General features: G+C 56.8%; 51 protein-coding genes and 1 pseudogene (2 of these 52 only partly in view). 13 read left to right on the top strand and 39 right to left on the bottom strand.

Annotation, left to right across the window (positions count from 1 at the left end; translation table 11 throughout):
* Positions 1-1,034, top strand: partial view of an extracellular solute-binding protein gene (locus tag AB5Y81_RS12355; protein ID WP_279484110.1) — the 3' portion only. 817 nt of this gene lie to the left of the window's left edge; the window shows 1,034 of its 1,851 coding nt (coding positions 818-1,851); its start codon lies beyond the left edge, outside the window; the stop codon is at positions 1,032-1,034.
* A 107-nt stretch (positions 1,035-1,141) separates the two neighbouring features.
* On the opposite strand, the gene AB5Y81_RS12350 is transcribed toward AB5Y81_RS12355, so the two are convergent.
* Together AB5Y81_RS12350 and AB5Y81_RS12345 are read right to left on the bottom strand one after the other, a co-directional pair.
* Positions 1,142-1,534, bottom strand: coding sequence for a DUF2750 domain-containing protein (locus tag AB5Y81_RS12350; protein ID WP_005302792.1), 393 nt, complete (start codon positions 1,532-1,534; stop codon positions 1,142-1,144).
* Positions 1,535-1,628: 94 nt separating this feature from the next.
* Positions 1,629-2,186 (bottom strand): hypothetical protein, encoded by a 558-nt coding sequence (locus AB5Y81_RS12345; protein WP_244366847.1) that lies wholly within the window; start codon positions 2,184-2,186, stop codon positions 1,629-1,631.
* A gap of 248 nt (positions 2,187-2,434) precedes the next feature.
* Here AB5Y81_RS12345 and AB5Y81_RS12340 point away from each other — a divergent pair, with 248 nt between their 5' ends.
* Positions 2,435-2,683, top strand: a complete 249-nt coding sequence (locus tag AB5Y81_RS12340) for a TIGR02647 family protein (RefSeq protein ID WP_005302794.1) — start codon at positions 2,435-2,437, stop codon at positions 2,681-2,683.
* Here the strand turns inward: AB5Y81_RS12340 and AB5Y81_RS12335 are convergent.
* From AB5Y81_RS12335 to AB5Y81_RS12305, 7 genes are all read right to left on the bottom strand, one after another.
* Positions 2,670-2,975: a hypothetical protein gene (locus AB5Y81_RS12335; protein ID WP_139397912.1), complete on the bottom strand. Its 306-nt coding sequence runs from the start codon at positions 2,973-2,975 to the stop codon at positions 2,670-2,672. The two genes, AB5Y81_RS12340 and AB5Y81_RS12335, sit on opposite strands and share 14 nt — an antisense overlap.
* 120 nt (positions 2,976-3,095) lie before the next feature.
* Entirely contained in the window at positions 3,096-3,305 is a 210-nt protein-coding gene (locus AB5Y81_RS12330) for a cold-shock protein (protein ID WP_005302803.1), read from the bottom strand.
* Positions 3,306-3,509: 204 nt separating this feature from the next.
* Entirely contained in the window at positions 3,510-4,610 is a 1,101-nt protein-coding gene (locus AB5Y81_RS12325; protein WP_017778578.1) for a dihydrolipoamide acetyltransferase family protein, read from the bottom strand.
* Positions 4,607-5,593, bottom strand: coding sequence for an alpha-ketoacid dehydrogenase subunit beta (locus tag AB5Y81_RS12320; protein WP_005302805.1), 987 nt, complete (start codon positions 5,591-5,593; stop codon positions 4,607-4,609). Before AB5Y81_RS12320 ends, AB5Y81_RS12325 begins: the two co-directional genes overlap by 4 nt.
* The gene (gene pdhA / locus AB5Y81_RS12315) at positions 5,590-6,681 is read right to left on the bottom strand and encodes a pyruvate dehydrogenase (acetyl-transferring) E1 component subunit alpha (RefSeq protein ID WP_017782312.1); all 1,092 of its coding nucleotides are present in this window, start codon (positions 6,679-6,681) and stop codon (positions 5,590-5,592) included. Before pdhA ends, AB5Y81_RS12320 begins: the two co-directional genes overlap by 4 nt.
* Before the next feature lie 280 nt (positions 6,682-6,961).
* Positions 6,962-7,987, bottom strand: coding sequence for a succinylglutamate desuccinylase (astE, locus tag AB5Y81_RS12310; RefSeq protein WP_017782311.1), 1,026 nt, complete (start codon positions 7,985-7,987; stop codon positions 6,962-6,964).
* Positions 7,988-8,271: 284 nt separating this feature from the next.
* The gene (locus AB5Y81_RS12305; RefSeq protein WP_005302810.1) at positions 8,272-8,481 is read right to left on the bottom strand and encodes a DUF1127 domain-containing protein; all 210 of its coding nucleotides are present in this window, start codon (positions 8,479-8,481) and stop codon (positions 8,272-8,274) included.
* Positions 8,482-8,986: 505 nt separating this feature from the next.
* Here AB5Y81_RS12305 and AB5Y81_RS12300 point away from each other — a divergent pair.
* The gene (locus AB5Y81_RS12300) at positions 8,987-9,880 is read left to right on the top strand and encodes a DNA replication terminus site-binding protein (RefSeq protein ID WP_017765641.1); all 894 of its coding nucleotides are present in this window, start codon (positions 8,987-8,989) and stop codon (positions 9,878-9,880) included.
* A gap of 114 nt (positions 9,881-9,994) precedes the next feature.
* Here AB5Y81_RS12300 and AB5Y81_RS12295 read toward each other — a convergent pair whose 3' ends face one another.
* The 24 genes and pseudogenes from AB5Y81_RS12295 to AB5Y81_RS12180 all read right to left on the bottom strand — a co-directional run bounded on the left by AB5Y81_RS12295 (position 9,995) and on the right by AB5Y81_RS12180 (position 40,372).
* Entirely contained in the window at positions 9,995-13,834 is a 3,840-nt protein-coding gene (locus tag AB5Y81_RS12295) for a DEAD/DEAH box helicase (protein ID WP_279484109.1), read from the bottom strand.
* Between the two features lie 221 nt (positions 13,835-14,055).
* A complete protein-coding gene (locus AB5Y81_RS12290; RefSeq protein ID WP_195878827.1) occupies positions 14,056-14,709 on the bottom strand; it encodes a YceH family protein in 654 nt (217 codons plus the stop codon).
* Between the two features lie 132 nt (positions 14,710-14,841).
* Positions 14,842-16,557, bottom strand: a complete 1,716-nt coding sequence (locus tag AB5Y81_RS12285) for a PglL family O-oligosaccharyltransferase (protein ID WP_279484108.1) — start codon at positions 16,555-16,557, stop codon at positions 14,842-14,844.
* Positions 16,558-16,667: 110 nt separating this feature from the next.
* Positions 16,668-17,750, bottom strand: a complete 1,083-nt coding sequence (locus tag AB5Y81_RS12280) for an LPS O-antigen chain length determinant protein WzzB (RefSeq protein ID WP_279484107.1) — start codon at positions 17,748-17,750, stop codon at positions 16,668-16,670.
* Between the two features lie 277 nt (positions 17,751-18,027).
* Positions 18,028-18,930, bottom strand: coding sequence for a dTDP-4-dehydrorhamnose reductase (gene rfbD, locus AB5Y81_RS12275; protein WP_279484106.1), 903 nt, complete (start codon positions 18,928-18,930; stop codon positions 18,028-18,030).
* A gap of 6 nt (positions 18,931-18,936) precedes the next feature.
* Positions 18,937-20,208: a sugar transferase gene (locus tag AB5Y81_RS12270; RefSeq protein ID WP_026141216.1), complete on the bottom strand. Its 1,272-nt coding sequence runs from the start codon at positions 20,206-20,208 to the stop codon at positions 18,937-18,939.
* Between the two features lie 59 nt (positions 20,209-20,267).
* Complete coding sequence (locus tag AB5Y81_RS12265) at positions 20,268-21,695, bottom strand: phosphomannomutase (RefSeq protein ID WP_206867118.1); 1,428 nt, start codon at positions 21,693-21,695, stop codon at positions 20,268-20,270.
* Entirely contained in the window at positions 21,695-23,143 is a 1,449-nt protein-coding gene (locus tag AB5Y81_RS12260; RefSeq protein ID WP_026458865.1) for a mannose-1-phosphate guanylyltransferase/mannose-6-phosphate isomerase, read from the bottom strand. Before AB5Y81_RS12260 ends, AB5Y81_RS12265 begins: the two co-directional genes overlap by 1 nt.
* A gap of 1 nt (position 23,144) precedes the next feature.
* Entirely contained in the window at positions 23,145-24,143 is a 999-nt protein-coding gene (locus tag AB5Y81_RS12255; RefSeq protein WP_279484105.1) for a hypothetical protein, read from the bottom strand.
* On the bottom strand, positions 24,133-24,732 hold the full coding sequence (locus AB5Y81_RS12250) for a DapH/DapD/GlmU-related protein (RefSeq protein ID WP_080631764.1): 600 nt from the start codon (positions 24,730-24,732) through the stop codon (positions 24,133-24,135). Before AB5Y81_RS12250 ends, AB5Y81_RS12255 begins: the two co-directional genes overlap by 11 nt.
* A gap of 3 nt (positions 24,733-24,735) precedes the next feature.
* Positions 24,736-25,773, bottom strand: coding sequence for a glycosyltransferase family 1 protein (locus AB5Y81_RS12245; RefSeq protein ID WP_211052129.1), 1,038 nt, complete (start codon positions 25,771-25,773; stop codon positions 24,736-24,738).
* 26 nt (positions 25,774-25,799) lie between these two features.
* Entirely contained in the window at positions 25,800-27,017 is a 1,218-nt protein-coding gene (locus AB5Y81_RS12240; RefSeq protein ID WP_164673757.1) for a hypothetical protein, read from the bottom strand.
* A gap of 1 nt (position 27,018) precedes the next feature.
* The gene (locus tag AB5Y81_RS12235; protein WP_368146677.1) at positions 27,019-27,906 is read right to left on the bottom strand and encodes a glycosyltransferase family 2 protein; all 888 of its coding nucleotides are present in this window, start codon (positions 27,904-27,906) and stop codon (positions 27,019-27,021) included.
* Complete coding sequence (locus AB5Y81_RS12230; RefSeq protein ID WP_278191954.1) at positions 27,906-28,487, bottom strand: DapH/DapD/GlmU-related protein; 582 nt, start codon at positions 28,485-28,487, stop codon at positions 27,906-27,908. Before AB5Y81_RS12230 ends, AB5Y81_RS12235 begins: the two co-directional genes overlap by 1 nt.
* Positions 28,488-28,489: 2 nt before the next feature.
* Positions 28,490-28,996, bottom strand: coding sequence for a DapH/DapD/GlmU-related protein (locus AB5Y81_RS12225; RefSeq protein ID WP_278191953.1), 507 nt, complete (start codon positions 28,994-28,996; stop codon positions 28,490-28,492).
* A gap of 3 nt (positions 28,997-28,999) precedes the next feature.
* Complete coding sequence (locus AB5Y81_RS12220; RefSeq protein ID WP_368146675.1) at positions 29,000-30,487, bottom strand: lipopolysaccharide biosynthesis protein; 1,488 nt, start codon at positions 30,485-30,487, stop codon at positions 29,000-29,002.
* Positions 30,487-31,314, bottom strand: a complete 828-nt coding sequence (locus AB5Y81_RS12215; protein WP_206866716.1) for an NAD(P)-dependent oxidoreductase — start codon at positions 31,312-31,314, stop codon at positions 30,487-30,489. Before AB5Y81_RS12215 ends, AB5Y81_RS12220 begins: the two co-directional genes overlap by 1 nt.
* 2 nt (positions 31,315-31,316) lie before the next feature.
* Complete coding sequence (rfbC, locus tag AB5Y81_RS12210) at positions 31,317-31,868, bottom strand: dTDP-4-dehydrorhamnose 3,5-epimerase (RefSeq protein ID WP_017765653.1); 552 nt, start codon at positions 31,866-31,868, stop codon at positions 31,317-31,319.
* A gap of 11 nt (positions 31,869-31,879) precedes the next feature.
* Complete coding sequence (rfbA, locus tag AB5Y81_RS12205; RefSeq protein ID WP_242763255.1) at positions 31,880-32,743, bottom strand: glucose-1-phosphate thymidylyltransferase RfbA; 864 nt, start codon at positions 32,741-32,743, stop codon at positions 31,880-31,882.
* On the bottom strand, positions 32,743-33,828 hold the full coding sequence (gene rfbB / locus AB5Y81_RS12200) for a dTDP-glucose 4,6-dehydratase (protein WP_279484102.1): 1,086 nt from the start codon (positions 33,826-33,828) through the stop codon (positions 32,743-32,745). Before rfbB ends, rfbA begins: the two co-directional genes overlap by 1 nt.
* Positions 33,829-34,306: 478 nt before the next feature.
* Positions 34,307-34,450, bottom strand: a pseudogene (locus AB5Y81_RS12195) (hypothetical protein); the annotation flags it as partial.
* A 159-nt stretch (positions 34,451-34,609) separates the two neighbouring features.
* Positions 34,610-36,019, bottom strand: coding sequence for an efflux transporter outer membrane subunit (locus AB5Y81_RS12190; protein ID WP_010633426.1), 1,410 nt, complete (start codon positions 36,017-36,019; stop codon positions 34,610-34,612).
* Positions 36,012-39,161 carry an efflux RND transporter permease subunit gene (locus tag AB5Y81_RS12185; RefSeq protein WP_010633425.1) on the bottom strand — a complete coding sequence of 1,050 codons (3,150 nt, stop codon included), beginning with the start codon at positions 39,159-39,161 and terminating at the stop codon, positions 36,012-36,014. Before AB5Y81_RS12185 ends, AB5Y81_RS12190 begins: the two co-directional genes overlap by 8 nt.
* A 17-nt stretch (positions 39,162-39,178) precedes the next feature.
* Positions 39,179-40,372, bottom strand: coding sequence for an efflux RND transporter periplasmic adaptor subunit (locus tag AB5Y81_RS12180; protein ID WP_279484101.1), 1,194 nt, complete (start codon positions 40,370-40,372; stop codon positions 39,179-39,181).
* Positions 40,373-40,515: 143 nt separating this feature from the next.
* Here AB5Y81_RS12180 and AB5Y81_RS12175 point away from each other — a divergent pair, with 143 nt between their 5' ends.
* The 3 genes from AB5Y81_RS12175 (at position 40,516) to AB5Y81_RS12165 (ending at position 43,272) form a co-directional block, all read left to right on the top strand.
* Complete coding sequence (locus tag AB5Y81_RS12175) at positions 40,516-41,157, top strand: TetR family transcriptional regulator (protein ID WP_099359734.1); 642 nt, start codon at positions 40,516-40,518, stop codon at positions 41,155-41,157.
* 237 nt (positions 41,158-41,394) lie between these two features.
* A complete protein-coding gene (locus AB5Y81_RS12170; protein WP_279485531.1) occupies positions 41,395-41,898 on the top strand; it encodes a class I SAM-dependent methyltransferase in 504 nt (167 codons plus the stop codon).
* 195 nt (positions 41,899-42,093) lie between these two features.
* Positions 42,094-43,272: a dicarboxylate/amino acid:cation symporter gene (locus AB5Y81_RS12165; protein ID WP_005302882.1), complete on the top strand. Its 1,179-nt coding sequence runs from the start codon at positions 42,094-42,096 to the stop codon at positions 43,270-43,272.
* Positions 43,273-43,339: 67 nt separating this feature from the next.
* On the opposite strand, the gene tesB is transcribed toward AB5Y81_RS12165, so the two are convergent.
* The 6 genes from tesB to AB5Y81_RS12135 all read right to left on the bottom strand — a co-directional run bounded on the left by tesB (position 43,340) and on the right by AB5Y81_RS12135 (position 48,439).
* Positions 43,340-44,203 carry an acyl-CoA thioesterase II gene (gene tesB, locus AB5Y81_RS12160; protein ID WP_019840022.1) on the bottom strand — a complete coding sequence of 288 codons (864 nt, stop codon included), beginning with the start codon at positions 44,201-44,203 and terminating at the stop codon, positions 43,340-43,342.
* A gap of 189 nt (positions 44,204-44,392) precedes the next feature.
* Positions 44,393-45,316 (bottom strand): 23S rRNA pseudouridine(2605) synthase RluB, encoded by a 924-nt coding sequence (gene rluB / locus AB5Y81_RS12155; RefSeq protein WP_279484100.1) that lies wholly within the window; start codon positions 45,314-45,316, stop codon positions 44,393-44,395.
* A complete protein-coding gene (gene scpB, locus AB5Y81_RS12150; RefSeq protein WP_123247226.1) occupies positions 45,309-45,905 on the bottom strand; it encodes an SMC-Scp complex subunit ScpB in 597 nt (198 codons plus the stop codon). The genes rluB and scpB overlap by 8 nt, the downstream gene beginning before the upstream one ends.
* Positions 45,906-45,937: 32 nt before the next feature.
* Positions 45,938-46,873 (bottom strand): ScpA family protein, encoded by a 936-nt coding sequence (locus AB5Y81_RS12145; RefSeq protein ID WP_279484099.1) that lies wholly within the window; start codon positions 46,871-46,873, stop codon positions 45,938-45,940.
* Positions 46,821-47,441, bottom strand: coding sequence for an L-threonylcarbamoyladenylate synthase (locus tag AB5Y81_RS12140; protein WP_005302891.1), 621 nt, complete (start codon positions 47,439-47,441; stop codon positions 46,821-46,823). Before AB5Y81_RS12140 ends, AB5Y81_RS12145 begins: the two co-directional genes overlap by 53 nt.
* 116 nt (positions 47,442-47,557) lie before the next feature.
* On the bottom strand, positions 47,558-48,439 hold the full coding sequence (locus AB5Y81_RS12135; protein WP_279484098.1) for a PHP domain-containing protein: 882 nt from the start codon (positions 48,437-48,439) through the stop codon (positions 47,558-47,560).
* A 437-nt stretch (positions 48,440-48,876) separates the two neighbouring features.
* Between AB5Y81_RS12135 and AB5Y81_RS12130 the strand changes: the two genes are divergently transcribed.
* The 7 genes from AB5Y81_RS12130 to AB5Y81_RS12100 all read left to right on the top strand — a co-directional run.
* On the top strand, positions 48,877-50,511 hold the full coding sequence (locus AB5Y81_RS12130) for an anthranilate synthase component 1 (protein ID WP_279484097.1): 1,635 nt from the start codon (positions 48,877-48,879) through the stop codon (positions 50,509-50,511).
* Positions 50,504-51,103, top strand: a complete 600-nt coding sequence (locus AB5Y81_RS12125; RefSeq protein WP_099359685.1) for an aminodeoxychorismate/anthranilate synthase component II — start codon at positions 50,504-50,506, stop codon at positions 51,101-51,103. Before AB5Y81_RS12130 ends, AB5Y81_RS12125 begins: the two co-directional genes overlap by 8 nt.
* 10 nt (positions 51,104-51,113) lie before the next feature.
* On the top strand, positions 51,114-52,142 hold the full coding sequence (trpD, locus tag AB5Y81_RS12120) for an anthranilate phosphoribosyltransferase (RefSeq protein ID WP_279484096.1): 1,029 nt from the start codon (positions 51,114-51,116) through the stop codon (positions 52,140-52,142).
* A complete protein-coding gene (gene trpCF, locus AB5Y81_RS12115) occupies positions 52,142-53,650 on the top strand; it encodes a bifunctional indole-3-glycerol-phosphate synthase TrpC/phosphoribosylanthranilate isomerase TrpF (protein ID WP_368146673.1) in 1,509 nt (502 codons plus the stop codon). Before trpD ends, trpCF begins: the two co-directional genes overlap by 1 nt.
* 47 nt (positions 53,651-53,697) lie before the next feature.
* A complete protein-coding gene (gene trpB / locus AB5Y81_RS12110) occupies positions 53,698-54,891 on the top strand; it encodes a tryptophan synthase subunit beta (RefSeq protein ID WP_279484095.1) in 1,194 nt (397 codons plus the stop codon).
* Positions 54,888-55,694 (top strand): tryptophan synthase subunit alpha, encoded by an 807-nt coding sequence (trpA, locus tag AB5Y81_RS12105; RefSeq protein ID WP_279484094.1) that lies wholly within the window; start codon positions 54,888-54,890, stop codon positions 55,692-55,694. The genes trpB and trpA overlap by 4 nt, the downstream gene beginning before the upstream one ends.
* A 1,134-nt stretch (positions 55,695-56,828) precedes the next feature.
* Positions 56,829-57,671, top strand: partial view of an ATP-binding protein gene (locus AB5Y81_RS12100; protein WP_279484093.1) — the 5' portion only. It continues 489 nt past the right edge of the window; only the first 843 of its 1,332 coding nucleotides appear in the window; it begins with the start codon at positions 56,829-56,831; its stop codon lies beyond the right edge, outside the window.

Below are 57,671 nucleotides of genomic sequence, written 5' to 3'. Positions count from 1 at the left end.
TCGCCTGGCAACACTTCCTGCGCGGCGAGCTGGATACCTTCCCGCTGGTCATGCCCAACTGGTGGCACGACAAGACCAGGACGCCTGAGTTCGAGCAGGGCTATATCGAACGACTCTGGTTCTACAACCAGACCCCCCAGTCCCCCATGGGGCTCTATCTCAACACCGCCGATCCGCTGCTGCGCGACCTCAATGTGCGGCTCGGCATCCAGCATGCCCTCAACCTCGACAAGATGCTCACCACCCTGCTGCGGGGGGATTACCAACGCCTCAACAGCTACGGCTCAGGCCAGGGGGAGTTCACCAACACGGAGCTCAAGGCCCGCCCGTTTGACCCCGAGCTGGCACGCCAGTACTTCGCCAAGGCCGGTTTCACCAAGCCCGGCCCCGACGGTACCCTGCAAAACGACAAGGGCCAGCCGCTGACCCTGAGCATCACCTACACCACGGCGGAGCACGCCCAGCGCCTAACCCTGCTGCGCGAAGAGGCCAAGAAGGCGGGGCTCAACCTCGAGCTCAACCTGATGGATGCCTCGGCCGGCTTCAAGTCGATGCTGGAGAAGAAACACCAGAGCGCCTGGATGGGCTGGAGCACCAGCCGCTATCCCGCCTACTGGGAATATTTCCACAAGGTCAACGCCAACAAGCCGCAGACCAACAACATCATGAACATAAATGACGACGCCATCACAGCCCTGGTGGAGCAGTACGACAAGGAGTTCGACTTCGCCAAAAAGGCGGCGCTGTCGCGCCAGATCCAGCAACGACTCTATGAACTGGCCAGCTTCGTGCCCGCCTATCAGGTGCCCTACACCCGGGAGGGGGCCTGGCACTGGATAAAACTGCCCAAGTTGCCGGCGACGCCCAAGAGCGAACTGCTCTACTGGCCGCTGGACGGCAGCAACAGTGGCTACAGCTACGGCGGCCTGCTCTGGATTGATGAAGAGGCCAAGGCGCAGACCCGGGCCGCCATCAAGGCAGGCCAGCCCTTCCCGCCCGTCACCCTGGTTGACACCACCTATCAGCAGAAATAGGGCAACCTGCTTCTCTGCCAGGGTGTACCAAGGCCATCAACAAAAAGACCCCGCACAGTGGCGGGGTCTTTTTTGCAACCTGGGTTGCTCGCTGAGGCAGAAGGCGCTTAGCCGCGCTTGGCCTGCTTCTGGGCGATGGCGTCGGCCACGTCGGCCGGCTCCAGCACGATACCTTCCTGATCCGGCGTCGGGAAGACGGCCACGCACAGCTCATCCTGCTCCATGCCGTCAATCCAGCGCTCCAGCCACACCTTGAGGGTGATGGACTGCGGCTTGCAATCGGCCCACTCCCCTTCGGCCCACGCCTTGGCGTACTCCGGGTGCGGCCATACCGGGATGCAGTCTTCATCGTCGGTGGTCAACATCATGACGCCGTGCTCGTCGGTCAGAACGAACAGCTCTTCGTGCTCGACCAGCTTGCTGATGAAGTGATCAAAGCGGTAGTCCGCGTTCAGTTGCAGCGCTGCATTGCGCTCGGTGTCGCTCAGTTCATAGCTCATCGGTCAAGTCTCTTGTGCAATAAAGGGCGCCATGTTCACATCTTGCCGGCGCCTTGTCCAGTATGAGAGATCGGTCACCGATTTTTGAGCCGGTTCACCCGAGCTCAGGAGTCACCAGGTCGATCTCCGCCATCTCGCCAAGGCGCTGGCGCAGCCAGTAGGCCGCCTCCACTTCGACGAAGCAGAGCTGATCCCGACCGGCCTTCGCCCCCGCCAGGATCTGTGCAAGACGAGCCTGCTGCGCGCTGTCCCAGGCATCGGCCAGCTTGCCGCCATGAGCCTCTTCCACCACCTCGCGGCGCAGCTCGAACAGGTTGTCGGTGATCGGGCTGTTGATCTTGGCCGGGCTGTGCCAGTACATCTGCAGGTTGTCCATCATCTCGCTGTCGTAGTTGGCCAGCGCGTCCAGCTCAGGCGTTGCCCCCTCTTCACCGGTCGCGAAGTCGCACCAGGCTGCCGTCAACGGTGCCAGGCTCTGCGCGGTTGCGCCCTTGCCATGCTGACGCAAGGCGGCGACATCAGCCCCCTTGCAGGCGGGTAGCCAGACATCCCCTTCATGTTGTTCGAGCAGCGGCAACAGCAGGGAGGCCGGGTAGACGGAAAAACGGGAACCCAGGGTGTGCAGCAGGGATACCAGTGTGATCTTGACCATGGAATGCGCCTTGAACCGGGGGCCGACAGACAATATCGGCCAGATAGACAAAGGAAGCCCTATCCTATCATGTTTGACGCTGCAAAGCCGGACTCAAACAATTCTCAATTGATTCGCCAGATGACGGCCAAAAAAGCAGCGTTCGAGCACGCCAGGGAGAGAGAAAGCCCAATAGTTTGAGCCAGCGCCCACTAAAGTGGATCCGGGAGTGCTAGTTTGCATACATCTTTAGCGTAAGGAGTGCATTCATGATCGGGATCGACCAGGTTTCCAGCGAGTTTGTAAACGATTTGAAAATACTGGCATGCTTTGATCCGGCCAACATGAGCCTGGGGATCAAGTTGCGCAGCGACATGTCCGACGAACTCTGCCAGGCGGCAGTTCGCCTGCACCAGCAGGGACTCATCAGCGCGGAAGATGGCGGCTATCTGACGCCCTTTGGCATGACCATGGTGGAACACCTGCAGCACCTGCTGGTGGCACTCAAACCGCTTTGACCGTCTTGGGAGCCCACAGCGAAAAGTTGAGCAGCTCCCAGCGTTTCCCTTGACGCAACAGACAGGCAAACAGCAAAGGACCTTCGGGTCCTTTTATCTTGCCATCGACCATCCACTCCCCCGCCCGTTGCGGCAACGGCTGCGCCCTGATCTCGTCCGGGAGCCTGCCAGCGCCCACCCGCACCTGCACAAACTGCTGGCACACAGTCATGGCCTCTTTCTCAACGAGGTTAGGCCCCTGTTTATCGGTGGAGGCTATCAGAGTGGTGGCGAGCAGAAGGGATGGCAGCATAGTCGGCACAACATGCAGAAGTAGAAGGTCACGCCTCACACCGACGGACGGTGAAAAACGCCCATAAACAAAAAGCCGTGGAACCCAAAGGCACCACGGCTTTCTTAAATTCTGTAAGAATTACAGAGCAGTTACGTTCTCAGCCTGCGGGCCTTTTTGACCTTGGGTCACGGAGAACTGTACGCGCTGACCTTCAGCCAGGGTACGGAAGCCGTTACCTTGGATGGCGCTGAAGTGAACGAAAACGTCCGGGCCGTTTTCTTGCTGGATGAAGCCAAAACCTTTGGTTTCGTTGAAAAACTTAACGGTACCGGTGATCATGTTAGACATATCTTTAAACCTGTATTCAAAATAATTACTTATGCTTTTCAGCGGATAAAGCTCAAAAAACGGGATTAACTTATGAACAACAGGAAAAGATGTAAAACATCATATTCATTGACATAACTATCGCCCTTTCAAGCTGGTTGAGATTATACGTGGCTTTGGGGATTACGCAAACAATTTGTGCCCTGCCACGGCAGGGCACAAACGTTACAGCGTAGGTGCTTCCAGCGCCTGAACCAGGGCTTTGAGGAAGCGTGCCGCCTCGCCGCCGGTGCAGGCTCTATGGTCGAATGTCATCGACAGTGGCAACGCTCTGACCGGGCGCGCCTCCCCATGGATGAACACCACCTTCTCGAACAACTTGCCCGCGCCAATGATGGCCACCTGGGGCGGCGTCACGATCGGGCTGGCATAGCGGCCCGCGATGGCGCCGAAGTTGGTGAGGGTGATGGTCGCCCCCTGCAGCATCTCGCGCGGTACGGCGCGCGCCTTCACGTCGGCGATCATGCGATCCAGCCCCTGGCGCAGATCAGCCCCTTCCCGCTCGGCCACGTTTTCCATTACCGGCACGTAGAGCCCATGTTTGGAATCCACCGCAATGGCCACGTTGACCTCCCTGAACAGCCGTCTTGACAGGGTGTCGCCGTCAAACCAGGCATTCATGGAGGGCTCGGCCCGGCAAGCTACACCGATGGCCTTGATGAGGCGCACCGTGACGTCTTCATCGGGACGCCAGTGGCGCAAGTCCACCTCGTCGGTGATGCTGACCGGCACCACCGTCTGGTGCGAGAGCTCCATCGCCTTGGCCATGGCCCGGCGCGACCCCTTGAGGAACTCGTTGCCGCTGCTCTGCTGGGCTTCGAACGCTTGCTGCACGTCCTGCTCGGTCACCATGCCGGCACTGCCGCTGCCCTTGATCCGCTCGATGTCGAGCCCCAGTTTCTGGGCCAGCAGACGTACCGCTGGCATGGCCTGCACCAGGGCGCCGCCGGGGGCGATGGCGCCCACCACGAAGTGATCCTCGATATGCTGCTGATGAGCGTTGACCTTGCCGACCACGGTACCGTCATCCTCGCCGCCTTCGAACTCCACCAGCGGCGCACCTATGTGCAGAATGTCCCCCTCGGCACCACACAGCCTGGCGATGACCCCAGCCACCGGTGAAGGAACATCCACCAGCGCCTTGGCCGTCTCTACCGATAACAACACCTGGTCGACACTCACGGTATCGCCGGCGCTGACCTTCCATTCGACGATCTCGGCTTCGGCCAAGCCTTCACCCAGATCCGGTAATTTGAAAAATTTCATAGCCACTGGTTCTCCATCAGCTGATGAGCTGCATCGGCAATGTCCTGCTCGGTGATGAGGTAATACTCTTCGTTGCGGTAGTAGGGGACGGCGGCGTCCACCCCGGTGAGCCGTCTGGGCGGTGCCTTGAGGGAGGTGAGCGCCTCCTCGGTGACCCGTGCCACGATTTCGGCGCCGACTCCGAAGCTGCCGCACGCCTCGTGCACCACCAAGAGGCGGCCGGTCTTGCGCACCGATGCCAGTATGCTCTCCATGTCCAGCGGCTTGATGGTGGCCAGATCCAGCACCTCGCACTGGATATCCTGTTCCGCCAGCAGGTTTGCCGCCCGCATCACCTCCTGGATGCAGGCCCCCCAGGCGACGACCGTGAGGTCGCGGCCTGGACGCAGGGTGAAGCAGACATCCAGCGGCAGGCCGATGCCGTCATCCACCACGTCGGACTTCATGGAGCGATAGATGCGATCGGGCTCGAAGAACATCACGGGATCCGGGTCACGGATAGCCGACAACAGCAGGCCATATGCCCGTTTCGGGCTGGAGGGGATCACCACTCGCAGCCCGGGAATGTGGGCAAACAGGGCTTCCACGCTCTCGCTGTGGTGCTCGGGGGAGTGAATGCCGGCGCCGTAGGGAGAGCGGTAGACGATAGGGCAGGTGATGCGGCCCCGGGTGCGGTTGCGCATCCGCGCCGCCTGGCAGATGATCTGCTCCATGCCCGGGAAGATGAACCCCTGAAACTGGAATTCGGCCACGGGTTTGAGCCCCTGGGTGGCCATGCCGACCGCCACCCCGGCGATCAGCCCCTCGGCCAGCGGGGTATCGATCACCCGCTTGAAGCCGAACTTGTCGCGCAGGCCCACGGTGGCGCGAAACACCCCGCCGTTGACCCCCACATCCTCGCCAAGCACCACCACATCCGGGTCTCGTTCCATCTCGTGATGCAACGCCAGATTGACAGCCTCGAGCAACGTCATATCACTCATGCTTCCTCCCCGCTGTGCTGCTGCATGCCCTTGGCGATGATGCGCTGGCGCTGCGTGCGGTAATCCTTCGGCAACTCGGCAAACTGATAGTCGAGCAGGGTTTCCGGCGCCTGCGCCGCCGTTCCTTCATAGACGGCCACAGCGCGCTCGACCTCGCGGGCCGCCTCGGCCAGCAGTGCCTGCTCCTGCTGCTCGTCCCACCAGCCCTGTTCAAACATGAACTGACGCAGCCGCTTGACCGGCTCCTTGGCCCAGGCGGCTTCCACCTCGGCCGCTTCCCGATAGCGGGTCGCATCGTCGGCCGTGGTGTGATCCCCCAGCCGATAGCTGACCGCTTCGATCAGGGTCGGTCCCTTGCCGCTACGGGCGCGTTCGACGGCGCTGCGGGTGGCCTCATAAACGGCGACCACGTCGTTGCCATCCACCTGGATACTGCGCACACCGGCCCCTATCCCCTTCTGGGCCAGGGTGGGGGCGCTCGACTGCAGCTTGCGCGGCACCGAGATGGCCCACTGGTTGTTGTTGATGATCATCACCATGGGCAGGTGCCATACGCCGGCACAGTTGAGCCCCTCCAGGAAGTCACCCTTGGAGGTGCCACCATCGCCGATGGTCACCACGGCGACCCTGGGTTGATTGCGCAGTTTGAAGGCCGCGGCGATACCGGCGGCATGGGTGATCTGGGTGGCGATGGGCACGCAGATGGGCAGATCCTCGGAGAGTTCACCGTCGGCCTTGTAAAAGACGCTGCCGCGCTCGTCCCCGCCCCAGTACTGCAGGTTTTTCTCCATGGGCACGCCCCGCACATAGAGGGTGGGCATGTCCCGGTAGTAGGGCACGTAGACATCCTGCGGCTGCATGGCGAGCCCGACGCCTATCCCGACCGCTTCGGCCCCCAGATGGGAGGGAAACGTGCCGAGCTTGCCGGTTCGCTGCAGCGCGATCGCTTTCTTGTCATAACTGCGCACCATCACCATGTTTCGGTAGAAGGTGTGCAGCATCGCCTTGTCCAGCCAGGTCGGTAGTGTGGCGACCGGGCGCCCTTCCTCATCGAGGTAACGAAGGAAAGGGATGTCGACATGGGTCATAACTGGCTCCTTGCCGTTGTCAACGTCACCACCATGAGGTGACCCTTTGAATGTAAATAGATTGTTAACCAAAGGGCAATGAGATTTAGCCAGGTAAGACCAGTAGAAACTTCTTTAATTTCAGAAAGAAGCTGGATTTTTCGGCTGAAAGAAAACGAAACAGGGAGCCACGTCGGGCTCCCTGTCAGGGCGGAGCGGGAGCACCTGGGGTTCCCGCTCCGAGCTGCACGGCCGGCAAGGCCGGCGGCAGCCTGAGATTGTCATCAGGGGTCGTGCCGGGTTACTCCCACAGCCGGGTCGGCACCACCAGCAACACGGTGCGCTGGCCGATGGCCACGTTGGCGTTGGGGAACACCACCGCCTCCCGCGGTTTCTCTACCGTGTAGCGCAGTTCGCCATCCTCGGCCAGCACGAAACCCTGGGGAAATTCGGTGAAATTGTCCACATCGCTGGCAAACAAGAAACGAAACTGCTCCGAGCGTTTGTTGATCACCCGATCGATGGCAAAGATGGTGAAGTCATCCGCTCGCCAGGGCTCCAGCTCCACCTCATCCCGGGTCACCAGATCCTGCAGCGCCTGCCGGGTTTCGATGAAACGGGTCATGTCGTTCTCGCCGAACGGGCGCACCTTGCCCAGCTCCACCGTGAAGGCGTGAGCGCCATGGTGATGGGAGCTGTAATAGCTGAAGGTGGTGGTGGGGCCGCTGGAGAGCAGAATGGTGCGCACGCCGCAGGCACCGAGAAACTGTACCTGCTCCTTGCAGTGAGGCCGCTCGTGGGGGAAGGGGTAGACGGCAAACTTCTCGTGGCGCGAGCCGCGAATGGCGGTGTGCAGATCGTAGTGGTAGCGAGGCCTGGCCGCGTCGGCAAAGAAGCGGCTCACATACTGCTCGAGGCGCATGGCGCGGATCCGCTCCTGATTGCACAGCCCCTCCCCCTTGCTGTGGGCGCCGGAGAAGAGCCGGTTCATGTTCTCCTCCACTTCCCGCACACCCAGGTTCATGGCTGCCGGGTTGCCGAACAGGAACAGTACCCGATGGCGGGCCTTGAGCTCACCGCAGAGCAGGCGGGTCAGCAGCTGGTTGCAGATCTCGATGGGCGCGGTTTCGTTGCCGTGGACGCCGCAGGAGAGCACGATATCCTTGCGCCCACCGGGTTGATCACCGGCCCCGGAAGCGGGCTCGAGGCAGAGCACGCCGGTATCCCAGACACTCACCCTGTCGCCATTGGCCAACGCATAGGAAAAGGGCTCAAGCTGCCACTCGTGGCGGCGGGTCAGAGCCAAAAAGTCATGCTGGGGAATCATCCATCTCACCCTTTTGTCAGGAACGCTATGGGCGGATTATACGCAAGGCGCTTCGGCTTAAAATCAATTTTTAAACAAATTCAAACAGTAATGTTACAAGTTTGGGTGTGGAGCAGGATCGGGGCGTGGGGAACAGAGAGAGAGCGGCACAGAGCCGTGAGGGAAGAAATCGGGTAAGGCGATCAGCGTGAAGCAGCTGATGAACAGGGCAATCCATCAACCCGTGACGGCGGCGGTCTGCGACCTTGGATCAGCAAAAAAACGAGGCATCCTTGCCCGGCAGATCAACCACGCCAGAACGGCTTGGTGGTCTCTTGATAACGATCGGCTTCGTTCAGACCGATGTCCTTGAGCAGGTATTCGGGCAGCTCGGAGAGCTGGCGACGGCTGCGGCTACGTTCCAGCCAGGTCAGTACGGTCATTTTGACGCGGGCAACCAGATTCAGTTGGCTGGAATGCTGGTAACCGGCGGCGGTATAAGTCATGTTGGCCATGATATGGCTCCTCTGTAGGGTGTCTGCGCGGGTGCAAATTTGTTGCGCAAAGCTTAGTCAGGGGGTATGGCCGACTCAATTGACGAATTTTGATAGCAGACATTAGTAAAACTAATGGTTGATGTCCGTGGTGAGATAAACATAAGATACTGATTATAAAAGACTAACAAACCTTTTCTTGGCCTGATGAAAGGCTGCAGCATATTCTCCTGCATGGCTCCCTTCTAACTATGCAGTTTCCTCTGCTGGCTATGCACTCCCGTCCTTGGCAAAAAGCAGGGTCAACCGGCTGTTTTACATTCAATTGTTAATGAAGAGATCTTTCATTGATCTTCAATTAACACATTGATACACCACAGTTACCTTCCAGTGACCCATCGCCTTGCCCGCCTCTCGCTCCCACTTGGCACGCATACACAGGGCTGATATGGTTATTTATACAGTACCTTTACCGCCTTGCCGTTTCCCGCCCCAAGGGCCGGCAAGGGCGACACAGGATATGCCGATGGAGACATTCACCCCCACCGCCGCCTTGCGCCAACAGATGGAGCGGCTCGAAGAGGCGCTGGCCAGACTGGCGGATCAATTGACGCAGCTGGAGCTGCTGGAAGCCCACGTCTATCCCCTGCCCGCCGTCGCGCAGGGAGAGGAGCACGAGCCCATCGACACCATCACGGTGGGCTACCTCGATGGTGAAGAGGCGCTGGCCGCCACCCTGGCCGCCTATCGGGATCACAGTGCCCGCGCCGGCTGCTCCACCAAGGCCACCCATCGCCTGCCGGGCTGGCTGCGCTTGCCCGCCGCCAGCGCCCCGCTGCTGCGACCGCTGATCGACGAGATCAATGAGTGCAAGCTCACCTTCAAGGCCCTGGTACAGCAGGCGGGCAGCCGGGACGAGAAGTTCGAGCTGGTGCACAGGGCGCTGCCCGGGGTCATCACCCTGCAGGTCTATCGCAAACTGACCCTGCTGGAGGGTGACCTGCATTCGCTGGGCTTTACCTGGGCCGACAAGCAGAGCATCAACCGCCTCAGCCGCGAGCAGGTGCTGGAGATGCTGGAGCGCAGCCGCCGCTATGTCCCGGCGCTGTCGGACAACGAGGAGTGGAGCAAGATGGTGGATCAGGAAGTTTACGATATCCGCCGCCTGCCGGCGGATGCAGAGCTTCGGATCCGCCGCCCGGTCAAGACCCACCCCATGATCAACCTGCTCTGGCTGGATCGGGAGCCCCGCAAGCAGCAGATCAAGGCAAGCCTGCCTCTGTTGCTCTGCGCGGACAGCCAGCCGGCCGTCACCCATCTGGGACACTACCCGCCCAAGCTGCGCCAGGCCAGGCGGGATCGCAAGATTGGCGGCGAGCCCGTCATAGAGCGACTCCACCTCTACCTTTATCAGGGGTAAAGGGGCCTTGCCCACCAGGCACAACCCACTCAGCTCACCGCCCGTATCACCCAACAACAAGGGGGAGCATCACAGGATGCTCCCCCTTGTTTCTTGCGCCGTGTCAGCCCCTCGTCAGCTCATCAGCAGGGCCCGCAGGCTCTCCACATCCAGCCCGCGCACTTCCGACTGGCCGCTCAGCAGGCCATCGGCCAGCGCCCGCTTCTCGTCGTGCAGGGCGACAATCTTCTCCTCCACCGTCTGCTCACACACCAGGCGATAGACGGTGACCGGCTGGGTCTGCCCCATGCGGTGGGCCCGGTCGCTCGCCTGATCCTCCACCGCCGGGTTCCACCAGGGGTCGAGGTGCAGCACGGTATCGGCCTGGGTGAGGTTGAGCCCTGTGCCCCCCGCCTTGAGGCTGATGAGAAACAGCGGCACCGCTTCGTGGCGAAAGCGCAGGATGGAATCCTGCCGCGCCTTGGCCGAGCAGCCACCATCCAGATAGCAATAATCCCACTGCCGCTGCTCGATGCGGGTGCGCAGCAGGCTCAGCAGATCGACGAACTGGCTGAACACCAGCACCCGATGACCGCCGTCGATGGCCTCCTCCAGCAGCGCCATCGCCTCGTCCAGCTTGCTGCTGGCCTCGGCCCACTCCGGCATCACCAGCTGGGGCGAGCAGCAGAGCCGACGCAGCCGGGTCAGGCCGCTCAGCACGTGCATCAGGGCGCGACCATCGGCACTTTGCACCTGCTGCACCACTTCGCGCCGGGTCGCCTCGTAGAGCTGGCGCTCCGCCGGGGAGAGGCTGATGTGGTGGATGATCTCGGTCTTGTCCGGCAGCTCGGTCAGCACCTGGTGCTTGAGCCGACGCAGGATGAAGGGGCTGATCACCGCCCGCAGCAGCGCCATGTGCTGGGGATCCTTGACCGCTTTGCCAAAGCGGCGCTTGAACTCGCCGAGGCTACCCAGCAGCCCCGGATTGATGAAGGTGAAGAGACTCCACAGCTCCCCCAGATGGTTCTCGATGGGGGTGCCGGAGAGGGCGAGCCGAAAATCACCGTCGAGCTGGAACAGCAGCTTGGCCCGCTGGGTACCGGCGTTCTTGATCTGCTGCGCCTCATCCAGCACCATGCTGGACCAGCGCCGCGACTTGAGCGCCTCCGCCAGGCTGCCGAGCATGCCGTAGTTGAGCAGGATGATCTGCCCCGCCTTGGCCTCGCGCACCATCCCCTCCCGCTCGGCGGGGTTGTCGAACACCACCACCTCCAGCTCGGGGGCGAAGCGGGCCACTTCCTCCTGCCAGTTGGTGACCACTGACTTGGGTACCACCACCAGGGCCGGCCCCAGATGCTGGCGCATGCGCAGCACGATGAGGGCCTGCAATGTCTTGCCCAGCCCCATGTCATCGGCCAGACAGGCACCGAAACCGTGATGGGCCAGGGTCGCCAGCCAGCGCACCCCCTCCTTCTGATAGTCCCGCAGCGGCCCCATCAACTCGTCCGGGCACGCCACCTCCTGTTGCCACTCCTGCTGAAGGTTCTGCCAGGCGGCATCCCCCTCGGTGGTGATGACGGAGAGCAGCCGGGTGAGCGGATAGGCCAGCTTGTTGTTGATGCGCTGCTCGTCATCCAGCATGGCCCCCAGCATGGTGAGCCGCTCCACCAGCTTGTCGCTCAGCATCAGGCTGGTCTTCTCGTCGAGCTGGACGGTGCGCTGACCCGGCGTCAGCTGGCGCAGGATCAGGCGCAAATCGAGGATCTGATGCTCATCGAGAGAGAGGGCCCCCTCCACCTGGAACCAGTCCTGACGCCGCTCGATACGCAGACTCAGCGCCGCCTCATCGAGGCTCTTCAAACGCGCGCTGTCCTGATGCCAGTGAATGACCACGCCGGCATCCACCAGCTCCGGCAAGGCGTTGACCAGCGCCAGTGCCTGCTCCCCCTCGAGCCGCCATTCACTGCCGGGCAGCTCGATGGGCAGCTGGTTGCGCAGCAGCTGGGCCTCGCCCCGCTCGGCCGCCATATCCCGCTGCCAATAGTGATAATCCTTGATCCCCTGGCGCACGATGGCCTCCCCCTTGCCAAGGGGCAGCGGCGGCAGCTCCTCGAAGCGGGTCACCAGCCTGACCGCCAGCTGGCCATCCTGCCAGTCGAGCTGCACCGAGGCCACTCCGGGCCAGGGCGTCAGCTCGGCATTGCCGTGCAGCCCCGCCACCTGGCTGTGCCAGGGCAGATCCGGGATGGCATCCAGGGTGCGTTGCAACTCAGCCAGCCCCTCGGCCGGCAGGTCGGGAATGGCCTCCAGCGCCGGCAGGCGATCCTGCAGGGCCTGGGGGGTGAGGATGAGCTGCCACAGATCCTGCGCAAGCGGCAGTATATGCGCCCCTCGTGCGGCTGCAGCCGGGCTCAACACGGCCCCCATGCCCTGCTCGGTGGCCACGATCTGCAGCAGTGGCGCCGTGATGGCGAGCTGCAGCTTCTGCCCTCTGGCATTGAACAAACGGGAGTGGTTGGCCAGCGGCGCCCACACCTCGCGCGGCAGCCGCCCCATGTTGCGCGGCAGAGTGCGCACCAGCGCCCAATCCTCTTCGTCGAGCAGGGCGGCGTACTGGGTAGAGAGCAGGGCGGGATCGACCCGGCGACCGGCGGTCCACTCCCCCTTGGTGCTCTGCTTCTGGATCTTGCACTCGAGCTCGGGCCCTTCGGCGTGAAGCAGCCAGACCAGCCGCTCCTGCGGTTTGCGCACGCCGCTGGAGCGGCCCAGTCCCTGCAGCCAGTTGAGCCAGCTGGCCGAGGCGGGAGCCTTCTCCTCATCCTCAGACGCACTCCCCTGCTCATCCTGCCCGGCGGCCCGCAGCTGCTGCAGCGGGGCGCGTTCTGCCCCCTGCCCCAGCAGCAGGCGCAGCAGATCCTGGCAGAAGGCCATCAAGCGGTGACGGGGCGCGGCCTCCAGCACGTGGGAGAGATCCCACTTGTGCAGGATGGCCACCTGGGGACTCTGCTCGCCGTGCCGGGCCAGCGCACAGAGATCGAGCCAGAGGTAACCCCAATGGAGCTCCTCCAGCGGCAGTTGCAGGGTGTCGAACAGCCCGACCGCCTGGCCGTGGCGCTCCCCTGCCCACTGTCCCAGCAGATCGGCCAGCAGGGGGAACTGATTGGCCAGAGTGCGCAGCCACTTCTTGCGCTGCTCGCTGGCCAGCACGGGATCCGCCTGCTGCAACCAGCCCAGCCAGAGCAGGGCACTGAAGGTGGCAGGCCACTGACCCGCGCCCGTCACGCCCGCTGACACCTGCCAGGCCCCCAGCGCAGCCAGCAGGCGCTCGGCCAGCGGCTGCTCGTCTTCCTGCTCCGCCAACTGCTGCAGGGCGGGCCAGTGAGTGGTCGCTTCCCCGCTCGGCTCGCCGCAGAGCCATTGCCACTCGGCGGCAAAGCCCTCGGTCAAACTTGCCAGCTCGGGCGCACAGTGCTGGGCAAGCGGGGTGAGCGGCCACTGCGGTTGGGGCTCGGCATCAAGCAGGGTCTGCAGGGCGAAGTGCTGCATCAGCAACCGCTGCCACTGCGGGCTCGAGCCGACCAGCAGCAGCTGGGCGTCGGGCAGATCGAGCAGACTCAGCAGGTCGGCCGCCAGATAGTAAGCGGGTACTTGCCCGGCCTCCCCCAGACAGAGCTCGCGCACCAGCGCCTGGGCCATCTCCTGACCGGTGACCGACGGCACCCGTGCCCAGTTCGGCATGGGGCAGTCGCCGCGGCGCACCGCCAGGATGAGTGCCAGCGTCCCCTCCGCCGTCAGGCTCCACTGCTGCTCCCCGCGCTGGCGAACCAGCCCCTGCTGCTGCAACTGACCGAGCCGATCCGGCAGGGTCTGTCCAGGCGGCAGTTGTTCTTGCAAATAGCGGGTACTGGCGGTGCGCTGCAACTGCAGCTCGCCAAGCAGGGCATAACAATCTGAAGAGAGAGTGGACGCAGACATCGAGACTCACGGGCCGGTGCAAAAGCGGAATTTTAACGGGAAAGCGACTGCGGCTCGACCCTTAAGCGCGAAATAACGCAAAAAAGCTGGCGCCTGCTGGTCGGGCGACCATGACGACGGGACGCAGACAACCCGTCATTACCGCCCCCGCGCCCCTGACGGGGAAACGCGGCCATAAAAAAGGCGCCGTAGCGCCTCTTGGAAAAGATCCTGTTCCGGCGTCAGCCTTCCAGCCGGGCCAGACGCTCGGCCAGCGCCTGCAGCTGCGCCTTGAGGTTCTCGACCTCCTCTTCCAGCGCGCTCAGCCTGTCCGCCGCCGGCGAGGCATAGTTGCCGGCGGGGGCCGCCTCGGCCAGCGCCTGCAGATCCACCTCGCCGCTGAACAGGTGGGCGTAACGGGACTCTCGCTTGCCCGGCTCGCGCGGCAGCTTGACCACATAGGGGCCACGCTCGATGAGGGTCGCCAGCACCGCATCCACCTCGGTCACGTCATCGAAGCTGCACAGCCGGTTGGTGCGTGAGCGCAGTTCACCCGGCGTCTGCGGGCCGCGCAGCAGCAGCTCGCAGATAATGCCGAGCTCCTGGGCGGTGAACTTCAGCTCGCCAAATTCGGTGTTGCAGAAGCGGTGTTGGTAACGGGGCACCCGGGCGTTGAAACCGGCGGTATTGACCACCAGCCGCTTGCGGATCAGCTCATCCACCACGGCCCGGATGTCGAGCTCGGACAGCTCGAGCACCGGCTCGCGGTTGCTCTTCTGGTTGCAGGCGTTGACCAGCGCATTGAGAGAGAGGGGGTATTGATCCGGGGTGCAGATCTCTTTTTCGATCAGACAGCCGATCACGCGGGCCTCCAACGGGCCAAGCACTAACTCCATTTCATACTCCCTACTAAGCAAGACGTTGAGGCCACTATCTTAGCCATGGCGCCTCTGCCGTCCAGCAGTGGCCGCCATTTTTGCGAGGCGATGGGGCAGTTGATGAAACATCGCGCAATCGCCCCGCCACCGTCAGGAGGATGGCTTGCGCTCCAGCGCCGTGGCCACGGATTTGGCGGCCGTGCCGGTCAGCAAGGGATCTGCCGGATAGAGTGCCAGCGCTTCGCTGCGCAGGGCCCGCGCCTCCTCCTTGCGTCCCAGTGCATCCAGCGCGATCACCATGTTGGCGTAGATATTGGCCCTCGGCGTGTGGCGCCCGAAGGCTTGCCCCCACTCTAGATAGGCCTCCAGCTCCGCCTTGTTGTTGCTCTGCAGGCCCACCGTCAGCCGCACCGAATTGACGTCAAACTCCACCCGGGTCAACCAGGCCATGGGATTGATGACATCGAGCAGCAGGGTCGGCTCCTTGTAGCCGCCGCGCTCGTACTTGGTCACCACCCAGGCGGTGTGCAGCGCCGTCAACATGAAGGGCACCACCAGCAGGGGGATGGCAATGGCGGTAAAACGCAATAACAGCCAGGGGCGGTAAACATGCTCGCGCCAGCTGGCTCGTCCCGCCTCCAGTAGCCCCTCCTCCACTTCCGCATCCAGCACATACACCAGCATCAGCAAGGCCCACCAGAGCGCGATGGCGTGGTAAAGCGGGTATTCGGTCTGGGTATGCAGCAGGATCGGGGTCACCAGCGCCAGCAGGGCTGTGCCCTTGCGCCAGCCGGCCCGACTCGCCCGCCACAGCAGGGCAACGCCCATCAACACCATGCCCAGCATGGGGGCTATCCCCCCCTCTACCGCCCAGTAGAGGAACTCGTTATGGGGGTGATCGAGGTTGTATTCGATCTGCACCATGGCCGGGTTCAGAGCCTTGTCGGCCATGTAGTGATGGAGGAAGGTGGTTTCAAAGCTGCCGTAGCCCCAGCCCACCCAGGGAGACTGGGCAATCAGCTTGGCGGCATAGGGCCAGTAGATGGAGCGCATACCGCCGGATTGATAGGCCTCCAGCCCACGCCTGAGGCCGTCAATCCAGTATTGGGAGGCAACCCCCAGCAAGATGCCGAGCGCGACCAGTGCCAACACCCTGGCCAGCAGACGATGACGACGCAGCTCGGGCACCAGCAGGAGCATCGCCAGCAAGCCCCCCAACTGCCCCACCCGGGATTGCAGCACCACCAACAGCAGGCTGGCAGCCAGGATCACCCCGTAGCGCAACCTACGCAGCCAGACATGGGGATTGCCGCGCAGCTCCAGCCAGCTGGCCAGCGCAAGCCCGGTCGCCATGAAACTGGCCATCACATTGGGTTGTTGAAAGATACCGTAGGGGCGGTTGACGTGGGTGTCATAGCCGATCCAGTTGCCCGGCACCAGCAGGTAGTACTGCACCAGGCCCAGCAGCGCCTCGATGGCCACCGCCCCCAGCAGCAGATAGAGCAGTCGGTCACGGGATGCCCGCGCCAGTTGCCATTGATAGAGACAGAACAGAAACAGCAGACCGGCGAACAGCCCCAGCAAACGGGGAATGGCATAGTCTTTCAGTTCAAAGCCGGGATAGGCCATGGGCAGCAGCAGCAACAATCCCCCGAGCCAGAGCCAGCCCTGCAACGAGGAGAATACCAGCCGCTGCTGCAGCGTCACCCGCCACAGTCCCAACCCGATGACCAGACTGGCGAAGATCCAGCCCCAGGCGTTGAACGGCAGATAGAGCCCGGCCCCACCGGGGTTGTGCATGAAAAAATGCATGCCCAGCAACCAGTACAGCGCGCTGACGGCAGCAAAGAGACCCGTATTGGTCATCTTCCTTGATCCCCTTTATGTTGTTGAGCAATGTTCATACGTCAGTGGCGCTGATGCAAACATCAAAAAAAGGGGGGCCATAGCCCCCCGTTTCTTATTTCATTTTGTCATCATACCTGTTCTGGCCGGCGAAAAGCATGCCGAGCCAGTACGATGCCGATCCCCAGCATACCGCCAAGCAAGGTGGCCAGCACGACTACCAGAGGACGCTTGGGTTTGTCACGGCTCAAAGGCTCGCTTGGGGAAGCCAAATAGGAAAAAGACTGGAACGATTGTTGCTCAAGTTTGATAGCCCTTAGACTACTCAGCTGTAAGCGAAGATCGCTCAAGGCTGGATTGAGAAGCTCAAGATTTTTCAATTCTTTTAATACCTTGAGCTTCTCAGCAAGCGCTTTAGCCCCCCACTCGATATTAAATCCATCACGAACATTGAGGTTCTCGACCGGGGTCTCGATACCTGCCGCACGGCTGATACGCAGGCTGTATTCTGTACGCGAAACATCATCCTTCAGCTGGGTAAGAGTATCTGCTTTGATGCTGTCATACTGGGACTGCAGGATCTTGATCCGGTTTTGCCAGATTGTCTCCAGTTCCTTGCTCTTCGACACAATCTCCTGTTGCTGGATGAAAGCTATGTATTGTTCCAGCCGCTGCTGAGCTTCAGTTGCAGTGGCCGCCCCAAAAGAGAGGGTAATGTTGTCACTCGGTGCATCCAAAGCCACCGCGCTGATCCCATTAACCATTTTCCTCAGCAGAGCACGCTTCCCTTTATCATCCGTTATCCCGGCAGCCTCTGCATCCATATCCAGATAACCCTTTTCAATCAGAAACTGTCGTTTGTTATTGAAACTGTTGAAGTTGCTCACAAAGTCGCCATAAAGCGCAGCTTTGTTAAACGAATCGAAAATAGTGGCTGGTATCTGAGCGTTAATCAGCTGGTTAACTCTAAGTTCGAGTGATTCAACTTCCTGCAATGACGGTGGTTTTATCTGAGACTGGCTAACCCAAACCTGTGGCGCCAGCAGGGCATAACCGATACCCGCAATAGCAAACACGACGGTGATCATCAGGATTTGTATTTTCTGACGCCACAGCACCGAAAACAGTTCATACAAGTCAATCTCATTACCTGAAGTTGCCTGCCAACCTTGTGGTATTTTATTATCCAAATTGTCTATTTGTTGTTTGTTCATATTAATCTCTAAAAATGAAAAAGTCCCAATAACGACATGCCACACTAACAACCTTCACAAGGCATAGTATAAACATCATTAATCAATAATTTAAAGCCGGTTTCCGTTCACAGCCTTGCATTAAACAAATCCAATAAAAGAATATGATTTAAAAACTAAACAGCCTAATTAAATAAAAGCTGATTCTGATTGCATCAAGAAAAACCATCACTGTTTTAACTATGTATAAGATCATCTAAATAAGAATTTGTTTAGCTGGACTGTTCTAATGAAAGCCTCATATTTCTTTCACCTCTGATATCTTAAGGCTAAGCAGCCAATCTTTCATCTGTTCCTGCCAGTGTGGCTGCTCAGTTCCAAAGAGATCTGAAAAATGATGGCAATCCAACCTCGAGTTCAAAGGTCGGCGCGCCTGTTGTGGCCATTCATCCGAATGAATAGCGCGAACATTTATCTGTTCTTTCAACATGCCTAACCGAAACGCCTCATTCACCAGAGCAGAGGCAAAGCCATGCCAGCTTGTCTCGCCGCGGCATACCAGATGGTATAGCCCAGCCTTATTAGGTGAGTTCAACACTTGCGACAGTGCCAATACAGATGCTCTCGCCAGCCAATCAACCTGGGTCGGAGCTCCCCACTGATCGTCAACCACAGCAAGAGCTTGCCCCTGTCTGGCCCGCGCCAAAATGGTGCGCGCAAAGTGTCTGCCTTCTCCACCGTACAGCCAGCCAGTGCGAATAATCAAATGATGTGGGCACAGGCGCTGTATGGCGAGTTCACCAGCATACTTGCTCATGCCATAGACATTCAGAGGTCTGGGTTGATCCGTCTCAAGCCAAGGCCTGGCTCCTGTCCCGTCAAATACATAATCCGTTGAGAAGTGCACCAGCAACGCACCCGCATTACTGGCTTCCCTCGCCATACACAACAAGGCCTGGTGATTTGCCATGTCGGCCAGTTCCTGCTCACTTTCAGCCTCATCGACTGCCGTGTAGGCAGCACAGTTGATGATGACATCGGGACGGCAAGCATCAATCCAGCCACACAAGACATCCGGAATCGTGATGTCGCACTCTTCCCTTCCAGGTGCATCCACTTGCCAATGAGGAAACATCTGGCGTAGCGCAGAAAAAAGGGCTCGTCCCAGTTGGCCACGAGCCCCCAACAACAAGATCTTCATCCGGGATCACCGGGCCCCAAAACCGGTCAGAATAGTCCGAATGGTTTTGAACACGATGAGAACATCCAGCCAGAGGGAGAAGTGCTTGATGTAGTAAAAATCGTGTTCGATCTTGATACGGGTATCATCAGCATCAGCTGCATAGCCATGCACGACCTGGGCCCAGCCACTGATCCCGGGTCGTACGATATGACGATACATATAGAAGGGAATTTCCCGATCAAATTGATCCACGAAAGTACGCTGCTCCGGTCTCGGGCCTATCAGGCTCATATCCCCCTTGAGCACGTTGAAGAACTGAGGCAGTTCATCGATACGCAACTTGCGGATCACCTTGCCCACCCGGGTGACACGCATGTCTCCATCTTGGGCAAATTGAGCACCATGCTGTTCGGAGTTCTGACACATGCTGCGGAATTTATAAATCCTGAAATCCCGATTGCCCTTGCCCACGCGGTTTTGCAAAAACATCACCGGCCCCGGACTTTCAAGCTTGATCAACACGGCAGTGACCAGCATCAGTGGTGAAAACAGCGGTATGGCAATCACGGCAGCCAGTATATCAAGGCCCCGTTTGACACAGGCATAGACCGGGGAAGGCAGCAGAGAGCCGAGCTGGTTTTCATGCAGATGATCAATCTTCACCCTGCCGGTCAGGGTCTCACTGATCTGCTTGATGTGGTAAACAGGAATGTGGGCCAGTGCACAACGGGCCAGGAAGCGTTCCCATTCCCCTGCCAGGTTGTCATCACGTAAATCAGCGACGACGGCATCATAACGCACGGCTCCCAGATCTGGCTTGTCCAACAGACGCCACTCAACCCCGGTGTGATGCATGAGCGCCTGGTAATCACCAAACGGGAGCAATGCATATTTGGGGGTACGGTAACGACGACCGATAAAGTAGACCACCCAGCAGCAGAGCAGTGCAACGATATATGACTCAAAAAGAACCTGCCTGCTATAGGGAAGACGCAGGAAGAAGAGGACACCTACCAACGACCCATAGAGAGTTGTTACCGTCGGGATCATGTAGGCAACGGGGCTTGCTCCGGGATAACGCAGGAACCGATAAAGCACGATTCCGGTCAACAGGAAGGCGATGAAAGCACCACCCAAGGTATTGATTCTGACAGCTTCAAGATGCTCCCAAAATCCCCATCCCCAACGCTCAAGGGCGGGCAGACACACAGCAAGCAAGGCTCCCAGGAAAAACAGGGAAGGAGGACTGAACAATACACGCTCATACCAGCGTGAGTGACGGCGTTGATAACTCAATGTATTACCCCATGAGCTTAAAGTTTGTGCACATTGCTTTCCAGCAAGCGATTTTAAATCTATTTTTGCAAATAACCAAGACACTGATTCACAATGGACTTCGCCCCTTCCACACTATCAGACTCGGCATAACAACGAAGCTCAGGTGCATTGCCTGAAGGTCGAAGATGCAATACATCTCCTCCGACAAATAAAACTCTCAAGCCATCGGTTTGATCGACTGACATTATATCCAGTTTGTCAAAATTCAGCTTCAGCATTAATGTAGAAATATTGGTTTGCCCAAGCTCAATTATTTCTTTGCTTTTCTCTCTGGGAAAATTTTTGAGCCGATCGGAACAGGTAAATCTATGGGGCAGCGCCTCAACCAATGTTGATATTCTGGAAGTGCGTGAGCTGACAAACAATATCAAGGCCGGCAATACTGCATCCCGCGTTGGCAAAGGAGCCAAAGTTTGTCCATTGAACGTCACCTGACTACCAAGCAGGAATCCACCATTGGCTTCAAAACCAGCCACGGATCCATATTGGGCATTCAATATCGGAAATGCTTCCAGAACATAGGGTGAACCAATTTTGGTATGTGTCACATTGGCAAATTTTCCGGATGCACTGACGGCAGTATTGCAACTGACCGGAATAGCTACTGCTTCAATACCCAGATTGGCGGCACAGAGCAAACCCAGTATGTCGCCTCTCAACCAGTTGCCTGACTCATCAGCCACCAAAGGTCTGTCACCATCACCGTCCGTCGAGAAGATGGCATCAAGATTATGCACATGGGACCATTGTCTGGCCTTCTCTTGATCTGCCTCGGAAACAGCTTCAGTATCGATGGGCACAAAATTCTCGGTCCGCTCAAGAGAAATAACTTCGGCCCCCAATGCCTCAAAGAGTACGGCATAGAGGTCGCGCCCCGCGCTCGAGTGTTCGTAGATACCAAGCCGCATACCAGTCAGCGGTGCATGTTGGAACAGCGATGTATAGCGTGCTATGTAGGCTGTAGCAGCATCATTTTTTGCCGCCAGGCTGACCAGATTGTTTGTAACACAAAAGGCTTCTTCTGCCGAGACAATGGCCAGCTCATCACTCTTGGTGATCTCGCCGTCGGGACGATAAAATTTGAGCCCGTTGCGATCAAATGGAATATGACTTCCGGTCACCATGATGCAGGGGATCCCATCATTCATAGCCTTGTAAGCCAACGCTGGTGTCGGAACCACACCGTAATAGACAGGCTCCAGCCCCATGGCCTCGAGGGCCGTTGCGCAGGCCATCGCCATATCATGACTGCTGGGCCGGTTATCAATGGCCAACGCGACCTGCTTAAAGCGATAAGAAGTCCTCATCACGGCAACGAAAGCACAGGTAAATGCAAAACATACGGGAACGGTAAAATCGGTGACAAGACCTCGTGCACCACTGGTACCAAATTCAATACCACTGTGCTTGATCACTTCACTGCTCACAAGATAGTCCTGCTTCATCATTTTTCTCCCCCATCAACTCGGCCATATTTATCACTGAAGCGAATGATATCATCCTCCTCCAGATATTTTCCGGAGCGTATCTCGATCAACTCCAGGTCAACCTTTCCAGGGTTTTCCAGAGAATGTATTGCGCCTATCGGGATAAATGTGGACTCATTTTCGGTGATCAGAAACTCACGTTCGGCATTGGTCACTTTCGCGGTACCTGAAACGACAATCCAATGCTCAGCTCTGTGATGATGCATTTGCGTCGATAGACGCTCACCGGGTCTTATCAATATTTTTTTGACTTGATAACCATTGCCATCATCAATGGAGTCGTACTGCCCCCAAGGTCTATATACCTCTCGATGAGTTTTATATTCCTTACGGCCACAACGTTTCAACTCTTCGACAATAGACTTGACGTCTTGTACCTTGTCTTTATTTGAAACAAGGATCGCATCCTTTGTTTGAATAATAACCAAGTTGTCCACACCTATGGTGGAGACAAGAATAGATTCAGCAGAAACATAGTTATTATGACTTTCGATCAAAATAACATCACCACGACTGACATTGCCGCACGCATCTTTATCCGATATATCCCACAAGGATGACCACGAACCTACATCATTCCAGCCAGCGTCCATTGGGATAACCACCGCATCCGAGGTTTTCTCCATAATGGCATAGTCAATAGAGTCACTGGGACATTGCTTGAACTCATCATTGTTGATCCGGATAAAATCGAGGTCACTTCTGATATCGTTCATAGAAGCCAGACATGCCTGATATATATCAGGACGTGACAACTTCAACTCGGCAAGATAACGGCGTGCACTAAACATAAACATGCCGCTATTCCAGTAATACTCGCCACTTGCCAGATAACCCTTGGCAACAGCCAGATTTGGTTTTTCGACAAATTGATTGACACCATATGCTTTTTCTTCATTTAGGAAGGATTTCAGTTCACTACCACGATGAATATAACCATAGCCCGTTTCCGGCGTATTCGGAACAATGCCAAATGTAACCAACTTGCCCGATTCGGCAAACGGGATGGCACTGTTTACCGCGTTGGTAAATGCCTGTTGGTCCTTGATCAAGTGATCTGCAGCCAACACCAACAAGATCGGATCATGCGTATCATCAACATCCTTCAGACTCTGTATTGCAGCCAACGCGATTGCCGGAGCAGTATTTCGCCCTACCGGTTCGAGAATGATGTTATTGGCAAGAATATCGAGTTGGCGAAGTTGCTCAGCCACAATAAAACGATGTTTTTCATTGCACAAGATAAGGGGAGCAGTACATTCTATCTCTGCAAGCCTGTTGACAGTCTCTTGCAGCATCGAATTATTGCCATACAAGTTAAGGAACTGTTTTGGGAAATGCTCACGAGACATCGGCCAAAGCCTGGAACCAGAGCCCCCAGCCATAATTACAGGAATAACAGCCATATTAATTTTCACTTCTTGCCAACAAGTTATCAAGCCATGTAGATATAGACAACGCATCTACACTCAGCGCGGAATTCGACATCACATCCAGGTAGCTAGTACACTGGGAATCAGACCATCGTTTTCCTGTATTCCGGTCAATCACAATGACCTCTCTCATGTCTGCATGACAGAGCACTGCCGCATTCGTCGTTACTAATTGATGACCATCACCCAAGGTTTCCCAAGTACGCATGGTGAGGCCAGTTTGATTGGCATTATGTATGTCGATAACATATTCGCTATGCTCAGCCACATCAGTAATTGTTGCCCTTGCCAGTGGCTTGAATGTGAGCCACTCCTTTGGTGCAGCGCGCAAGGCAGGATCAAGAAGATAGTAAAATGCAAATTGCAATTTACTCTGAAAAAATATTTTTACATATGTACTGGCATCATGTTCATGGGAGAAGATGCGTTGCAAGACGGCTACACGATCACCATGATAACTACCGATGAAACTATATTTATATTCCTTGGCAACAGCATGACTGTGGTTTTTTTTATCAGAGTAGAACAATGGCAAATAGCCATAGCCATACTTTTTACAATCGGCGATATCAAATGTATATGCTGCATCGGCCTTGATTGCCAATAAAGGAAACGTCTTTATATTTGAAATGGAATCCCAGCTGTAACAAATGACTCTTGTTTTTGGACTGAGATCTTTAACCTTATCGATAAAACAAGGAGAGATACAGGTCCCCTTAACAATAATTATCTCAGCGATTCCAGAAAGCTTGTCAGAAATCGAATCAAAAATTTCAGCGCTATATCTTTTGGCTGCAACTCTTGTATATCCAAGAATATTAAATTTTATCAAAGCCTTTTCTATGGATGAGCACTGTGGTCGGTCAGAAAAAGAGAGAACCGATTCGTAGCGATGTTCAAGTTCATCTGTAAGCAAATTTTTATAATCAAAAAAATCCGGACATATTAACACGGCACCAGCATTACTTCGCATCCACAGCCACCCATTGCCCGCATTGGAAATCAAACCGCTTAATCACTCTTGCCGGATTACCTACCGCAATGGAATTTGCAGGTATATCTCTGGAAACCACCGAATTTGCGCCAATGATGGAGGCCTTGCCAATCGTTACACCAGGCAACACGACTACACCTTCGCCAAGCCAAACATTTGACTCAATCAAGACCGGCTTAGTATGCAGCATGCGCTCCCTGCAAATGGAATCAGGATGAGAGTGCTCTTCTCCACTGTAGCTACCATGATTGAGGTCCGTGATAAACACCCGGCTGGCGATCAACACATCATCACCAATAACAATGCTGTCCGCTGCTGCAATATGAACCGAGTCATTTATCTGGCAACGTTCTCCAATTATAACTTTGGTACCTTCAGAACCATGCGCTTCTAGTCTGCAGTATCTACCTGTAGTAAATCCGCGGCCAATTTTGAATAACTTTTTACCACGGCATTCAAAGGGAGTACGAATTATTTTCGCATTACGAAATCTGATTTTTGTGAAAATCACCTCTATTATTAACCTGATACATCCCCAAAAACCATAGTGCTCTATATAAAACTTCATGCCTTACCCCATCAATTCATGATATACGCGCAAGGTATCTTGATAGCATTTTTCCCAAGAGAATTTTTTAGCTTGAATCAAGCCATCAGTAATTAATTTTTTTCTAATACTCTCAGATTCAAGCTGAGTAAAGGCAATCCTGAACGCATCAACTGTTGCCTCTTTGACCAACAATGCGGCATCCCCAGCAACTTCAGGTATTGAGGAGGTGTTGACCGCAACAACGGGGCATCCCGAACGCATAGCTTCGGCAACAGGAATACCGAATCCTTCATAGCTGGAGGGATAGAACAAACAGTAAGCCTGGTTATATAACTCATTTAATCCGCAATCGGAGACACGCCCCAACCACTTATATCTACCAGGGATACATTCTTCTAACAGAGCAGTTTCTTCAGGAGTTAGAGGCCCACCACCCACAATTCTGAGATTCAAATAAGGAAAGTGCTGCAATGTACGAACAGCGAGCACAAAGTTTTTATACCAACCTCGAGCCCCCACAAAGACAACATTGTCACTTTTCTCAACTCCATCAATTGGAGAATAGGACTCAGAAACCCCGTTGTATACAACCCTGATCTTATTTCTGTCAATGGGACAAAAGCGCATCAAATCATCAGCTGTATTTTGAGAGACGCAGATCACCAGATCGCTGTTTTTAATTGCTCGAAACTTTTGCCATGAATGCATCCAGCGGGCAGGCCCTTTCCTATACAACTCGTAAGTAAAATCATGCACTGTGGTTACTGTTTTTACTCTGCGAGTAGGCAATCTGTAGTGTGTCGAGTGGAAGATAATGTCATCACCTAGTGAAGATGTATCAACATCACGCCAACGCTCAAGAAATCGTTGCTTTTGGGTTACCAAGATACTACGTTCAGCATCTAATTCTATATTTTCCCCCATCACGGGAAAAAAACGCATAAAGGTCAGAAAGTTTTTTTTATCTTTCTGAAGAAATGAAAGAAACTGATTGAAATATACAGTACAACCGCCATTATTCTGAAGGCTTTCAATAATCCCGTCTATAACTAACTTCATAACTTATTTCTTCCTCTTGGGATATATTATTTTCTCACTTTATCAGATAGATAAAAAATACTAACTGAAAACATAAACAATGACGGACTAAAATACCCTACACCCCGAACAAAAAACTCTAGAGCACTGGATATAAATACCACTGACGCAAACATTTCTTTCTTGTTTTCAATTTGTCCTTTACGTATTTTACTGAACACCACAGCCAAACATGTAATATATATAAGCAGAGCTGTCACACCGAAAATGCCAAACTCACCCACAATCTTAGGTGCCGTTGAACCACCATCAAACTGGTTAATATCGAAACCGAGTAACTGATGCAACTTAACAGTCGCTTCTCCAGTCAATGTGGTAATACCGAATTGTTGAAAACCGCCACCAAACCATGACAGTTGCGTTAGTGTCTTTATTGCATTTTCCCATCCTTGGTAAAGCACTAATACAGAAAGATTATTACTGTTGCTAGAAAATGAGAGTCTATCATTAAAATAACTCAGACTTTCAGCATCAGCAAAAATGAATAATATTACTATTGCTATCACCAAGGCCAACATGGCTACTGCTAGATTTTTCCTAGTCGATAACACAAAAGCCAGCAGTGCTGCAATTAACATTGTAAAATTTTGGATATATCCAGCCCAAAAAACTACAAACAATAGTAGAGCCGTCCCTTTAGATCGACTCGACGTCAAGCAATAATACGAAATAAATGGTGCGGCGACTAATGCGAAATGCGATGGCTCTAGATAAAGAAATGTGGGCTTTGCTAAACCAGTGGAAAAAACATCCACTTTACTCAATGAGAATATTGCATTGAGAAACAGAATTAGCGATATCATCAAGCAAGATCGATGAAAGTACTCGCTATCAACATTTCTCAAAAACGACGCTATTGATAACGAACTGGCCAATACGAATATCAATATAATATAGCTAAGAGAAAAACGCTCAGTGTCTGTCTTATTAAAGTCAAATTCAACTAAATTAATTATGTAATAATGAGCTAAAATAAATAGCAACAAACTAATAAGCCAGAACACACTTGATATACCATAAACTGTCTTCGCTCTTTCTCTACACAAGGATTCATAGACAAAAAACATCGATATAACAAGCAGAGAAGAGAGTAAAATACCAACAGAGAATGATGAGGCATTGTTAAAAATCATCAATAATGATGGAAGCGCAATAAGAATGAACCATCCAAACAATAGTCTCGTGGGAAAAAATGCTATTTTCATACTACATTTTCAATCCATCTAAAATCCCCTTACCAATAGCGCTACGCAATTCGGGATTTTTTATTGTCAGCATTCTGAGAACTCTAGTCATCAGTGTGTATAAAAGGCTGATGAACTTCTTCATACCTTTAATGTTCTTTTTGATAAAATAGATACGATTTCGAGTGAGGTGATACATTCCAAAACGGGAAATATCCCCTCCCGTAGAGCTACCAACCTTATGGTATATTAATGCACTAGGTATTAATTCAACTAAAAAACCTGACTGTACGATACGATATAAAAAGTCAGTATCATCATAATATGCAAAATAGCGTTCATCCATGAGTCCAACCAGCTCCCATACATCACGGGCAATCATGAGAAAACACGTAGGAGCATAAGTAAAACGTGCCCGCCTGATGGTTTGAGGCTGATACACCTCATCAATCATGAAATGTGGAGCAACCGCCTTGAGTTCATCGATTTCCCCACCTGCATACCAAATATTACCCGCAGGATAGTTTAGAATAAGCGGACTCAAAACCTTCACATTATCATCAGTTGCTACCTTGACCAGCTCCGAAAATACAGTTGGTTGCTCAAATAACAGATCGTTGTTAATAAATACTATATAGTCACAACCATCATGTCCTGCTGCAAGAGCCCCCTGATTATTTCCGGCAGCAACACCTACATTATTACCCTGATTATCGATAAATATTGTGCTAACTGCATACTGTTCTGATAAACTCTTGGCCAAATTCAGAGATTCAGGGGTGGAACTGTTATCCACAACATAAAGAATGAAATTTTTATAACTTTGGCATGCAAGACTTCTAAAAAAATCGGGCAAAACATTGGGTGTATTATAAAGAACAGTAACAAGACCTAACTTTGGTGAATGCACTATACTCTCTCCCATACTCTCTTATCAAAGTTATATTTTTTTATTACTTTTGCAGGGTTTCCAGCAGCAACACAATAGTCATCAACATTCTTAGTCACAACCGACCTTGCCCCTATAATACAATTACTGCCAATTATTATTCCTGGATTTATATGAACGCCAAAACCAATAAAGCTTCCATCGCCGATAGATACAGGCATACATGTACTTTCTATTCTATTACCAATCTTTTCTGTAGATGAAATATCATCATATGGATGAACAACATCAACAATAGAACAGCCACCAGTAATAGATACGTTGTTACCTATTGATACACTGCATCGAGCAACAATATGAACATATTGCTCTATGTTAACATTATTCCCAATTTTTATTACAATATCATTCTGTGGATCAACAACCTCTAATCTAATGCCATCTCGTATAATAACATTATCGCCTACAGAAATGTGCTTATGGTTGGATATTAGCATAGGTTTGATAATTCTACTCTTATGGCCAAAACTATGCATGAGAATCTTGTACTTTAGCTGACTGCATATCAAAAATATGCCATTAATGATTTTTCCAAAAATCATAATTAACTCTCCCATTTATTAGATTGGGAATTATATTTTTTAATTATTTTAGCTGGATTTCCTGCAATCATTACATAACCTGGGAATGATTTTGTCACAACCGAACCAGCACCAACAATGCACCAGTCTCCTAGTGTAACATTAGGCATAATTTTACAGCCAAAGCCAATGAATGCATTTTCACCTAAAATTATTGGTCCTTTATCATAAGACGCTTGCTGCATTATTGGTCCTGATTGCGGATCCAGTCCATGTGAGAGAGTGCTTAAATACACATAGTCACTTAAAACAGCTCCCTCACCAATTATAATTTGAGAGCCAGTATGTATATTTGCATATCTCCCCACATACACATTTTTATTTATTGTTATCTTAGAGTTTGAATTACCAGTAACTATAAATGTCGCTGCATTATGGATGAAAACATTATCAGGTGAAATCTCAACTCTCTTATCAAGGAAGAATCTATATTTTATTTTATATATCAAGTTGATCAATCGTCCGATCATGAATCACACCTCGAGTATTTTTTTAATATTTTTTGTTTTTCTCAACACTAAATATCCACCGATTGTTAGAGCTAGAGTTGATAAAAAATTTAGCATATAACTTACGATATCTATGTTTTCTTTTCTCGCCTCGACTAAACCAACAACAAAAACAAACATTGATAATGGATATATTAAGAAAATCAATTTATATCTGATAAAATAGCTATGGTCATCTAGTATATTTAATAATTTAAATGAATATATAAATAGTATAAGAAAGGCTGAAATAGCTAGCCCTATAGGTACCGCATACATTCCATAGGAATGAATCAGAATAATTGTCAATACAACGCTAATAACACTTTCCATTAACGGATAATGCATTATTTTATTCTGCTTAGCTTGAGCTATATATAATAGACCAAGTGGAGCACCGACTAACCTAACAAGATTAACAGCCATAAGAGATACAAATATATTCTCTACATGAGTAGAAATCGAATCTCCTACCCATAAACTCAATATAAATGGCCCAACATAAAATGCTATTATTATAGAAATAATAGACAACAACATGACAATTAAAGTTAAGTTGTATAATAATTTGTTTAAATTTTCTGAAGAGTCACTTCTATTGGAGAGCTTCACCAAAGGCTGTATTATTGGTGACATTGCTGCATTAATAAACCCTACAGCAGCTGTTACCAAACTCATTCCTAATGAATAATATGCAAACTCATCAAAAGCATACTTCCCTACTAATATCCCATTTAATCCAACCAACATAAAAGAGGCTAAATTGAAGACGCTTATACCAATGAAATATGAAAAAAACTTGCCAAATTTATACTCAAAACCATCTTTTGATGGCTTATCCTCTAGAGGATTTCTGAAAAATGAATATGATATATAGATCGTCAAGTAAGATAAAACATTAACTACTAGATAAACATATGACATTACTTTAATGCCATATTGCGCCGACATTACAATGAGGATACCTAATATAACTCTCGACAATAAATTTATCATCGCTGGGATGTCATTCCTCTCTATCCCAGTGAAAAAACCACTAAATACAGATGATATTAGACCAATAACAAATGATATAGCTACAACAAAAAAAGTTACTTTATCCTCAGATGCTTCAATCCCTTCCACTTTACTAAATAAAGAATAAAAATTGTTATAAATTAAAGTTAACAATAGACAACTAAGAATAATTCCGAGAGAGCTTAAAATAATACCATTTTTTATTATATGGCGCTCCATTATAGAGTCTTTTTTCTCTCTTGCAATTGTAATGTTTCTCGCAACAGTTAACTGACATCCAAAACCAATGAGAGCAAAGAACGCTCCAACTTGAATACTCAAATTCCATATTGAGAAGCTATCTATTGGTAAACGTTGCAATAAGAAAGGGGATATGACTATCCCCAATATCACATTTGAAAAACCATTTATTATATTTGCTAATGAGTTCTTCAGCAGTCGATTAAATCCACTCATCAGTGTGCTGCCAAATGAGTTTTAAATTCCGCTATCATCAACTCAATGTCTTCGAGTACATTCCTTGGTTGATAATCAGGGATAAGAGAGATGATCTTACGAATAGCTGTCTGAGGGAAATTTTCATTCGGGAAAGTAATCTTATGCCACACGATTTCACATGCGGTGAATTTATGCAAGACGTCCGCTATTTGCTTAGCCGTAATATTATATCCCGCAGCGATATTGATGATTTGACCCACACTATCAGGATGGGTGGCCAGGGTTATACAAGCACGGGCAACATCCGTCACCGAAACATAATCTTTTGCATAATCCTGGTCAATATACATATCGACCTTGCCGTGATTGATTGCATTACGGGTGATTGCCGGCAAGAAGAGCGGACTGTGTAGCGCAACACCATAGACATTGCTAGGTCTGACGATGGTGATGTCACGGCCACTCTTCAAGCACAGTTCTTCTGATACCAATTTGGTCAGGTTGAACAACCGGCGCTGATCATCGGAACATACCTTCAGGTCATCTCCTTCTACTGCCGTGTCCTGGTTCATGTATACACGGGTGGAAGAGACATAAAGGAGACGCTCAAACTTGCCTCGTGCCAACAGATCGGCCAGCAAACGACAATTGGCATCAAACACGCCCAGTGGAGCATTCTTGCAGTCACCCTGTCCCGCACTGTAGATCACCGTCCCCAGATCGGTGTCGAATACACTTTCATCGTCGCGCGGCGGCACCCAGACATTCTGGCCAGCAGCTTCCAGCATGCTGACGATCTCGCTGCCGATAAAACCCCGCCCACCAAACACTGTGTAACGTTTCATGCTCACCACCCATTCACCAGGTTGTCGCGGATCTGGGCCAGCGTTGGCTGAACACTGTCTTTCGGTGACAACAGCGGCGCCGTCAACGGCCACTCGATCCCCAACGCGGGATCATTCCACAACAAACCGCTCTCATCGGTCGGATCATAGTAATCGGTACATTTGTATTGGAAATCGGCAGTTTCACTCAGCACGCAGAAGCCATGGGCAAATCCAGGCGGAATGTAAAACTGGATCTTGTTTTCTCCCGTCAGCAAGACAGATTCATGCTGACCAAAAGTAGGAGAGTCTGGCCTCAAATCGACGGCAACATCAAATACACGGCCTTGGGTCACTGTGACCAGTTTGCCCTGTGGCTTGGTTTTCTGGAAATGCAGACCACGCAGTACATTTTGTGTAGAACGAGAACGGTTGTCCTGGACAAAATCCGGCGTGATTCCGGCAGCCTTGTAACGCGCTTCCTGGTAGGTTTCATAGAAGAAACCACGTTCATCGCCAAATACTTTCGGCTCAATAATCAGCAGATCTGCAATTTTTGTTTTGATTACATTCATGTCGATATCTCTTATTTGATCAGACTCAACAAATATTTTCCATAACCTGTTTTTGCCATACTATTGCCAATAACCTTGATCTGGTCACGGCTCAACCAACCATTGTTAAGCGCAATCTCTTCAAGACATGCGATCTTGAATCCCTGACGTTTTTCAACTGTTTGCACGAACTGAGAAGCTTCAATCAGAGAGTCATGGGTACCGGTATCAAGCCATGCGAAGCCACGGCCCAGCTGTTCTACCTTCAGCTGACCACGATCCAAATATGCCTGGTTGACGCTGGTGATTTCGAGCTCACCACGCTCGGATGGTTTGATGCTCTTGGCGATCTCGATGACGGAGTTGTCATAGAAATACAAACCGGTGACAGCCCAGTTCGATTTCGGTTTTACCGGTTTTTCCTCAATGGACTTGGCACGGAATTCTTCATCAAATTCAACGACGCCAAAGCGCTCGGGATCCATGACCTTGTAACCGAAGACGGTAGCACCTTCCTGATTGGCTATCGCTTTTTGCAACTGCTTGCCGAAGGCCTGACCAAAAAAGATATTGTCGCCAAGCACCAGGCAGACGCTGTCCTGGCCAATGAACTCCTCACCCAGAATAAAGGCCTGGGCCAGTCCGTCCGGTGACGGTTGAACCGTGTATTGCAGATTGATGCCGAACTGCTCACCGTTGCCAAGCAGGCGCTGGAAACTTTCCGAATCCTCGGGCGTCGTGATGATCAAGATATCCTTGATGCCTGCCAACATGAGCACCGAGAGGGGATAGTAAATCATCGGCTTGTCATAAATCGGCAGCAGTTGCTTGGAAATGCCACGCGTGATGGGGTGAAGACGAGAGCCTGAACCACCTGCCAGAATAATGCCTTTCATTACTTCTTCTCCCCGTACTGCTGATCGATCCAGGATTGATAGGACCCGCTCTTCACGTTGTTGACCCACTGCTGGTTATCCAGATACCACTGCACTGTCTTGCGGATACCGGATTCAAAGGTCTCTTGCGGTTGCCAGGCGAGCTCGGCGCTCATCTTGCTGGCATCGATGGCATAACGGCGATCGTGACCGGGGCGGTCGGCCACGTAGGTGATTTGGTCGCGGTAGGAGCCGGCCTTGGGTACCATCTCGTCAAGCAGATCGCAGATGGTATGAACGACGTCCAAGTTCTGCTTCTCGTTATGACCGCCGATGTTGTAGGTCTCGCCGATGGCACCAGTGGTGACCACGGTATAGAGCGCGCGGGCATGATCTTCCACATAGAGCCAGTCACGGATCTGGTCGCCCTTGCCGTATACCGGCAGCGGCTTGCCATCGAGCGCATTGAGGATCACCAGCGGGATCAGCTTCTCGGGGAAGTGATAAGGACCGTAGTTGTTGGAGCAGTTGGTGACGATCGTCGGCAGGCCGTAAGTACGGCGCCAGGCGCGCACCAGATGGTCACTGGAGGCCTTGGAGGCAGAATAGGGGCTGCTGGGGGCATAGGGGGTGGTTTCGGTAAAGAGCGGCAGTGCCACACCGGGGCCCACTTCATCCGGATGGGGCAGGTCGCCATATACCTCGTCGGTGGAGATGTGGTGGAAGCGGAAGGCCGCCTTGCGTACCTCGTCCAGACCGTTCCAGTAGGCGCGAGCCGCCTCCAGCAGCATGTAGGTGCCGACAATATTGGTCTCGATGAAGTCGGCAGGGCCTGTGATGGAGCGATCGACGTGGCTCTCGGCCGCCAGGTGCATCACGGCGTCCGGTTGATGCTGGGCAAACACCCGATCCAGTTCGGCGCGGTTGCAGATATCCACCTGCTCAAAGGCATAACGTTCACTGTTTGCGATACTGGCCAAGGATTCCAGGTTACCCGCATAGGTGAGTTTATCGAGGTTGATAACTGAATCGTTGGTATCCCGAATGATATGACGAACAACCGCCGAGCCGATAAAGCCTGCGCCACCAGTGACAAGAATCTTCATAGTTATGCTCTTGAAAAGTAATAGAAATTCGGTTCTTTTTGAACCAGTTACCATTGTTCATAGTGGTGAAAATGCTCGCTCAAATGGCGGATTTCTGACACCAACCACGAAAAAGACAATAGCTACCGCCCCTGGGTTACAGCCCCCAGATTGCTGCTTTTGACCGGATTGTGTGTGCTGTTGGCCATAGCGCCCTCCAGCTTGGGAAAATTCTGTCACCGCTCCCTGATGACAAGAGTGCGATTTCTCTTGCACATTGAACATGCCAGTTTACAAAAAAACCGCCGTCAATCGTTGCCATGCCCCAAGGGCAAAGTCCGGATTTTAGCGCCTTTCCTGGCCGCTTGAACAGCCATAACAACCCTTCTTAAAGTAAGCGATTTACGCCCTCTCCCGTAGCGGTTCTCTGCTCTTCCAGCAGAAGGAGATGATCTGCCAACCACCAGCAAAGCCTCCTTTGAGACCAAAAAGGTCGTTGCTAGCCGGATTCAAAAGTAAAAATAGTGACAAGCGACGCATCAGTGCGGAGCACGCTCACAAGAACGCCACTTTTTGCCAATCCGGATGGAGACACGTAACACTTTCTTACAATTGCCCCCCGCCGCACACGTAAAAATTCAGCTCTTCCACCAGAGTCTGATACCGATCACAACTCTGTCTGCACGACGTATTATGTCACTTGAGCTTCATATGTATATGTTTTTGCAGCAAACAAACAGGGCGAACCTGATGGTTCGCCCTGTGACGGTAAGATAACGCAAGGAGGAAAGTGTGGCTACTGTCAGCTTTTTCCTTTGCCACCCTCGCTATCGGCAGCTTGCCAGCCACCGCCGACGGCCTTGTAGAGCGCGACCTGGTTGCTGAGCTGCGCCAGACGGGTAGTGATCAGCCCTTGTTTGGCGCTGAACAGCGAACGCTGGGCATCGAGCCGGGTAAGATAGCTGTCCACCCCCTTCTCGTAGCGTACCTCCGCCAGCTTGAAGTAGGTCTGGCTCGCCTTCACCAACTCCTGCTGGGCCTGCAGCTGCTGCTGATAGTCAGCCTGGGCGCCGAGCGTATCCGCCACCTCCTTGAACGCGGTCTGGATGCTCTTCTCGTAGCTCGCCACCGCCTGCTTGGTGCTTACCTCGGCCACATCCAGATCCGCGATGCGCTTGCCACCGTCAAAAATCGGCAGGTTGATCTGCGGCATGAAGGTCCAGGTACCGGTGCCGCCGTCAAACAGTCCGCTCAACTGGTTGCTGGCGGTGCCCGCCGTCGCGGTCAGCGAGATGGTCGGGAAGAAGGCCGCACGGGCGGCGCCGATATTGGCATTGGCCGCCTTCAGGCTGTGCTCGGCCGCCAGAATGTCCGGGCGCTGTTGCAGCAGGCTGGAGGGGGCGCCTACCGGGATGGCCGCCAGCTGCACCTCGGCCAGGGTCGCCGGCTCGGTCATCAGCGCGGGGACGCCGGTCCCGAGCAGCAGCGCCAGGCCGTTGCGATCCTGCTTCACCTGCCGTTGGTACTGGGCCAGGCTCACCTTGGCGCTCTCCAGCGCGGTACGGCCCTGAGCCAGCTCCATCTCGGAGGCGGCCCCCAGCCGGTACTTGTGCTCGGTCAGACCATAGCTCTCCTGCTCGGTGGCCAGGGTCGCCTCGCTCAGCGCCAGCAGTTCCTGATCCGCCAGCAGGGTGAGATAGGCGTTGGCCACCGAGGCCACCAGCGCGATCTGGGTGCTGCGCTGGGTCTCGATTTGCGCCAGATAGGTCTCCAGCGCCTGATCTTTCAGACTCTGGATCCGGCCGAACAGGTCCAGCTCGTAGGCGGTGATGCCGATGTTGGCGCCGTACTGGCTGCTGATGGTGCCCTGCCCCGTGCTGCTGAGATCGTCCGATCCCTGCTGGCGGGTACCCGAGCCATTGGCAGCCAGGGTCGGCAGCTGTGCCGCCCGCTGGATCCGGTATCTGGCCTCGTAGGCCTCCACGTTGAGGGCCGCGATACGCAGATCCCGGTTGTTCTCGAGGGCCGTGGCGATCAACTGCTGCAGGGCGGGATCGAGGAACTGCTGGCGCCAGGAGGAGACGGCCGCCTCCCCCGTCTGGTTGCTCTGCCAGGTGGCGCCTTGTGGCAGCTCGGGGCGCTGGTAATCGGGGGCCATGGAACAGCCCCCCAACAGCAGAGTCACGCTCAAGGCGATCAGGGTCTTAGTCATGTTTGATCTCCTCGGCGTGGGCCAGACGCGCTTGCTTGGTGCTGTGCTTGGTGAAATAGCGCATCACCAGCACGAAGAACAGCGGCACGAAGAAGATGGCCAGCACGGTGGCACTGATCATCCCCCCCATCACGCCGGTACCGATGGCGTTACGGCTGCTGGCACCGGCCCCGGTACTGATCACCAGCGGCAATACGCCGAGGATGAAGGCGAGCGAGGTCATCAGGATCGGACGCAGACGCAGGCGCGCCGCCTCCACCACGGCTTCGCTCAGCCCCATGCCCCTGTCATAGAGCTCCTTGGCGAACTCGACGATGAGGATCGCGTTTTTGGCCGACAGCCCTATGGTGGTCAGCAGGCCCACCTGGAAGTAGACGTCATTCTCCAGCCCACGCAGGGTGGCGGCCACAATGGCCCCCAGCACCCCAAGCGGTACCACCAGCATCACCGAGAACGGAATGCTCCAGCTCTCGTAGAGGGCGGCCAGACAGAGGAACACCACCAGCAGGGAGATGGCGTAGAGGGCCGGTGCCTGAGAGCCCGCCTGCCGCTCCTGATAGGAGAGACCGGTCCACTCGATGCCGATGCCTTCCGGCAGCTGCTTCACCATCTGCTCGATGGCGGCCATGGCGTCACCGGTACTCTTGCCCGGCGCCGCTTCCCCGACGATCTCCATCGCCGGTACGCCGTTGTAACGTTCCAGCCGTGGCGAGCCGAAGCTCCAGTCTGTGCTGGCAAAGGCGGAGAAGGGCACCATCTGACCGGCACTGTTGCGCACGTACCAGAGTTTGAGATCTTCCGGGTTCATCCGGAAGGGGGCATCCGCCTGCAGGTAGACCTTCTTGACCCGGCCTCTGTCGACAAAGTCGTTCACATAGGCAGAGCCCCAGGCACTGGAGAGCGTGCTGTTGATGTCGCTGATGGAGAGCCCCTGCGCCAGCGCCTTCTCGTAGTCGATCTTGATGTCGAGCTGGGGAGTGTCTTCCATCCCGTTCGGGCGCACCCGCACCAGGTTGGGATCCTGCGCCGCCATGCCGAGCAGCTGGTTGCGCGCCGCCATCAGCTTGTCGTGGCCCACGCCGGCCCGATCCTGCAGATAGAAGTCAAAGCCGGTGGCCGTCCCGAGCTCTGGGATCGGAGGCAGGTTGAAGGCGAACACCTGGGCTTCCTTGATGCTGAACAGGTAGCCCATGGCGCGGCCGATGATGGCATTGGCGCTGCGATCCGGCGTGTTGCGCTCTTTCCAGTCTTTCAGCTTGATGAAGGCCATGCCGCTGTTCTGACCGCTACCGGCAAAGCTGAAGCCCGCCACCGTCAGCACGGAGTCGACGTTGTCCTTCTCGTTTTTCATGAAGTAGTCGCGCATGTCCGCCAGCACCACCTCGGTGCGCTGCTTGGTGGCACCGACCGGCAGCTGCACCATGGACATGATGACCCCCTGATCCTCTTCCGGCAGGAAGGAGGTGGGCATGCGCATGAACAGGATGGCCAGTACCGCCAGCATGGCGGCATAGATGATGCCGTAGCGCACCCCTTGCTTGACCACCTTGCGCACGCCGCTCTGGTAGCGGTTGGCGCTGGCGTCGAAGGCCCGGTTGAACCAGCCGAAGAAACCGCGCTTGGCACCGAACTCGCCATGCTTGATGGGCTTGAGCAGGGTGGCGCACAGGGCCGGGGTCAGGATCAGCGCCACCAGCACCGACAGCACCATGGCCGAGACGATGGTGAGGGAGAACTGGCGATAGATAGCACCGGTGGAGCCACCGAAGAAGGCCATCGGCACGAACACCGCCGAGAGCACCAGGGCGATCCCCACCAGGGCGCCGGTGATCTGGGTCATCGACTTGCGGGTCGCTTCGAGCGGAGAGAGATCCTCCTCGCTCATCAGGCGCTCCACGTTCTCCACCACCACGATGGCGTCATCCACCAGGAGGCCGATGGCCAGCACCAGACCGAACATGGTCAGGGTGTTGATGGAGAAGCCGAACGCCGCCATGACGCCGAAGGTCCCCAGCAGCACCACGGGCACCGCGATGGTCGGGATCAAGGTGGCGCGGAAGTTCTGCAGGAACAGATACATCACGCAGAACACCAGGAAGATCGCCTCCACCAGGGTTTGTACCACCTCCTCGATGGAGATCTTAACGAACGGCGTGGTGTCGTACGGGTAGACGATCTCCATGTTGGCCGGGAAGTAGGCGGAGAGCTCGCCCAGCTTGCCACGCACCTTCTCGGCGGTATCCAGCGCGTTGGCACCGGTCGCCAGCTTGATGGCCACCGCCGCGGTGGGTTGCCCATTGTAGAGCGCCTCGGCATCGTAGCTTTCACCGGCCAGCTCGACTCGTGCCACGTCTTTGAGCCGTACCTTGGAGCCGTCCTGGTTCACCCGCAGCAGGATGTCGTTGAACTGCGCCACGGTGGAGAGCCGGGTCTGCCCCATGATTGTGGCGGTGAACTGCTGATCGGTCACCGCCGGGGTGCCCCCCAGCTTGCCAAAGGCCACCTGGGTGTTTTGCGCCTTGATGGCGGTCTGCACGTCACCCGGGGTCATCTGCACCCGGTTGAGCTTGTTGGGATCGAGCCAGACCCGCATGGAATACTGGCTGCCGAACAAGGTGATGTCCCCTACCCCGTCCAGACGACTGAGCGGCTCCTTGATGTTGGCCACCACATAGTCGGCCAGGTCATCGTTGGTCATGGCGCCATCTTTGGAGATGAAGGCGGCCACCATCAGGAAGCTGCTGGAGGTCTTCTGGACCCGGATCCCCTGCTGCTGCACCTCTTGCGGCAACAGCGACATGGCTTGCTGCAGCTTGTTCTGTACCTGCACCTGAGCGATGTCGGGGTCGGTTCCCGGTTGGAAGGTGAGGGTCACCGACACCCGGCCGGAGGAGTCCGACTGGGAGGACATGTAGAGCAGGTGATCCAGACCGGTCATGTTCTGCTCGATGATCTGGGTCACCGAGTCTTCCACCGTCTTGGCGGAGGCCCCTGGGTAGCTGGCGGAGATGCCCACCGCCGGCGGCGCAATGCTCGGATACTGGGCAACCGGCAGGCCTATGATGGCCAGGCTGCCCGCCAGCATGATCACCAGGGCGATCACCCAGGCGAAAATGGGTCTGTCTATGAAAAATCGTGCCATGAGGCGACTACTCCATCCTACTTGTTGACCGGGGCATTGGCCGGCGCCTGGGCAGACGGCGCAGCGGCGCCCTGTTCAGCCGGCGCCACGACAACCCCGGGTTTTACTTTTTGCAGGCCGGCGACGATCACCCGCTCGCCGGCCTTGAGACCGGATTCCACCACCCAGTCACTGCCGACAATGCGGCCCAGCTGCACTTCACGCAGCTCCACCTTGTTGTCCGCCGTCACCACCATCACGGTAGCGCCGCCTTTCGGGGTACGGGTCACCGCGGTCTGCGGCACCAACAGCCCTTCGGCGCGCTCGCCCTCCTGCAGGGTGGCACGCATGAACATGCCGGGCAGCAGCAGCTGATGAGGGTTGGGGACGATCACCCGCAGGGTCACCATGCCGGTGGTCTCATCCACGGTCACGTCGGAGAACTGCAGCGAGCCCTCTTCCCCATAGGTGGAGCCATCTTCCAGCTGGAAGCTCACCCGGGCGCCTTTCTGCTCGTCCTGGGTCAGCTTGCCGGCCGCCACCTGGCGCTTGAGGCGCAGCAGATCGGCTGTGGACTGGCGCACGTCCACATACATGGGATCGAGCTGCTGGATGGAGGTGAGGCTGTTGGCCTGCTGGGCCGTCACCAGTGCCCCCTCGGTCACCGCGGACTTGCCGATGCGACCACTGATGGGGGCCGTGATGCGGGTGTAGGCCAGGTTGATGTTGGCGCTCTGCAGCGCCGCCTTGGCGGCACCGATCTCGGCCAGCTGCTGCTTCCAGGCCGCGTCGGCGTCGTCATACTCCTGGCTGCTGATGGCCTTCACCTTCACCAGCTCGGCATAGCGCTTGGCCTTGAGGCGGGCGCTCTGCTCGTTGGCCTGCGCCTTGGCCAGGTTGGCCTTGGCACTGGCCACCGCAGCCTGATAGACGGCGGGGTCGATCTGGTAGAGCAGCTGGCCAGCCTTGACGTCACTGCCCTCGGTAAAGAGGCGCTTGAGAATGATGCCGCTCACCTGGGGGCGCACCTCGGCGACCCGCAGCGGGGCGCTGCGGCCGGTCAGCTCGGTGGTGAGCTGCAACGGCGCCGTGTGCAGGGTGACGACATCCACCGCGGCCGGCGGCATCGCACCGGGTCCTTGCTGGGCGGGGCCCTGTTCGCCGCAAGCGGTCAGCAGACCGCTCGCCAGCAGCGCAAGGCCGACTGAACGTGCGAGAATATGTTTATGCATGAAAAACCTGAGCCTCTGTCTATCAATGAAAAACCACAGGGTTTATAGGACCCGGTTGGTAAAATAGGAAAGATGAGGCAATATACATACATTCATAAATGTATGTAAGTGACTTTTTTTACTTTTACAAGGTGCGCAGAGAGATGGCCAGAAGAACCAAAGAAGAGGCGCAGCAGACCCGCTGCCACATCATGAGTACGGCCCTGGATCTGTTCTGCTCACAAGGCCTGGCCAAGACCAGCCTGACCGACATCGCCAGGGCCGCCGAGCTGACCCGGGGCGCCATTTACTGGCATTTCAAGAACAAGGAAGAGCTGTTCGTCTCCCTCTGGGAGGAGCTCTGCCAGCCCCTCTCCCACCAGCTCGATGCCTGCGTCTCCGAGCAGGAGCCCGACCCCCTCGGCAAGCTGCGCAGCTTCCTCAAGGGGGTGATCATCAAGATAAGCACCGAACCCGCCCATCAGCAGATGTTCACCATACTGTTCAACCTGGAGTCGCTGGAGGGAGAGGCCATCTCACTGCGCGAGCACATGCGCAGCCAGTCCAACAACTTCTTCCGGGATCTGGAGATCACCCTGGGCAATGCGGTGCGCCTCGGCCAGCTGCCGCGGGAGCTGGATCTGCAGCGGGCCGCCACCCTGCTGCACTGCACCCTGGATGGCTACATCATCAACTGGCTGCACTTCCCGGATCGCATCGACTTGCGCCAGGAGGCCGACTTTGTGCTGGACAACCTGTTCGCCCTGATCGCCCAGACCGGCGGCCCGGCCACCCGCCGCACCTGACTCACAGTCGCTCAGCACAGGTCCATTGGCCGGCGCAGACACACCCCAGTTTCCTCCCCTTCCTTTGGCGCCCCGGCGCCAAATTGGCTCAAATTTGCTATAGTCACGCCCCCGAAACAGAGTAGCGTCCCTGAAAAAGTGCCCGCCATGTCCCGTTCGTCTCCCCATTGCCCGCCGATGTCCCTTGCCACCCCCTCAGCCGACCCACTGTCCGTCGCGCATCAGCAGTTTCTGGCCTTGCTCCATTGTGGTGCCCATCTGCTGGAGGCGGGCTGCGGCGAAGGCGACGATCTCTGCTTCTTTCGCCAGCAGGGGCTGGTGGTGACGGCCTTCGATGCCCGCCTGGCACAGGCCAGGGTAGCCTCGCGGCGCAGCGGCCAGCCGGTGCGGGTCTGCCGCATCGATCAGCTGCGCAGCGTGGTGCCCTATGACGGCATCTGGGCGCGCGGGGCATTGCCGCTGCTCGCGGCCAGCGAGCTCAGCGAGGCGCTGGCGCACCTGGCCGGCCTGCTCAAGCCTGCCGGGCCGCTCTACTGCGCCTTTCCCCACCCCAGTGGCCAGCCGGCCTCCAGCGACGGCACGCCTGAAGCCGCCTCTCCCTTAGCCGAAGATCGCCTCTCCCGACTCGATGAGGAGGACCTGCGCCGGCTCATCGCCCCGCTGCCGCTGCAACTGCAGCAGTGCTGGGAGAGCGAGCAGACGGATGGCCGCTGGCTGCACGCCCTGCTGCTTCGCAGCTGAAGGGCCGCACCAAATTAATCACCCGCAGCACTTCGCGCTCACCTGGCCAGTGGCTATCACCACCACGATCACATTTAACAATATTTAACTCGACATTAACGCACCTACGACAGACATGATGCGGATTTTGTGTTAAAAAGCGGCATTAAAATCAAAATTAAATAACAAATCAGACACTAACACCTGGATTTACTTATGAAACTTGTCCTCAAACTGGTTGCCGGCATCCTCGCCGGTCTCTTGCTCGGTCTCTACGCCCCTGAATGGGTCGCACGCGTGCTGTTTACGGCCAAGACAGTCATAGGTCAGCTGATCACCTTCACCATTCCGCTCATCATTCTCTTCTTCATCATGAGCGGCATCGCCAGCCTGCCGAAGAACTCCGGCAAGCTGCTGGGCAAGACGGTCGCCCTCTCCTACTGCTCCACCATACTGGCCGGCCTGTTCGCCTTTACCGTGGCCAGCAACCTGATCCCGCGTCTGACCAGCGCCGCCGAGTCCACCGCCGAGAGCGCCATCAAGCTCACCTCCTACATCAATCTGGAGATCCCGCCGCTGTTCGGGGTGATGTCGGCACTGGCCGCCGCCTTCGTGTTCGGCATCGGCATCAGCGCCACCCAGGCCACCGATCTGCGCCGGGTCGCCGATCAGGGCCGCGACATTATCGACCGCCTGCTGGCCAAGGTGATCATCCCGCTGCTGCCGTTCTACATCGCCGGCGTCTTCGTCGAGATGACGGTGGAAGGCACCGTGTTTGCCACCCTGAAGACCTTTGGCGTGGTGCTGGTGATGGCCATCATCATGCACTGGCTCTGGCTCTCCGTGCTGTTCGTTGGCACCGGTCTGGCCCTGGGCCGCTCCCCGGCCCAGCTCATCAAGAACATGCTGCCGGCCTACTTCACCGCCCTTGGCACCATGTCCAGCGCCGCCACCATCCCGGTCGCCCTGCAGGCCAGCAAGAACAACGGCGTGAGCGCCGGCATCGCCAACTTCACCGTGCCGCTGTGCGCCACCATTCACCTGTGTGGCTCCACCATCACCCTGGTGACCTGTGCCACCGCCGTGATGTTCCTCTCCGAGCATCTGGCCATTCCGGGCATCGGCACCATGCTGCCCTTCATCATGATGCTGGGCGTCATAATGATTGCCGCCCCGGGTGCCCCGGGTGGTGGCGTCATGTCCGCGCTGGGTCTGCTCACCTCCATGCTGGGGTTCGGTGAGGCCTCCATCGCCCTGATGATCGCCCTCTACCTGGCCCAGGACAGCTTCGGTACCGCCTGCAACGTCACCGGCGACGGCGTCATCGCCCTGTGGGCCGATCGTTTCGCCCAGAGCGGCGAGACAGCGCTCAGCGCCGAGCAAGACGCGGCCTGATAGAGCAAGACGACCATAAAAAAAACGGGAGCCATTGGCTCCCGTTTTTTTATGGTCATAGCGGCACTCACCCACGGCGGCGGATCACCCCTTCCTGCGCCGTGCTCGCCACCAGCACACCATCGCGGGTGAAGAACTGGCCGCGCACCAAGCCACGACCGGCGCTGGCGCTCGGGCTGTCCACCACGTAGAGCAGCCAGTCGTCCAGCCGGAAGTCCCGGTGGAACCACATGGAGTGGTCTATGGTGGCCACCTGCATGTCCGGCTCCCAGTACGACACCCCGTGGGGCTGCAGGGCGGTGAACAGGAAGTGGAAGTCGGAGGCATAGGCCAGCAGGTATTTGTGCACCCGCTGATCGTCCGGCATCTGGCCATTGGCCTTGAACCAGACGTGGCGCACCGGCTCATGCACATCGGGGCGGATCGGGTCGACCAGGGTCACCGGGCGAATTTCGATGGGCTTCTCGCACATGATCTTGTCGCGCAGGGCGGGCGGGATCTGCTGCTCGTAGGGGCGCACCAGCTCCAGCTCGCTCTTGAGCTGCTCGGGGGGCGTGATCCCCGCCGGCATGGGGATCTGGTGTTCAAACCCCTCGGCCTCGACCTGGAAGGAGGCGTTGAGATAGAAGATGGGCTTGCCGCCCTGAATGGCTTTGACCCGGCGGGTGGAGACGGTCTGACCGTCGCGGATGTTCTCCACGTCGTAGACGATGGGACGGTTGGCATCGCCGGGGCGCAGAAAGTAGGAGTGGAAGCTGTGCACCTGGCGATCGCTGGCCACCGTCTGCTTGGCGGCTGACAAAGCCTGCCCCATTACCTGTCCACCAAACACGGCCCGCAGACCGAGATCCTGGCTCTGGCCCCGAAACAGGCCCTCCTCGATTTTTTCGAGCGCCAGCAACGCCAGCAGCTCATCAAGTACCTTGCTCATTATTATCTCCTGTGTCAGTGCCGGAAGGCTAACAAGCCCGCCCCCGCCGGGCAACCACCCCGGCCCCCGCCAGCCGCCTGCCTGGCCCCATTAATTCAGCAATCCTGCACATTGAACAATAACGGACGCAGCAGGCGCCAACGAAAAGGCCCGCCGAAGAGGCGGGCCTTTTACAGTGCGACGCGGCGCTTACTTGCTGCCGGTGCCGGAGTTGCGGGTCGAGGCTTGCGGCTTGCGACGGGCGGTAGTGGCGCGGGCACGCGGCTCCTTGCCCTGCATCTCCTTGTGGCGCTTGACGGCGCGACGGATCTGGGCGGCCTGCTTGTGGCGGCTGGCCTTGCCATCCTGCTGCAGATCGACCTTGGACTCGGTCTCCGGCGGCAGGTTGACCAGGGCGCGCAGGTAGTTCACCTCGGGCAGTTTGAGCTCCTGCCAGCCACCGCGCGGGATGCCGCGATCCAGCTTGACGTCGCCATAGCGAATACGCATCAGGCGGCTCACCTGCACTTCCTGGGATTCCCACAGGCGGCGCACTTCACGGTTGCGACCCTCGGTCAGGGTAACGTTGAACCACTGGTTCAGACCCTCGCCGCCGGCCGGCTTGATCTTGTTGAACTTGGCCATGCCGTCTTCCAGCTGCACGCCCTTGCGCAGGCGCTGCAGCATGGCTTCGGTGATCTCGCCAAACACGCGCACCGCGTATTCCCGCTCCACTTCGTGGCTCGGGTGCATCAGCCGGTTGGCCAACTCACCGTCGGTGGTGAACAGCAACAGACCTGAGGTGTTGACGTCGAGGCGGCCGACTGCAATCCAGCGGGCCCCTTCCATCTTGGGCAGACGATCAAACACGGTGGGACGACCTTCCGGATCGTGACGGGTACACATCTCCCCTTCCGGCTTGTGGTAAGCCAGCACGCGGCAGATCACTTCCTCTGCGGCGCGGGTCTTGACCTGGTGACCATCCACCCGGATCACGGCGTTCACTTCGACGCGATCCCCCAGCGTGGCGACCTTGCCATCCACGCTGACCCGACCTGCGGTGATCAGGGCCTCCATCTCACGACGGGAGCCGTGACCCGCGCGGGCCAACACTTTTTGCAGTTTTTCACTCATCGGGGTTACCTGATTGTTGATCGCTGCCCGTCTCTGCCAACGTCAGAGTGGACAACGAGGGTTGCAGTTCGGGATCAAGCTCGGGGAGCTGCTCCAGACTCTGCAGATTAAAATAATCCAGAAATTCTCGGGTGGTGGCGAGCAGCTCCGGGCGACCCACCACCTCCTTGTGACCTATGCTGCGCACCCAGCCACGTTCTTTCAGGGTATTCACTATCTGGCTCGAGACCGCCACCCCGCGGATGGCTTCGATCTCGGCCCGGGTGATGGGCTGACGATAGGCGATCAACGTCAGCGTCTCCATCACGGCGCGCGAATAGCGCGGGGCCCGCTCGCTCCAGAGCCGCGAGAGCTCCTCGGCGTAATCCTGGCGGGCCTGAAAGCGCCAGCCGGAGGCGACCTCCTTGAGCTCCACTCCCCGCTCGCTGTAATCCTGTTTGAGCTCCGCCAGCAACAGCTGCACGTAGCGGCTGGTGACCGGGTAGTCCGCCAGCACGCTGCTCTTGAGCTCGCTGACGTTGAGCGGGCGCCCGGCAACGAACAGCGCCGCTTCGATCAGCGTCTTGAGTCGTTCAGCCGGCAGCGCCATGGTTCGCTCCTCGCATTATCGGCCGCAGCCGTTCAGTGGGCAGCGCCACGCTCGCTCTCCTCATGCTGGCTGGCCAGGGCAAAGTGAATGGGCCCCAGGGGTTCCGCCTGCAGGATCCAGATCAGCTGCTCCTTGCACAGCTCCAGCAGCGCCAGAAACGTCACCAGTACCCCCATGCGCCCCTCTTCGGCGCGCAGCACCTGCTCCAGGCGCAGGGTCTGGCCCAGCGAGAGCATGGCGAGGATCTCCGCCATGCGCACCCGGGTCGGGATCTGCTCGCGGCGGATCTGGTGATGTTCAAAATGAGTCGCGCGTTTTACCACACTTTGCATGTAAAGGGCGAGCTCAACCAGCGAAACATCGGGCGCCAGTGGTTTGAGATCGCCAAAATCCGGCGCCATGGCGCTGGCGACAAAGATCTCCCGCTCCAGCCGCGGCAACTCGTTGACCCGCTCCGCCCCCACCTTGAAGCGCTCGTACTCCTGCAGCCGGCGGATGAGGGTGACACGGGGGTCTTCCCCCTCCTCTTCGTCCTCCAGCTCCGGCGCCTTGGGCAGCAGCATGCGGGATTTGATCTCCGCCAACCAGGCAGCCATCAGCAGGTACTCGGCTGCCAGCTCCAGATTGAGCCCCTGCATCAGCTCCACGTACTCCATGTACTGGGCGGTGATCTGCAGGATCGGCAGGTTGAGGATGTCGAGCTGCTGGCGCCGGATAAGGTAGAGCAAGAGATCGAGCGGCCCCTCGAAGGTATCGAGAAACACCTCCAGCGCATCGGGCGGGATGAACAGGTCCTGGGGCAGCTCGTGATAGGGCTGCCCCAGCACCCGGGCAATGGGAGAGAGCGCCGACGGTGCCCCCTCGCCAGCCCCTGCGGGCGGCTGGGCGGCCGTCATGGCGACCGGTTCGACCGTATCACTCAAACGGGGTCGGATCCCCGGCACCGCGCCGACGCAGCACGGGTTCATCGTCGGAGAAGTCCACCACGGTAGTGGGCTGCTCGCCCAGATAACCGCCGTTGACCACCAGATCCAGCTGTTTGCCCAGCTTGTCGAAGATCTCCTCCGGGTCAAACTCCGCCATGTCAGATTCCGGCAGGATCAGGGTGGTGGAGAGCAGCGGCTCGCCGAGGGCCTCCAGCAGCGCCTGGGCAATCTTGTTGTCCGGTACCCGGATGCCGATGCTCTTCTTCTTCTCGTTCATCAGGCGACGCGGCACCTCTTTGGTGGCCTTGAAGATGAAGGTGTAGGGGCCGGGGGTGTTGTTCTTGATCAGGCGAAACGCACTGTTGTCCACCTTGGCGTAGGTGGAGATCTCGGAGAGATCGCGGCACACCAGGGTGAAATCGTGGTTGGGATCGATGCGGCGGATGCGGCAGATGCGCTCCAGCGCGCCCTTGTCACCCATCTGGCAACCCAGCGCATAACCCGAATCGGTGGGATAGACGATGACGCCGCCATTCTGGATGATCTGCACCGCCTGGCTGATCAGACGGGCCTGGGGGTTTTCCGGGTGTACGTAAAAGTGCTGACTCATGACTCGTTCTCGCAATGGGGGCAGCAATCTCTGCCCGCTTGATGGCCGCGAAGCCGGGCTTCACGACACTACCTTACTCTGTTTGGCGCCCGTTGGCGCCTGCATTACCGGGGCGGTTACCGGCTCGCCAGCAACTCTGCATGTTGCTCAGTGGTAAGCCCAAAATGACCGGGATACGCCAACCAGACCGGCATCCCCTCCTTGGGCAACCAGAGGTGGCGCCCCAGCTCGGTCCAGTTGGAGGGGAAGTGAAAATCCGATCCCACCGAGATATAGAGGTCGTGCTCTTTGGCCCACTGGCCGAGATTCGCCCTCTCCTGGGGGCTCTGCTGGGGCAGCGAGACCTCCATGGCATCGCCACCGGCCGCCTTGAAGGCCACCAGCAGCCGCTTGATCCACTTGGCGGTGAGATCGTAGCGGCTCGGGTGGGCCAGCACAGCCAGGCCACCGGCGCCGTGAATGGCGTCGATCGCCTCGCCCATCTCGGGCCACTCTGCCGGCACATAGCCCTTGTTGCCCCGGCTCAGGTACTTTTTGAATACCTTCTGCATGTTGTCGGCCACCCCGCGCGCCACCAGCACCCGGGCAAAGTGGGCCCGGGTCACGGCTGCGTCGCCAGCAAGCTGCTTGGCCTCTTCATAGGTGCCGGGAATGAGACACTTCTCCAGACGACGCCCTATTTCCTGGGCGCGTGCTTCGCGGCGAGCCTGTTGGCCGACCAAAAAATCGGTGAGCGCCACATTTTTTTCATCCACCCCCAGCGCCACGATATGGATCTCGTGATGCTCCCAGCCGGTGGAGATCTCGACCCCGCTCACCAGCCGCAGCGGCAGTTGCTCGTTCTCTATGGTGCGGCGCACCTCATCAAGCCCAGCAAGGGTATCGTGGTCAGTAACTGCTAACACCTCGACCTGTTTTTCGGCGGCGCGGCGCACCAGTTCGGCGGGGCTCAGCACCCCATCCGAGGCCGTGGTATGGCAGTGTAGATCGAATCTCATCAGATTATTCCGCTCTCGTGGTCAGGTCACCATGGGTACACATTCGGTGAAAGAAGGCTAAAAAGCGACTTGACTTGGCCGCGGCTTTATCGTTTTCTGTAGGCACTTCATTGCAAACATCTTTTTACAGGACTTTATCATGCAAACGACTTCCATCCTGACCATCTGGTGGTGGCACACTCCCTGACATGCGGGCGTGTGGTCGTTGCTGTACCTGTAAATCTGACAGCAAATAAAGAACCCAAAGAAAAAGCCCGCTGACCCCAGCGGGCTTTTTTATTATCCGGCAAATGGACCTGTGATGAAACCGAGAATTCAGACAAGCAAGCTGACCTGGCGATGGCGCCCCTGAACCAGCCACCCCGGACCCATTAAATTTTCAAGGAATTCAACGTCATGAACATCGGTAAACAGCATCACACGCGAGGGAACGCACTATGACAGCCAGCCATCGCCTTCCTCTGGGTGAATTCGATACCCTCACCCTCAACGCCCCCTATGTGGCCGATCCGCTGGCACTCTACAGCGAGCTCTGCCAGGGTCGCCCCAACAACCTGCTGCTTGAATCGGTGGAGATCGACTCCAAGGCCGGCAAACAGAGTCTGCTGCTGGTGGACGCCTGCCTGCGCATCGAGTGCCGGGGCCGCACCGTGCGGGTGCGCAGCCTGAACGACAACGGCGCCCAGTTGCAGAGCCTGCTGGCCGAGCGCCTGCCCGCCGCCGTTGCCCAGAGCCTGGTGGCCGGCGAGCTGCAGCTCGACTTCCCGGCCTCTGATCGGGAGCAAGACGAAGACAGCCGCCTCAAGGGGATCAGCGTGCTGGACGTGCTGCGCACCCTGCAGCGGGAGCTTGATTGCCAGCTCGGCAAAGAGGCGCTCTTCATGGCCGGCAGCTTCGCCTACGACCTCATCGCCTCCTTTGAAGATCTGCCCGAGGTGCCAGAGGGGAGCAACGACTGCCCCGACTACTGCTTCTACGTGGCCGAGACCCTGATCACCATCGACCACATCGCGCGCTCCACTGCGCTGCTCGCCTGCATCTTCGGCGGTGACAGCGACGAGAGCCGGGTGGAAGACAGATACCACCGCCTGAGCGAGCGCCTCGCCCAGTTCAAGCACGCCTGCCAGCAAGCCCCCGCGCAGGCACCGGCCACCCCGCCCCTCGTCGGCGGCATGAGCGTGGACAAGAGCGACAAGCAGTTCTGCGCCGAGGTGGAGAAACTCAAGGGCTTCATTCGCCGTGGCGACATCTTCCAGGTGGTGCCGTCACGCTGCTTCTCCCTGCCCTGCCCCAGCCCCGTCGCCGCCTATCGCCGCCTCAAGCAGACCAACCCGAGCCCCTACATGTTCTACGTGCAGGACGAGGGCTTCACCCTGTTTGGCGCCTCCCCCGAGAGCGCGGTGAAGTTCTGCGCCACCAGCCGCGACGTAGAGATGTACCCCATCGCCGGCACTCGCCGCCGCGGCTTCAACCCCGATGGCAGCATCAACCGGGATCTCGACGGCCGCATCGAGCTGGAACTGCGTCAGGACGAAAAAGAGGTGGCCGAGCACCTGATGCTGGTGGATCTGGGCCGCAACGACATCGCCCGCATCTCGGAGCCGGGTACCCGCTACGTCAAGGAGCTGCTGAAAGTGGATCGCTACAGCCACGTGATGCACCTGGTCTCCAAGGTGGTCGGTACCTTGCGCTCCGACCTTGACGCCCTGCACGCCTATCAGGCCTGCATGAACATGGGCACCCTCACCGGCGCCCCCAAGATCCGCGCCAGCGAGCTCATTCGCATGGTGGAAGGCAAGCGCCGCGGCAGCTACGGCGGCGCGGTCGGCTACATCAACGGCGCCGGCGAGATGGATACCTGCATCGTCATCCGCTCCGCTTTCGTGAAAGAGGGCGTGGCCCATGTGCAAGCCGGTGCCGGGGTGGTCTATGACTCCAAGCCGCAAGCCGAAGCGGACGAAACCCGCGCCAAGGCGGCCGCCGTGCTGGCCGCCATCGCTGCCAGCCATGGCACCTCCCTGCAAGCCCTGAGCGCCCAGCAGGAGCAACATAAGGACGTGAGCCATGACTAATATCTTCCTGCTCGACAACTTCGACTCCTTTACCTACAACCTCGTCGACCAGTTCCGCTCCCTCGGCTATCCGGTGCGGATCTACCGCAACAGCCTGCCGGCCAGCCGCATCATGAGCGAGATCGCCGCCTGCGAAGGGGATGCCGTACTGGTGCTCTCACCGGGCCCGGGCGCCCCCCATGAGGCGGGTTGCCTGATTGACCTCATCAAGCTGGCCCGCGGTCAGGTGCCCATCCTCGGCATCTGTCTCGGCCATCAGGCCCTGTGCGAAGCCTACGGCGGCACCGTCGGCGCGGCGGGCGAAATCGTCCACGGCAAGCGTTCCCTGATTGAGCACAACGGCCACGGCGCCTTCGCGGGGCTGCAAAGCCCCTTGCCGGTGGCCCGCTACCACTCGCTGGTCGCCACCTATGTGCCGGAAGAGCTGACGGTGATTGCCCACTATCAGGGCATGCCCATGGCCATCGAGCAGCAGGATGAGCGGGTGCTGGGCTTCCAGTTCCACCCGGAATCCATCATGACCTCGGAAGGGGCCCGTCTGCTGACCCAGGCGCTCGCCCATATCACCCGTCCAGTTAGCAGTGTGCGGTAAGGAGACCAACATGCATCATCATCTCAACACCCTCTATCAGGGTCAGTCTCTGAGCCGTGAAAGTACCCGCGACGCCTTCGGCCAGGTGGTACGTGGCGAAGTGGATCCCATCGTGCTCGCCAGTCTCTTGACCGCCCTCAAGATCAAGGGGGAGACCCCGGAGGAGATCGCCGGCGCCGCCGAGGCCTTGCTGGCAGAAGCGCGCGACTTCCCGCGTCCGGATTACGAGTTCTGCGACATCGTCGGCACCGGTGGCGATGGTCTCAACACCATCAACGTTTCCACCACCTCGGCGCTGGTCGCCGCCGCCTGCGGCCTGAAAGTGGCCAAGCACGGCAACCGCTCGGTCTCGAGCAAGTCGGGGTCGAGCGATCTGCTCGACAAGATGGGCATCAAGCTCGACATGAGCCCGGCGCAGGCGCGCCGCTGCCTGGACGAGCTTGGCATCTGCTTTTTGTTCGCCCCCCAGTATCACGCCGGGGTGCGCCATGCCATGCCGGTGCGCCAAGCCCTCAAGACCCGCACCCTGTTCAATGTGCTGGGGCCGCTCATCAACCCGGCTCGCCCCACCTATCAGCTGATGGGGGTCTATGCCCCGGAGCTGGTACGCCCCATCGCCGAAACCCTGCTGGCTCTGGGGCTGAAAACCGGTATGGTGGTGCACGGCGCCGGCCTTGACGAGATTGCCATCCACGGCCCGACCCAGGTGGCCCAGATCCGTGACGGCGAGATCCGCGAGTTTCTGCTCACCCCGGCTGACTTTGGCCTGGAGACCTATCCGGTCAGCGCCATTCAGGGCGGAGAGCCGGAAGAGAACCGCGCCATCACCGCCGCCATTCTGGAAGGGCGTGGTACCCCGGCCCACAACGCCGCCATCGCTGCCAACGTAGCACCGCTGCTGCTGATGGCAGGCAAGGCGAAGGATCTCAAGAGCGCGGCGGCCGAGGTGCTGGCGGTGCTGGCAAGCGGCAAGGCGGCGGAGCTCGCCGCCCGGCTGGCCACCCTGAGTCATCAGGAAGCGGGTCATCAGGAGGCATGATGTCAGCCACCATGTCGCACAACAGTCATTCAGAACGCCCGCAGGGCAAGAGCCAGTTTCGCAAGGATAACGAGATGTCAGACCTTATTGCCCCCCATGCTTTTCTGAACATGGCCTCCATCAGCCAGACCATTCTCGGCAAAATCGTGGCGGCTAAGCAGGAGTGGGTTGCCGCTCGCAAGCTGACCCAGCCGCTGGAGAGCTTCCAGAGCGCGCTGACCCCAAGCGATCGGGATTTCGTTGGCGCGCTCAAGGCGGGCTCCACCCGCTTCATTCTGGAGTGCAAGAAGGCCTCCCCCTCCAAAGGCTTGATCCGCAATGATTTCAGCCCGGAGGCCATCGCCGACATCTATGGCAAATATGCCACCGCCATCTCGGTGCTGACCGACGAGAAGTTCTTTCAGGGGGATTTCTCCTTCCTACCTCGGGTGCGCAGCCGCGTCCAGCAACCGGTGCTCTGCAAGGATTTCATGATTGACCCCTACCAGGTCTATCTGGCCCGCCACTATCAGGCGGACGCCATCCTGCTGATGCTCTCGGTGCTCACCGACGAGGGCTATCGCGCCCTGTTCGCAGTCGCCAAAGAGCTGGGCCTTGGCGTGCTCACCGAGGTAAGCAACGAGGAAGAGCTGACCCGCGCCATCGCGCTGGGGGCGCCGGTGATCGGCATCAACAACCGGGATCTGCGGGATTTGAGCGTGGATCTCGCCCGCACCAAGCAACTGGCTAAAGATATCCCGAGCGATCGGGTGGTGATCAGCGAGTCCGGCATCAACCACCGCGCCCAGGTGGCGGATCTGCGCCACCATGCCAAGGGCTTTCTGGTGGGCTCATCCCTCATGGCCGAGCCGGATCTGGAAGCGGCGGTACGCAAGCTGGTACTGGGCCAGAACAAGGTGTGCGGCCTGACCCGCGCCGAGGATGCCGCCGCCGCCCATCAGGCGGGCGCGGTATTCGGTGGCCTTATCTTTGTGGCGAAAAGCCCGCGCTATGTGGACATCCCCGCCGCCCGCGCCGTGATGGCGGGCGCGCCGCTCTCTTACGTCGGGGTATTTCGCAATGCCCAGCCCGCCACCCTCGTCAAGACGGTGGAAGCGCTCGGGCTCGCCGCGGTGCAGCTCCATGGCGATGAGGATGCAGCCTATATCGAGACGCTGCGCCCACTGCTGCCGGCTGGCTGCCAGATCTGGAAAGCCGTAGGCGTCTCTCTCGGCAAAGAAAGCGGCGAGCCGCTGCCCGCCCTCGACTATCCGGCGGATCGCCTGCTGCTGGATACCAAAGTGGGGAGCCAGAGCGGCGGCACCGGCCAGGCGTTCGACTGGGCCCTGCTGGCCGGGCTCGACAAGAGCAAACTGATGCTGGCAGGGGGCCTCAACCCCGACAACGCCCTCGAGGCGGCCCGGGTCGGTTGCCTCGGCCTTGATTTCAACTCCGGGGTAGAGAGTGCCCCGGGCCAGAAGGATGCCCACAAGCTGGCGGCCGCCTTTGCCGCCCTGCGCAACCTGTAACGCAACCCTTTTCGATGTTTCGATTTAGCTAATACAAGGAAGAAACCATGACCCTGCTCAACCCGTTTTTTGGTGAATTTGGCGGCATGTATGTGCCCCAGATCCTCATCCCCGCCCTGCTCCAGCTGGAGAAAGCCTTCGTCGATGCCAAGGATGATCCGGCCTTTATCGCCGAGTTTCAGACCCTGCTGACCGAGTATGCCGGTCGCCCAACGCCGCTCACCCTCACCCGCAACCTGACCAAGGGCACCAAGACCCGCCTCTATCTGAAGCGGGAAGATCTGCTGCACGGCGGCGCCCACAAGACCAACCAGGTGCTGGGCCAGGCACTGCTCGCCAAGCGCATGGGCAAGCACGAGATCATCGCCGAGACCGGCGCCGGTCAGCACGGTGTGGCGACGGCACTGGCCTGTGCCCTGCTCGGCCTCAAGTGCCGGGTCTACATGGGGGCCAAGGACTGCGAGCGCCAAAAGCCAAACGTCTTCCGTATGAAATTGATGGGCGCCACCGTCATTCCGGTGCACTCCGGCTCCGCCACCCTGAAGGATGCCTGCAACGAGGCGCTGCGCGACTGGGCTGCCAACTACGAGACTGCCCACTACCTGCTCGGCACCGCCGCCGGCCCCCACCCCTTCCCCACTATCGTGCGGGAGTTCCAGAAGATGATCGGGGAAGAGGCCAAGGCCCAGTGCTTCGAGAAGGAGGAGCGCCTGCCCGATGCGGTGATCGCCTGCGTCGGCGGCGGCTCGAACGCCATCGGCATGTTTGCGGACTTTATCGACAACCCTGAAGTGCGCCTGATCGGTGTCGAGCCGGGCGGTCACGGCATCGAGAGCGGCGAGCACGGCGCCCCGCTGGGTCACGGCAGCAAGGGGGTCTTCTTCGGCATGCACTCCTACCTGATGCAGGACAGCCAGGGCCAAATTCAGGAGTCCTATTCCGTCTCGGCGGGGCTGGACTTCCCCTCCGTCGGCCCGCAGCACGCCCACCTGGCCGCCATCGGCCGCGCCGAGTACCCCTCGGTGACCGACAAGGAGGCGCTTGACGCCTTCCAGGAGCTGGCCAAATCCGAAGGTATCATACCGGCGCTGGAGTCCTCCCACGCACTGGCCCACGCCCTCAAGATGGCCCGCAGTGAACCGGAAAAAGAGCAGGTGCTCATCGTCAACCTCTCCGGCCGTGGCGACAAAGATATCTTCACCGTTGCCGATATTTTCGAGAAAGAAGGAACCTTGTCATGAACCGTTACGCACAACTCTTCTCCCGCCTGGATGAAGCCAATCAGGGCGCCTTTGTGCCGTTCGTGATGCTGGGTGACCCCACCCCCGAATTGTCGCTTGCCATCGTCGATGCGCTGGTCGCAGGGGGCGCCGACGCCCTCGAGCTCGGCATTCCCTTCTCCGACCCGGTAGCCGACGGCCCCACCATTCAGGGTGCCGCCCTGCGGGCCTTTGCGAGCCACACTACACCGGACGACTGCTTTGTACTGCTCGCCAAGATCCGCGCCAAGTACCCGCAGCTGCCCATTGGCCTGCTGGTCTACGCCAATCTCGTTTATGTGCGCAAGATCGACGGCTTCTATGAGAAGTGCCAGCAGGCTGGCGTGGATTCGGTGCTGGTCGCCGACGTGCCGGTGCAGATGTGCGTCCCCTACAAGGCGGCTGCCGACACGTTCGGCATCGACAGCATCTTTATCGCCCCGCCTAACGGTGACACCGAGACTCTCAAGGCTGTTGCCGAGCTGGGCTCTGGTTACACCTATCTGGTGAGCCGCGCCGGTGTGACCGGTGCCGAGACCAAGGCCGGCATGCCGGTGGAGGGCCTCATCAACACATTGCGCGAGTTCAACGCCCCGCCCGCCCTGCTCGGCTTTGGCATCAGTGAACCGGCTCAGGTACGTGAAGCCATTGCCGCTGGCGCCGCCGGTGCCATCTCCGGCTCCGCCGTGGTGAAGATCATCGAGACCCACCACCAGAACCCGGAGCATATGCTCACTCGCCTGAAAGAGTTTGTGGAAGGGATGAAGGCCGCGACCAATAAGTAGAGGCAGGTATAGGGTCACATGCCGTTGGACCTGACCAACCAGCATAAGGGGAGCCCACTTGGGCTCCCTTTTCTATTTATCTCTTTTTGCTTCCTATCACTTTGTCCCCCTCTCCTTCCGGGAGAGGGTCAGGATGAGGGGACCCATAATCCCCGGCGTTATCGAATCGTAGGTTCGAATAGCGCAGCGTATTCGGACGTTCGCGGAGTTGATGTGGTGGCGTGGCTTCGCCACGCAGTGGCACACCGTAGGGTGTAATAAGCGCAGCGCATTGCACCGCAGGAAATAGTCCGCTCCACGACGGCAGACGCTCGCCAGATCCCCGAACCTGCGGTACGCCCCTTGATGCGGCTTCGCCGCATGGGACGCGAGGGCGCTGCCCTCGACGGGGTTTCGCCCGCCCTTCGGGCGTGGGCGAGTGACTTTGGAAAGACCCAAAGTCACCAAAGGTCTTCTCCCCCGCTTATTCGCCCGACTGACGTCGGGTACCTTCGGCTCACCCTCTTGTCAAACGGCACGCGCCGATGGGCCTTTGGCCTCCGCCATCCATGGCTTCGCCCAAAGCCCGCTTCGAACATCCGTGTTCTCGCGCCAAATCGGGTCGAGCGGTGCTCGCCCTTTCCCGATTTTGCCCATAGCCCAACGCCGCTCGCTCGGCATCCTGCCTCGCGGCCTAGAAAAGAGGGCTCGCCTCAGCGAATAAGAGGGGGATCAACACCGTGCTAGCCCACAGCCCCGTCTAACAGCAGATATGCTCCCTCTCCCCCTGGGAGAGGGTTGGGGTGAGGGGATAGTGCAGGTCCAGCCAAGCAAGTTGCTCACTCAGCACACGCCCTAATGACTAATTTATTGATCCAACACAGATTCCCGCCAAAACACGCTTCTCAACCACTACCCTCCCCCTTAAGATACCCGAATGACAATCAATCTCTCGGAAGAACGCCATGAAAGCGATTGTTGCTATCTCGCAGGTTAAAAGCAGAGGACTGGGGGCTGTCACTCAGGGGCTATAACCAGTTCTTTTTAGATCAACGGGCATTGCAGATAACACCACAAGCGCCCAAACCACGATGAGTGTCCATATTAATTTCTGTAGTTGTAGCCGACAGTTAACAAGACATTAAAAGGCAAGAAATGGCCGTTATTCCACAGTTCAGATTCAAAACGCACAACGGGCAAGAAAAGGCCGTCGACCTAATTCTGCCAATTGCCACTGTACCTAATTCGCTCTACACGACAACCATTGTGACCGGCCAGAACGGCTCGCAAAAAAGTACCTTATTGAGAGAACTGGCATCTTCTCTTATTTCTTCCCCCGACGCTTGGAGTCCAGTAAAAAATGAGATACGTTACTCGAATGTGCTCTGTATATCTGGTTCTACTGCTGACCGATTTCCACAGAAGGAGGAAAGCGGTGGGCGTCGTTCAAAATTCGACGTTCCCTATTACACCTATGTTGGTCAGCGTATTTATTCAAATCTGCTAAGCAAGAGAGCTCCATTAGAGACTATACTTTGTTTCGCACTAGACCCAGATAAACGCAATCGATTTCGATGGAGATTCTTCTCCGAAGCTCACGATATTGCGGGGGTTAATTCAAACGTGCAATGTACGTTAAGTTTTAAACATACCTCTAATGGAAAAAATATTGATGTATTGGGCGATATTCAAGCTATTACAAAAGATGATAACTATCGCTCATCAAAACGACCTCTTGTGTCATATGCAATGGCGCAATGGTTACTTGACGAGTTTACCTATGAAGAATTCAACGCACTCACAGCCATCCTTAAAAAAGAAATATCAATTAAGCGTCAATCAATATCTCTAAAACTTTCCGCAGAAGGTCCAACCTGCTCACAAGTTGATTTGAATGTTCTTCGACTTGGCTTACTAATCGGCTTATTTTCTCTGAGAGACTTTCTTGTACATAGTCGAGGGACTGGCCAAAAATTTTCTGTGCTCGAGTTGAGTTCT

Source organism: Aeromonas sp. s2 (assembly GCF_040907935.1).
Lineage (GTDB): Bacteria > Pseudomonadota > Gammaproteobacteria > Enterobacterales > Aeromonadaceae > Aeromonas > Aeromonas dhakensis.
This window is presented reverse-complemented; position numbering and strand designations above follow the sequence as displayed.

Coding starts and splice junctions, on each gene's coding strand:
- AB5Y81_RS12350 (WP_005302792.1), bottom strand. CDS start 1,534: ATGAGCTATGAACTGAGCGACACCGAGCGCAATGCAGCGCTGCAACTG.
- AB5Y81_RS12345 (WP_244366847.1), bottom strand. CDS start 2,186: ATGGTCAAGATCACACTGGTATCCCTGCTGCACACCCTGGGTTCCCGT.
- AB5Y81_RS12340 (WP_005302794.1), top strand. CDS start 2,435: ATGATCGGGATCGACCAGGTTTCCAGCGAGTTTGTAAACGATTTGAAA.
- AB5Y81_RS12335 (WP_139397912.1), bottom strand. CDS start 2,975: ATGCTGCCATCCCTTCTGCTCGCCACCACTCTGATAGCCTCCACCGAT.
- AB5Y81_RS12330 (WP_005302803.1), bottom strand. CDS start 3,305: ATGTCTAACATGATCACCGGTACCGTTAAGTTTTTCAACGAAACCAAA.
- AB5Y81_RS12325 (WP_017778578.1), bottom strand. CDS start 4,610: ATGAAATTTTTCAAATTACCGGATCTGGGTGAAGGCTTGGCCGAAGCC.
- AB5Y81_RS12320 (WP_005302805.1), bottom strand. CDS start 5,593: ATGAGTGATATGACGTTGCTCGAGGCTGTCAATCTGGCGTTGCATCAC.
- pdhA (WP_017782312.1), bottom strand. CDS start 6,681: ATGACCCATGTCGACATCCCTTTCCTTCGTTACCTCGATGAGGAAGGG.
- astE (WP_017782311.1), bottom strand. CDS start 7,987: ATGATTCCCCAGCATGACTTTTTGGCTCTGACCCGCCGCCACGAGTGG.
- AB5Y81_RS12305 (WP_005302810.1), bottom strand. CDS start 8,481: ATGGCCAACATGACTTATACCGCCGCCGGTTACCAGCATTCCAGCCAA.
- AB5Y81_RS12300 (WP_017765641.1), top strand. CDS start 8,987: ATGGAGACATTCACCCCCACCGCCGCCTTGCGCCAACAGATGGAGCGG.
- AB5Y81_RS12295 (WP_279484109.1), bottom strand. CDS start 13,834: ATGTCTGCGTCCACTCTCTCTTCAGATTGTTATGCCCTGCTTGGCGAG.
- AB5Y81_RS12290 (WP_195878827.1), bottom strand. CDS start 14,709: ATGGAGTTAGTGCTTGGCCCGTTGGAGGCCCGCGTGATCGGCTGTCTG.
- AB5Y81_RS12285 (WP_279484108.1), bottom strand. CDS start 16,557: ATGACCAATACGGGTCTCTTTGCTGCCGTCAGCGCGCTGTACTGGTTG.
- AB5Y81_RS12280 (WP_279484107.1), bottom strand. CDS start 17,750: ATGAACAAACAACAAATAGACAATTTGGATAATAAAATACCACAAGGT.
- rfbD (WP_279484106.1), bottom strand. CDS start 18,930: ATGAAGATCTTGTTGTTGGGGGCTCGTGGCCAACTGGGACGAGCCCTT.
- AB5Y81_RS12265 (WP_206867118.1), bottom strand. CDS start 21,695: ATGAAGCAGGACTATCTTGTGAGCAGTGAAGTGATCAAGCACAGTGGT.
- AB5Y81_RS12260 (WP_026458865.1), bottom strand. CDS start 23,143: ATGGCTGTTATTCCTGTAATTATGGCTGGGGGCTCTGGTTCCAGGCTT.
- AB5Y81_RS12255 (WP_279484105.1), bottom strand. CDS start 24,143: ATGCGAAGTAATGCTGGTGCCGTGTTAATATGTCCGGATTTTTTTGAT.
- AB5Y81_RS12250 (WP_080631764.1), bottom strand. CDS start 24,732: ATGAAGTTTTATATAGAGCACTATGGTTTTTGGGGATGTATCAGGTTA.
- AB5Y81_RS12245 (WP_211052129.1), bottom strand. CDS start 25,773: ATGAAGTTAGTTATAGACGGGATTATTGAAAGCCTTCAGAATAATGGC.
- AB5Y81_RS12240 (WP_164673757.1), bottom strand. CDS start 27,017: ATGAAAATAGCATTTTTTCCCACGAGACTATTGTTTGGATGGTTCATT.
- AB5Y81_RS12230 (WP_278191954.1), bottom strand. CDS start 28,487: ATGATTTTTGGAAAAATCATTAATGGCATATTTTTGATATGCAGTCAG.
- AB5Y81_RS12225 (WP_278191953.1), bottom strand. CDS start 28,996: ATGATCGGACGATTGATCAACTTGATATATAAAATAAAATATAGATTC.
- AB5Y81_RS12220 (WP_368146675.1), bottom strand. CDS start 30,487: ATGAGTGGATTTAATCGACTGCTGAAGAACTCATTAGCAAATATAATA.
- AB5Y81_RS12215 (WP_206866716.1), bottom strand. CDS start 31,314: ATGAAACGTTACACAGTGTTTGGTGGGCGGGGTTTTATCGGCAGCGAG.
- rfbC (WP_017765653.1), bottom strand. CDS start 31,868: ATGAATGTAATCAAAACAAAAATTGCAGATCTGCTGATTATTGAGCCG.
- rfbA (WP_242763255.1), bottom strand. CDS start 32,743: ATGAAAGGCATTATTCTGGCAGGTGGTTCAGGCTCTCGTCTTCACCCC.
- rfbB (WP_279484102.1), bottom strand. CDS start 33,828: ATGAAGATTCTTGTCACTGGTGGCGCAGGCTTTATCGGCTCGGCGGTT.
- AB5Y81_RS12190 (WP_010633426.1), bottom strand. CDS start 36,019: ATGACTAAGACCCTGATCGCCTTGAGCGTGACTCTGCTGTTGGGGGGC.
- AB5Y81_RS12185 (WP_010633425.1), bottom strand. CDS start 39,161: ATGGCACGATTTTTCATAGACAGACCCATTTTCGCCTGGGTGATCGCC.
- AB5Y81_RS12180 (WP_279484101.1), bottom strand. CDS start 40,372: ATGCATAAACATATTCTCGCACGTTCAGTCGGCCTTGCGCTGCTGGCG.
- AB5Y81_RS12175 (WP_099359734.1), top strand. CDS start 40,516: ATGGCCAGAAGAACCAAAGAAGAGGCGCAGCAGACCCGCTGCCACATC.
- AB5Y81_RS12165 (WP_005302882.1), top strand. CDS start 42,094: ATGAAACTTGTCCTCAAACTGGTTGCCGGCATCCTCGCCGGTCTCTTG.
- tesB (WP_019840022.1), bottom strand. CDS start 44,203: ATGAGCAAGGTACTTGATGAGCTGCTGGCGTTGCTGGCGCTCGAAAAA.
- rluB (WP_279484100.1), bottom strand. CDS start 45,316: ATGAGTGAAAAACTGCAAAAAGTGTTGGCCCGCGCGGGTCACGGCTCC.
- scpB (WP_123247226.1), bottom strand. CDS start 45,905: ATGGCGCTGCCGGCTGAACGACTCAAGACGCTGATCGAAGCGGCGCTG.
- AB5Y81_RS12145 (WP_279484099.1), bottom strand. CDS start 46,873: ATGAACCCGTGCTGCGTCGGCGCGGTGCCGGGGATCCGACCCCGTTTG.
- AB5Y81_RS12140 (WP_005302891.1), bottom strand. CDS start 47,441: ATGAGTCAGCACTTTTACGTACACCCGGAAAACCCCCAGGCCCGTCTG.
- AB5Y81_RS12135 (WP_279484098.1), bottom strand. CDS start 48,439: ATGAGATTCGATCTACACTGCCATACCACGGCCTCGGATGGGGTGCTG.
- AB5Y81_RS12130 (WP_279484097.1), top strand. CDS start 48,877: ATGACAGCCAGCCATCGCCTTCCTCTGGGTGAATTCGATACCCTCACC.
- AB5Y81_RS12125 (WP_099359685.1), top strand. CDS start 50,504: ATGACTAATATCTTCCTGCTCGACAACTTCGACTCCTTTACCTACAAC.
- trpD (WP_279484096.1), top strand. CDS start 51,114: ATGCATCATCATCTCAACACCCTCTATCAGGGTCAGTCTCTGAGCCGT.
- trpCF (WP_368146673.1), top strand. CDS start 52,142: ATGTCAGCCACCATGTCGCACAACAGTCATTCAGAACGCCCGCAGGGC.
- trpB (WP_279484095.1), top strand. CDS start 53,698: ATGACCCTGCTCAACCCGTTTTTTGGTGAATTTGGCGGCATGTATGTG.
- trpA (WP_279484094.1), top strand. CDS start 54,888: ATGAACCGTTACGCACAACTCTTCTCCCGCCTGGATGAAGCCAATCAG.